At 67.6% G+C, this 57,503-nt stretch carries 51 protein-coding genes and 2 pseudogenes (1 of these 53 only partly in view); 20 read left to right on the plus strand and 33 right to left on the minus strand.

The annotated features are described in order from the left end of the window. Window positions 1–264 precede the first annotated feature (264 nt). The 9 genes and pseudogenes from ACH4SI_RS16200 to ACH4SI_RS16240 form a co-directional block, all read left to right on the plus strand. The gene (locus tag ACH4SI_RS16200) at window positions 265–1,515 is read left to right on the plus strand and encodes a hypothetical protein (protein WP_398296352.1); all 1,251 of its coding nucleotides are present in this window, start codon (window positions 265–267) and stop codon (window positions 1,513–1,515) included. A 222-nt stretch (window positions 1,516–1,737) separates the two neighbouring features. Then, window positions 1,738–2,112: a DUF317 domain-containing protein gene (locus tag ACH4SI_RS16205; RefSeq protein ID WP_398296353.1), complete on the plus strand. Its 375-nt coding sequence runs from the start codon at window positions 1,738–1,740 to the stop codon at window positions 2,110–2,112. Window positions 2,113–2,194: 82 nt separating this feature from the next. Beyond that, a complete protein-coding gene (locus tag ACH4SI_RS16210; protein ID WP_398296354.1) occupies window positions 2,195–2,485 on the plus strand; it encodes a hypothetical protein in 291 nt (96 codons plus the stop codon). A gap of 15 nt (window positions 2,486–2,500) precedes the next feature. Next, complete coding sequence (locus tag ACH4SI_RS16215) at window positions 2,501–3,322, plus strand: DUF317 domain-containing protein (RefSeq protein ID WP_398296355.1); 822 nt, start codon at window positions 2,501–2,503, stop codon at window positions 3,320–3,322. A 44-nt stretch (window positions 3,323–3,366) separates the two neighbouring features. Continuing rightward, window positions 3,367–3,516, plus strand: a complete 150-nt coding sequence (locus ACH4SI_RS16220; RefSeq protein ID WP_398296356.1) for a hypothetical protein — start codon at window positions 3,367–3,369, stop codon at window positions 3,514–3,516. Window positions 3,517–3,591: 75 nt separating this feature from the next. Next, window positions 3,592–3,891 carry a transposase gene (locus tag ACH4SI_RS16225; RefSeq protein WP_398296563.1) on the plus strand — a complete coding sequence of 100 codons (300 nt, stop codon included), beginning with the start codon at window positions 3,592–3,594 and terminating at the stop codon, window positions 3,889–3,891. Between the two features lie 372 nt (window positions 3,892–4,263). Beyond that, window positions 4,264–4,584: a CU044_2847 family protein gene (locus ACH4SI_RS16230; RefSeq protein ID WP_398296357.1), complete on the plus strand. Its 321-nt coding sequence runs from the start codon at window positions 4,264–4,266 to the stop codon at window positions 4,582–4,584. A gap of 5 nt (window positions 4,585–4,589) precedes the next feature. Continuing rightward, a pseudogene (locus ACH4SI_RS16235) lies at window positions 4,590–6,374 on the plus strand (serine protease); the annotation flags it as partial. A 126-nt stretch (window positions 6,375–6,500) separates the two neighbouring features. After that, window positions 6,501–8,147 (plus strand): annotated as a pseudogene (locus ACH4SI_RS16240) (hybrid sensor histidine kinase/response regulator); the annotation flags it as partial. Between the two features lie 536 nt (window positions 8,148–8,683). Here the strand turns inward: ACH4SI_RS16240 and ACH4SI_RS16245 are convergent. The 10 genes from ACH4SI_RS16245 to ACH4SI_RS16290 all read right to left on the minus strand — a co-directional run bounded on the left by ACH4SI_RS16245 (window position 8,684) and on the right by ACH4SI_RS16290 (window position 17,095). Next, the gene (locus ACH4SI_RS16245; protein WP_398296358.1) at window positions 8,684–9,379 is read right to left on the minus strand and encodes a hypothetical protein; all 696 of its coding nucleotides are present in this window, start codon (window positions 9,377–9,379) and stop codon (window positions 8,684–8,686) included. Between the two features lie 79 nt (window positions 9,380–9,458). After that, entirely contained in the window at window positions 9,459–9,902 is a 444-nt protein-coding gene (locus ACH4SI_RS16250) for a hypothetical protein (protein ID WP_398296359.1), read from the minus strand. 430 nt (window positions 9,903–10,332) lie between these two features. Continuing rightward, window positions 10,333–12,072, minus strand: a complete 1,740-nt coding sequence (locus ACH4SI_RS16255) for a relaxase/mobilization nuclease domain-containing protein (RefSeq protein WP_398296360.1) — start codon at window positions 12,070–12,072, stop codon at window positions 10,333–10,335. Further along, window positions 12,069–12,686, minus strand: coding sequence for a plasmid mobilization protein (locus tag ACH4SI_RS16260; protein ID WP_398296361.1), 618 nt, complete (start codon window positions 12,684–12,686; stop codon window positions 12,069–12,071). Before ACH4SI_RS16260 ends, ACH4SI_RS16255 begins: the two co-directional genes overlap by 4 nt. Beyond that, on the minus strand, window positions 12,683–12,880 hold the full coding sequence (locus tag ACH4SI_RS16265; RefSeq protein WP_398296362.1) for a hypothetical protein: 198 nt from the start codon (window positions 12,878–12,880) through the stop codon (window positions 12,683–12,685). Before ACH4SI_RS16265 ends, ACH4SI_RS16260 begins: the two co-directional genes overlap by 4 nt. Window positions 12,881–12,970: 90 nt before the next feature. Further along, on the minus strand, window positions 12,971–13,162 hold the full coding sequence (locus ACH4SI_RS16270) for a hypothetical protein (protein WP_398296363.1): 192 nt from the start codon (window positions 13,160–13,162) through the stop codon (window positions 12,971–12,973). Further along, window positions 13,159–14,688: a hypothetical protein gene (locus ACH4SI_RS16275; protein ID WP_398296364.1), complete on the minus strand. Its 1,530-nt coding sequence runs from the start codon at window positions 14,686–14,688 to the stop codon at window positions 13,159–13,161. Before ACH4SI_RS16275 ends, ACH4SI_RS16270 begins: the two co-directional genes overlap by 4 nt. After that, a complete protein-coding gene (locus tag ACH4SI_RS16280) occupies window positions 14,685–15,326 on the minus strand; it encodes a WhiB family transcriptional regulator (protein ID WP_398296564.1) in 642 nt (213 codons plus the stop codon). The genes ACH4SI_RS16275 and ACH4SI_RS16280 overlap by 4 nt, the downstream gene beginning before the upstream one ends. 159 nt (window positions 15,327–15,485) lie before the next feature. Next, on the minus strand, window positions 15,486–16,202 hold the full coding sequence (locus ACH4SI_RS16285; protein ID WP_398296365.1) for a hypothetical protein: 717 nt from the start codon (window positions 16,200–16,202) through the stop codon (window positions 15,486–15,488). Window positions 16,203–16,204: 2 nt separating this feature from the next. Further along, window positions 16,205–17,095 carry a helix-turn-helix domain-containing protein gene (locus tag ACH4SI_RS16290; RefSeq protein ID WP_398296366.1) on the minus strand — a complete coding sequence of 297 codons (891 nt, stop codon included), beginning with the start codon at window positions 17,093–17,095 and terminating at the stop codon, window positions 16,205–16,207. A gap of 1,052 nt (window positions 17,096–18,147) precedes the next feature. Between ACH4SI_RS16290 and ACH4SI_RS16295 the strand changes: the two genes are divergently transcribed. Beyond that, window positions 18,148–19,038 (plus strand): helix-turn-helix domain-containing protein, encoded by an 891-nt coding sequence (locus tag ACH4SI_RS16295; protein WP_398296367.1) that lies wholly within the window; start codon window positions 18,148–18,150, stop codon window positions 19,036–19,038. A 109-nt stretch (window positions 19,039–19,147) separates the two neighbouring features. Here the strand turns inward: ACH4SI_RS16295 and ACH4SI_RS16300 are convergent, their stop codons facing one another. The 4 genes from ACH4SI_RS16300 to ACH4SI_RS16315 all read right to left on the minus strand — a co-directional run bounded on the left by ACH4SI_RS16300 (window position 19,148) and on the right by ACH4SI_RS16315 (window position 23,671). Continuing rightward, entirely contained in the window at window positions 19,148–19,993 is an 846-nt protein-coding gene (locus ACH4SI_RS16300; protein WP_398296368.1) for a hypothetical protein, read from the minus strand. 642 nt (window positions 19,994–20,635) lie between these two features. Continuing rightward, window positions 20,636–21,832: an amidohydrolase family protein gene (locus tag ACH4SI_RS16305; RefSeq protein ID WP_398296369.1), complete on the minus strand. Its 1,197-nt coding sequence runs from the start codon at window positions 21,830–21,832 to the stop codon at window positions 20,636–20,638. Between the two features lie 19 nt (window positions 21,833–21,851). Next, window positions 21,852–22,985, minus strand: a complete 1,134-nt coding sequence (locus ACH4SI_RS16310; protein ID WP_398296370.1) for an MAB_1171c family putative transporter — start codon at window positions 22,983–22,985, stop codon at window positions 21,852–21,854. Next, on the minus strand, window positions 22,985–23,671 hold the full coding sequence (locus ACH4SI_RS16315; RefSeq protein ID WP_398296371.1) for a hypothetical protein: 687 nt from the start codon (window positions 23,669–23,671) through the stop codon (window positions 22,985–22,987). The genes ACH4SI_RS16310 and ACH4SI_RS16315 overlap by 1 nt, the downstream gene beginning before the upstream one ends. A gap of 102 nt (window positions 23,672–23,773) precedes the next feature. On the opposite strand from ACH4SI_RS16315, the gene ACH4SI_RS16320 reads away from it, so the two are divergent. Both ACH4SI_RS16320 and ACH4SI_RS16325 read left to right on the plus strand, forming a co-directional pair. Then, complete coding sequence (locus ACH4SI_RS16320) at window positions 23,774–24,583, plus strand: helix-turn-helix transcriptional regulator (RefSeq protein ID WP_398296372.1); 810 nt, start codon at window positions 23,774–23,776, stop codon at window positions 24,581–24,583. Between the two features lie 317 nt (window positions 24,584–24,900). Next, window positions 24,901–25,464: a hypothetical protein gene (locus ACH4SI_RS16325; protein WP_398296373.1), complete on the plus strand. Its 564-nt coding sequence runs from the start codon at window positions 24,901–24,903 to the stop codon at window positions 25,462–25,464. A gap of 57 nt (window positions 25,465–25,521) precedes the next feature. Here ACH4SI_RS16325 and ACH4SI_RS16330 read toward each other — a convergent pair whose 3' ends face one another. The 7 genes from ACH4SI_RS16330 to ACH4SI_RS16360 all read right to left on the minus strand — a co-directional run bounded on the left by ACH4SI_RS16330 (window position 25,522) and on the right by ACH4SI_RS16360 (window position 34,814). Further along, the gene (locus ACH4SI_RS16330; RefSeq protein ID WP_398296374.1) at window positions 25,522–27,666 is read right to left on the minus strand and encodes a hypothetical protein; all 2,145 of its coding nucleotides are present in this window, start codon (window positions 27,664–27,666) and stop codon (window positions 25,522–25,524) included. A 329-nt stretch (window positions 27,667–27,995) separates the two neighbouring features. Next, window positions 27,996–28,556, minus strand: a complete 561-nt coding sequence (locus tag ACH4SI_RS16335; protein WP_398296375.1) for a hypothetical protein — start codon at window positions 28,554–28,556, stop codon at window positions 27,996–27,998. 107 nt (window positions 28,557–28,663) lie between these two features. Next, entirely contained in the window at window positions 28,664–29,626 is a 963-nt protein-coding gene (locus ACH4SI_RS16340; protein ID WP_398296376.1) for an endonuclease/exonuclease/phosphatase family protein, read from the minus strand. Between the two features lie 120 nt (window positions 29,627–29,746). Continuing rightward, on the minus strand, window positions 29,747–30,853 hold the full coding sequence (locus ACH4SI_RS16345) for an NUDIX hydrolase (RefSeq protein ID WP_398296377.1): 1,107 nt from the start codon (window positions 30,851–30,853) through the stop codon (window positions 29,747–29,749). Between the two features lie 180 nt (window positions 30,854–31,033). Further along, on the minus strand, window positions 31,034–32,590 hold the full coding sequence (locus ACH4SI_RS16350; RefSeq protein WP_398296378.1) for an NUDIX domain-containing protein: 1,557 nt from the start codon (window positions 32,588–32,590) through the stop codon (window positions 31,034–31,036). A gap of 38 nt (window positions 32,591–32,628) precedes the next feature. Beyond that, complete coding sequence (locus tag ACH4SI_RS16355) at window positions 32,629–33,261, minus strand: M15 family metallopeptidase (protein WP_398296379.1); 633 nt, start codon at window positions 33,259–33,261, stop codon at window positions 32,629–32,631. Window positions 33,262–33,278: 17 nt separating this feature from the next. After that, a complete protein-coding gene (locus ACH4SI_RS16360) occupies window positions 33,279–34,814 on the minus strand; it encodes a GNAT family N-acetyltransferase (RefSeq protein ID WP_398296380.1) in 1,536 nt (511 codons plus the stop codon). A gap of 9 nt (window positions 34,815–34,823) precedes the next feature. Here ACH4SI_RS16360 and ACH4SI_RS16365 point away from each other — a divergent pair, with 9 nt between their 5' ends. The 5 genes from ACH4SI_RS16365 to ACH4SI_RS16385 all read left to right on the plus strand — a co-directional run bounded on the left by ACH4SI_RS16365 (window position 34,824) and on the right by ACH4SI_RS16385 (window position 41,808). Beyond that, window positions 34,824–36,437 carry a site-specific integrase gene (locus tag ACH4SI_RS16365; RefSeq protein WP_398296382.1) on the plus strand — a complete coding sequence of 538 codons (1,614 nt, stop codon included), beginning with the start codon at window positions 34,824–34,826 and terminating at the stop codon, window positions 36,435–36,437. Window positions 36,438–36,499: 62 nt separating this feature from the next. Then, on the plus strand, window positions 36,500–38,308 hold the full coding sequence (locus tag ACH4SI_RS16370; RefSeq protein ID WP_398296383.1) for a hypothetical protein: 1,809 nt from the start codon (window positions 36,500–36,502) through the stop codon (window positions 38,306–38,308). After that, window positions 38,305–40,437, plus strand: coding sequence for an integrase (locus ACH4SI_RS16375; protein ID WP_398296385.1), 2,133 nt, complete (start codon window positions 38,305–38,307; stop codon window positions 40,435–40,437). The genes ACH4SI_RS16370 and ACH4SI_RS16375 overlap by 4 nt, the downstream gene beginning before the upstream one ends. Further along, window positions 40,437–40,850, plus strand: a complete 414-nt coding sequence (locus ACH4SI_RS16380) for a hypothetical protein (protein ID WP_398296386.1) — start codon at window positions 40,437–40,439, stop codon at window positions 40,848–40,850. The genes ACH4SI_RS16375 and ACH4SI_RS16380 overlap by 1 nt, the downstream gene beginning before the upstream one ends. A gap of 553 nt (window positions 40,851–41,403) precedes the next feature. Then, entirely contained in the window at window positions 41,404–41,808 is a 405-nt protein-coding gene (locus ACH4SI_RS16385) for a hypothetical protein (RefSeq protein ID WP_398296387.1), read from the plus strand. Window positions 41,809–41,924: 116 nt separating this feature from the next. On the opposite strand, the gene ACH4SI_RS16390 is transcribed toward ACH4SI_RS16385, so the two are convergent. Continuing rightward, window positions 41,925–42,743, minus strand: a complete 819-nt coding sequence (locus ACH4SI_RS16390) for a hypothetical protein (protein WP_398296388.1) — start codon at window positions 42,741–42,743, stop codon at window positions 41,925–41,927. Between the two features lie 331 nt (window positions 42,744–43,074). On the opposite strand from ACH4SI_RS16390, the gene ACH4SI_RS16395 reads away from it, so the two are divergent. Next, window positions 43,075–43,965 carry a UbiA family prenyltransferase gene (locus tag ACH4SI_RS16395; RefSeq protein ID WP_398296565.1) on the plus strand — a complete coding sequence of 297 codons (891 nt, stop codon included), beginning with the start codon at window positions 43,075–43,077 and terminating at the stop codon, window positions 43,963–43,965. A 28-nt stretch (window positions 43,966–43,993) separates the two neighbouring features. On the opposite strand, the gene ACH4SI_RS16400 is transcribed toward ACH4SI_RS16395, so the two are convergent. Beyond that, entirely contained in the window at window positions 43,994–44,959 is a 966-nt protein-coding gene (locus ACH4SI_RS16400; protein WP_398296389.1) for a hypothetical protein, read from the minus strand. A gap of 84 nt (window positions 44,960–45,043) precedes the next feature. Here ACH4SI_RS16400 and ACH4SI_RS16405 point away from each other — a divergent pair, with 84 nt between their 5' ends. Continuing rightward, on the plus strand, window positions 45,044–45,199 hold the full coding sequence (locus ACH4SI_RS16405) for a hypothetical protein (protein WP_398296390.1): 156 nt from the start codon (window positions 45,044–45,046) through the stop codon (window positions 45,197–45,199). Between the two features lie 151 nt (window positions 45,200–45,350). Continuing rightward, the gene (locus ACH4SI_RS16410) at window positions 45,351–45,488 is read left to right on the plus strand and encodes a hypothetical protein (RefSeq protein WP_398296391.1); all 138 of its coding nucleotides are present in this window, start codon (window positions 45,351–45,353) and stop codon (window positions 45,486–45,488) included. Window positions 45,489–45,632: 144 nt separating this feature from the next. Here ACH4SI_RS16410 and ACH4SI_RS16415 read toward each other — a convergent pair whose 3' ends face one another. From ACH4SI_RS16415 to ACH4SI_RS16460, 10 genes are all read right to left on the minus strand, one after another. Further along, window positions 45,633–45,806, minus strand: a complete 174-nt coding sequence (locus ACH4SI_RS16415; RefSeq protein WP_398296393.1) for a hypothetical protein — start codon at window positions 45,804–45,806, stop codon at window positions 45,633–45,635. A gap of 96 nt (window positions 45,807–45,902) precedes the next feature. Next, window positions 45,903–46,661, minus strand: coding sequence for a hypothetical protein (locus tag ACH4SI_RS16420; protein WP_398296394.1), 759 nt, complete (start codon window positions 46,659–46,661; stop codon window positions 45,903–45,905). A 108-nt stretch (window positions 46,662–46,769) separates the two neighbouring features. Further along, window positions 46,770–46,979, minus strand: coding sequence for a hypothetical protein (locus tag ACH4SI_RS16425; RefSeq protein ID WP_398296395.1), 210 nt, complete (start codon window positions 46,977–46,979; stop codon window positions 46,770–46,772). Next, entirely contained in the window at window positions 46,976–48,262 is a 1,287-nt protein-coding gene (locus tag ACH4SI_RS16430) for a protein-L-isoaspartate O-methyltransferase (protein ID WP_398296396.1), read from the minus strand. Before ACH4SI_RS16430 ends, ACH4SI_RS16425 begins: the two co-directional genes overlap by 4 nt. Continuing rightward, window positions 48,259–49,737: an NUDIX domain-containing protein gene (locus tag ACH4SI_RS16435; RefSeq protein WP_398296397.1), complete on the minus strand. Its 1,479-nt coding sequence runs from the start codon at window positions 49,735–49,737 to the stop codon at window positions 48,259–48,261. The genes ACH4SI_RS16430 and ACH4SI_RS16435 overlap by 4 nt, the downstream gene beginning before the upstream one ends. Before the next feature lie 158 nt (window positions 49,738–49,895). Beyond that, window positions 49,896–51,278, minus strand: coding sequence for an MFS transporter (locus tag ACH4SI_RS16440; RefSeq protein WP_398296398.1), 1,383 nt, complete (start codon window positions 51,276–51,278; stop codon window positions 49,896–49,898). Beyond that, a complete protein-coding gene (locus ACH4SI_RS16445; RefSeq protein WP_398296566.1) occupies window positions 51,275–53,275 on the minus strand; it encodes an ATP-binding cassette domain-containing protein in 2,001 nt (666 codons plus the stop codon). Before ACH4SI_RS16445 ends, ACH4SI_RS16440 begins: the two co-directional genes overlap by 4 nt. 407 nt (window positions 53,276–53,682) lie before the next feature. Continuing rightward, window positions 53,683–54,591, minus strand: coding sequence for an endonuclease/exonuclease/phosphatase family protein (locus ACH4SI_RS16450; RefSeq protein ID WP_398296399.1), 909 nt, complete (start codon window positions 54,589–54,591; stop codon window positions 53,683–53,685). A 128-nt stretch (window positions 54,592–54,719) separates the two neighbouring features. After that, window positions 54,720–55,214 (minus strand): hypothetical protein, encoded by a 495-nt coding sequence (locus ACH4SI_RS16455; RefSeq protein ID WP_398296400.1) that lies wholly within the window; start codon window positions 55,212–55,214, stop codon window positions 54,720–54,722. A gap of 65 nt (window positions 55,215–55,279) precedes the next feature. Beyond that, on the minus strand, window positions 55,280–57,503 hold the 3' portion of the coding sequence (locus ACH4SI_RS16460) for a lantibiotic dehydratase (RefSeq protein ID WP_398296401.1). Its footprint extends 854 nt past the window's final position; 2,224 of the gene's 3,078 nt are visible here — the last part of the coding sequence; its start codon lies off the right edge, out of view; it ends in the stop codon at window positions 55,280–55,282.

A 57,503-nucleotide genomic window follows, 5' to 3' on the forward strand; every position in this document is an offset into this window, starting at 1 on the left:
GGCAGGCGGCTGTCTCAGATCGGTGTCATTTCCTTAGGCTGTCCAGCAGGCTGCAACGCGGCCCGGGGCGTCACGAACCTGCATCGGCAACCATCCGTTCCACCCACTCACACACCTTCGTTGCACACGAACGTCCCGAGCGTCGTCGCCGACAAGCGCCTGCGGGACTACGGACGGGTTGATCAGCCCATAATTGGAGTCAGTGCCGAGCGACCCGGCGCATCGCACCCGCCCCGGGTGCACTCACCGCGATCGGAGAGCATCGTGAAGAACAGCGCGTTGTGGCGAGTGGTTGACAACGAGAGTGGTACCCAGTCCATCGTCAGCTCGCCCTCCGAGGCGGTCGCGTTCGTCAACAGCCGGTTCGACACCGATGACGACGACGAGCCGTTCAGCATCACTGAGGTCGGTCCTCTCCTTCCGAAGCCGCTCGGGGTCATCACTGCATGGGCCGCCGAGAAGGACGGCGAGCGAACCGACGGGCGTACTGCCCCGATCACCATCAGGCCGGTTGTGACGGACAACGCCAGCGAGTGCGATGACGTCGTGCTCTGGGGCGACGTGTACGTCTCCTGGGACCACGACATGTACACCGTCGAGGAGCCGGACAGCTCCGAGTACAGCGAGGCTTACAGCGCAGCCGAGTTGAGCGCGATCCTCGACGAGTACGCCGACGACTACGAGTACGCGCCTGAAGGGCCTGAAGGGCCCGACAGCCACAGGGGGCCGAAACCGGAAGAGTTGATCACCTACGGCGCCCAGGAGTGCGCCAAGCGGTTCGGGCACCTCGACGACGACGCCCTGCTGTGGCTCGCTGCCACCCGCATCACGCTCGCCGTGTGGCGCAACACACCCGTCGAGAACTGGCATGCCGGGAAGAGTCCGCTGCACGACGGCACAATGATGCGGATCAACACGGCAACCACCCGACTCGTGCGCTCGATGCTGTCGTTCGACCATGTCGACTGGATCGGTCTCGGTCTCGCGATCGTCAACCCGTCCCGGGTTCTACCGACCGGGCAGTCTGTGCTCGAGCTCGGGCTGGCCTGCCACAACCCTGACGACCCGGCACACGAGGTTGATCCGCGCGTAGAACTCGCGGGGATGGCACAGGTCGCGATCTCATGGGGGCGAAGGTACTGCCGTAGCGAGAAGGAGTTCGGCCTGCGAACCCTGATCGAATCCTTCTGCGCGACCGACAACGGCTGGTTCGGAGCACCGAGTTGGGGGCACATCGTCGATCGGTTCCTTACGGCTGTCGACGACCGGGAGAATGCGCACTGGCGCATACACCGGGACAAGCCTTGGTTCGACGAGTGGTTCACCAACCGGCCGGCCGAGATTGCGGACACCACGGAATTTCGTCGGCTGCTCCTTGCCGGGCCCGACTTGCTGTCCGAGGAGGCCGCCGAATGGTGCGTGGATGGCGCCATCGGCTACGTCTGTCAGGACGACCACGCAAACGGCTGCCCGCGGTGCGGTATCCCGCTGGCAACGGAGTCCTCAAACGAGTGACGGCAGTGGCCAGCGATTCTCAATCCCGTGTCAGTTCGGCCAGTCACATGACATCGCGACTGAGAAAATGACACGGGATCTGAGAACCTACAGCCGCGAACGGTGCGTAGCAGTTCGCCGGGGGCAGACAGGAAAGATCGCGGAAAGACTGGCCAACGCGGGCGGGAGCATGTCAACGTAGACGACCTTGCAAGAAACCCCAGGTCAGAGAGGTGATTGCCCGTGACCGTAGCGCCAATGAGCCCCGGATTTTCCACCACGATCGAGGCCCTGCGGCTTCGGGAATGGCAACTCGGCCCCGGCCAACCCACACTCGTGACGGATCAGTTCTCCGCGGACGAGTTCCACCTGATCGTGGACGACCGCGCGGACGTGCATGTCAGCTCGAAGGATGGGAGCTTCTACCTCGGTTGGTTTCCGAATGGCCGTCCCGGTACGGACGGTGAGGGATGGAAGATCGCCGTCACCGGCACGGCCAATGTACGCGGCTACCACCTGTCGTTCGACACCGAGACGCCGGCCGACATCGTCGCTGCCGCTGTAGCGCGCGTGCTGGAGACCTCGCGTCGCGTACGACAGCCAGGCGCCCACGAGTAGTCCTCGCTGGCGGGCGGCCGGCTGGCTGCCAGTCCCCCGCCCTATCGTCGCTCACCATTCCCCTCACCGTAGGAGGCTGTTCGTGACGTCCCCGGAGATGACCGTCGGCGATCTCATCGACTTGCTGTCCGCCTGCGACCGAGATGCTCCGGTCCGCCAGGCCATGAACCCGTTCTTTCCGATGGCACACCGCATAGAACAGGTCGTGCAGTCGGTGGACGAGACCGGCCGGACCGTTGTCTACCTCGCCGAAGGGCGGGACGAGGACACACAACTCGGCCATCTGCCGCCCGAGGTCGCCGTTGCCCTGACCTGGCAGGGCCCGGTCCAGGCACCCCCGCGCCGCCCCCGCCGCCGTGCCGGCGGCAACTAGACCCGAACCGAGCCCTTGGAGGCGCCCCTGTACCCCGACTTCCCGCTCGCCCCGTCCACTCCGCGCGGCGGCCAGCCCGCGTTCTGGGTCGGTCCCCGACACCTGGCCGGTGATGATGGGCGCCTCTACGACGCCGTCGCCGACACGCTCGCCGGACTGGGCTGGACGAGCCTGACGATCGTCCGCGGACGTCATGAGCCGGACGAGGAGCCGGAGGACCGCCAGGTCCTGCGCAGCACCGTCCTGCACATCAGCCCCGACACCCTCCGATGGGCGCAGTGGAGCCTGGCGGACGAGCCGTTCCATCTGGGGGAGCTGCCGATCGCCTGGCAGATCTCCGCCCGCGCCGAGACGAGTAGCCCGCTTGCTCAGTGGTCGGCTTACTTCACCACCGATGTCCCCGGCGAGGCCGTGTCCGACTTCCTCGTCGCGCTCGACGCCCGCGACCAGCCCGCCATGCCGCTTGTCGGCCCCGAGCTGGTCCTCGACGCCGTTGCCGAACACGGGTGGCTCTGCGATGTCGACCAGTCCCAGGCGGCAGCGACGGATCCGACGTTCACCTCGCACATCAGCCTCGGCGAGGTGCCGCCGCTCATCCAGGACGCCGACCCCCGCGTCCTGACCACCGAGGCGGGCGAGGTGGGACCGGCCGGATGGCAGGCGTGGGCCGAGCCCGCGCTCGGCGCGCCGTGTCTGTGGGCGGTCTCCTTCGCCGCCAGCGTCCCGCACGACCTCGTGGCCGCCTTCGCCGCCTCCCTCACCTCGACCGCACCGGTCCTGCGTCGGGTGCTGCCCGAGGCCACCCGGGAGCGCCTCCTGTGCGCCCCGGCCGGCTAGGGCTCAGATACGTCCGTCTTCTCCTACCACTCAGAGGTGGTTGCTTGCTCTTCGCGGGATGCGACTGGTTGGACCGGTGGCTTGACGTCGCAGTGGTCGACCGGTCGGGAGCCGTCCTCGGCGAGACCCGGATCGTTTACGCCGAGAGCCCGGACCTCGTCCCCCGCTACCGGGAGTTCCTCGCGCCGCTGTGACGCAGGTTACGAGGCACGGTCACCGGCATCGAGGACGTGAATATCCTGTTCGCCCGCTCGCGGGCGGCGTCGGGGATGGAGGTCGTTCATGTGGACCCCACCCGCGCCGCCCGTCACCGCGTAGCTCGGGGGATTCCCAAGAGGGATCGTGCCGATAGGAGGCTGATCGCCTCGATGACTCTGGCGGGCGAGTACCGCCCCCTCGTCGCGAACTCCTCAACGGCGGAGGCACTGCGCGTCGTGGCGCACGCCCACCGGGCGGCCGTGGCCCACCGCGCCGAGGCCCTGCACCGCCTGCGGGCAGCGTTGATGCGGATCTGGCCAGCGGCCGTATCGGCGTGGCCGACCAGTGTCGGAGGGTTGCGCAGCCCCTAGGTGCGAGCCGTCCTCACCAACGCCCCCAACCCTCGTGCCGCCGCCCAGCTTGATCGCACGAGCCTGGCGGCGCTGTTGACCGGGGCGGGCAGGAAATGCACGGTCCAGGACGAGGCCGAGCGCCTGCGCATGATCTTCTCCCGCCCGGTGATACTCCTCGACTCCCATGTCGAAGACGCTGAGGCCCTGCGCATCGGGCACCTCCTGGCGGTCCTCGACCATGCGGTCCGGCGGGCCCCGCACAGCGTGAGAGTGGCTCTATACCTTCGGAATCTCTCTGGATTTTCCTGCGACGCCAGTACTGGATGTCACAGGATGGGGACATTGTTGCTGGCCCCATGCCTGGGGGCTTGCCGAGCGCAAGGGGGCACTGTGGCGGAACTCGTCATGATGACGGTGGACGGTGATGACGAAGGCGCTGCCGTCTTCGAGGTTGACGGCGGCCTGGTGGGCTCTGACCTGGAACTTGCAGCAGAGGACGGCGTGGTAGCCCGAGCCCAAACCTCGCTCCGCCAAGCGCTGGACCGCGTGAGGCCGGCTCTGTCGCAGGTCTCAGAAACAGTCCGAGAGCTTAAGCCGGATGAGATGGAGATTGAGTTCGGGCTGAAGATCGGTGGCGAAAGCGGCGTGATCATCGCAAAGGGGACGGCAGAGGTGAATTTCGCCGTCCGGGTGGTCTGGAAGCGCGCTTGACCCATATGCGTGCTCGACGAGAAGGGTTCATCGTAAAGATCCGGTCAGCGGTCTCGGGCGCTCCCATCGGCCTCGGGTTCGTCGTCGGAGACCGGCACATCGTCACATGCGCCCATGTCGTCAATGCAGCGCTCGGACGCGACAAGCACCACCTTGACCGCCCCAATGACGACGCACGAGTTCAGGTTGAGTTCGTGTTGCTCGGCGACACCGACGGTGCACCGCTTCGTATCTGTCGGGTGGAGGCGTGGGATCCGCCCTCCGGGCCAAGCGGCTCTGGGCGCGATGTAGCTGGCTTGGTCGTTGTGGGCGGGGACACTCTGCCCGTTGGAGCCGGGCCAGCGCGGTTAGTCGATGCGCGTATTGGCCTGACCCCCGATTCGCAAGTATCACTGTTCGGCTATCCAAGTTCCCCCGACCGAAAGGACAAGGGGGCCTGGGCAAGTTGCTCCATACGGGGAGCAGTCGGTGGTGGTCTAATGCAGCTCGATGCCCGCGCCGAGGCCGCCTTGCGAGCTCAGCCCGGATACAGCGGCACGCCAGTTGTGGCGACAGATCGCTGGGGCGATGCAGCCGTGGGAATGCTCGCAATCGCCAGCAAAGGGGGCGCAGCGCAAGATGCATATGCGGTGCCCCTGTCGGAGGTAGCGGCCGCATGGCCCGAGGTCCTGGGTCGGTTGGTACTTCCTCCCTGTCCGTACCGAGGGCTGCAGGCGTTCACAGCCGCAGACGCTCAGGCGGGCATCTTCGTGGGGCGCGAGCGTGAGGTCAAGCGGCTCGGGGAGATGGTGAGGGCTCAGCCACTCGTTGTCGTCACCGGTCCTTCCGGTGTCGGCAAGTCGTCCCTTGTTGCGGCTGGACTGCAGCCTGCGCTCTCGACCGACGGATGGACCGTGGCGTCCTTCCGGCCGGGAGTGACCCCCTATGAATCAGTTGCTCGGGCCCTGCTTGATCTTGAGCATCCCGGAGCGAACCACTCCCTTGAACAGTTGGACCATCGAGCCCGGGCACTGCGCGAGGACGGATTTTGGCCGGTAGCTTCGAAGGTTGCCCTGTTGACCGGTAAACGCCTAGCACTCATTGGGGATCAGTTCGAGGAGGTGCTTAGCGGGAGTCCGGACACGGAGAAGGCGCTGGAGTTCCTGCAGCATCTGCTACCGCCCCCAGACACTGTGCAAGACGCAAAGGTACGGCTGGTGTGCACACTGCGCGCCGACTTTCTTCCCGAATTGCTGGAACTACCCAATATCGGTTCCCGGCTACAGGATCGGCAGTTGAACGTCTCCCCGCTGGACGAGGCAGCACTGACACGGGTGATCGTGGAACCGGCACAGCTTGCTGGCGTGGCCTTCAGCCCGGGGCTGGCGGAGACGATCGCGGGTGAAGCCAGTAGGGCGGCAGGTAGTCTGCCGCTCCTGGAGTTCACTTTGACCGAACTGTGGCCCTTGCAGCGTAAACGCCAGATCAGTTTTGACAGCTATCACGGCCTCGGAGGCGTTGCTGGGGCCCTGAACCAGCATGCAGAAAAAGCCTATTACTGGCTACACGAACAGCTCCGACTGGATGAGCAACGTATCCGTCGCGCCCTGCTTTCTATGATCCGTGCCCGTGGTGGGGCGGCCAGCGCCGTCCGCGTCACCGCCGACCGCTCCTATCTCGGCACTGACTGGTACATCGCCCAGCTACTTGCCGAACCGGACCGCCGTCTTGTCATCCTGGGACCTGAGGGACCCGAGACGGCCGAGATCGCACACGAGGCTCTGATTCGGGAATGGGGCAGACTCTCTGTCTGGGTCGAGGAAGACGCCGACTTCCAGCAGTGGCTCACTGTCATGGAAGAACGCGCCCGAGACGAAGACCTGCTCTCCGCTACCCGAGTGGCAGAGGCGCAGCGCTGGCTTGGTGAACGCCGCCCTGACATTCCGCAGAAAGTCGCCAATCTCATCCAGCTCAGCAGCGCAGCAATCCTGGAACAACAGCAAACCCAAGAGTTGTTAAGTCAATCTCAGGAGATTGCCGCACAACTGCGCAATCAGACGGCAGAGTTGGAGGAACGACAGAGGTCCCTCCAGGAGTCCAATGCTCAATTGGAGCAAAGGGCTGAGATGCTGACGCAGAGAAACCGCGACGTCGAGGTTAGGAATACGGAGATCGAGGAAGCCCGGCAGGTCCTGGAGGACCGCGCCGAGCAACTGGCGCTCTCCATGCGCTATAAAACCGAGTTCCTGGCGAACATGTCGCACGAACTGCGCACACCACTCAACTCGCTGCTGATCCTGGCCAAGCTACTCGCCGACAACGACGAAAAGAACCTGTCGCAGAGGCAGGTCGAGTTCGCCGAGACCATCCACGGTGCTGGATCCGATCTGCTCCAGCTGATCAATGACATCCTCGACCTGTCGACGGTTGAGGCGGGCAAGATGAAGGTCTCCACCAATCCTGCCACGCTCGTACAACTCGCCGACTACCTAAGGGCCCTCTTCGGTCCATTGGCAGCGGAAAAGGACCTCAACTTCTCGGTAAGTGTGTCTCCCGAACTACCCCCCACGCTACTCACCGACGAACACCGACTGCTGCAAGTGCTGCGCAATCTGATATCCAACTCGATTAAATTCACCGACTCCGGAGAGATCGGAGTGACCATTCACCGTGCTGGTATTGAGATGCCGCTAGCTATCCGGCAGCAGCTTCTTGAAGCCGGGCCGCTGTCAGGTCCAGACGCCGACGTCATCGCGTTCGCCGTAATGGACACGGGGATCGGTATCGCGGCCAGCAAGATGAAGCTCATCTTCGATGCGTTCAAACAAGTGGACAGCCTCACGAGCCGCAAGTACGGAGGTACGGGCCTCGGACTCAGTATCTCGCGAGAGATCGCGAGGCTGCTCGGCGGTGAGATCCATGCGCGGAGCGAACCAGGTCACGGCTCGACGTTCACGCTGTACTTGCCGCTGCATCCGAGCGAGCTATCGCAGGACGACGAAAAAGTAGCAAGGGCGCAGAACGAATTCGCTGCGCTCAGCAGTCGCCGTCACAGCGCTGCAGCCCTACCTCATCAGCAGACGGAACTGCCTGACCTGCCTGACGCCCAAGGGCAGTCAGGGGGCTTGAGTCAGCATCGGAAATTTTCGGAGTCAGAACGGGACATCCGCTTTGACGGTGAGAAGGTGTTGATCGTTGACCACGATATACGCAGCGTCTTCGCACTCGCCAGCCTCTTGGAACGCCACGGCCTGGACGTGAGCTATGCCGAGAACGGCGACGTGGCCCTCGATACTCTGGAGCAGCACGACGACATCAAGGTTCTCGTAATCGACGTGATGCTGCCAGCGGCGGACGGGCCGACGACAATCGCGAAGATTCGCCGGACGCCAGGGCGCAGTGCAATGCCCATCATCGCGCTGGCTTCGGGGGGTCCGCTCGGGGGCCAGGAGCTGGCTGTCGAGGCAGGCGCATCCGACTGCGTGGCCAAGCCGGTCAACCCTGACGTCCTGCTGCCCCTCCTGCGTCTTTGGATTGAAGAACCCGCAGACGCCCCTGATGCCGCCCCAAGAGAAGGCGCCTGATGTGATCAAAGGACAGTGCCTAACACATCACCGAGCTCGGACACCTTGGGCGGCCTCGTGTGCGCGGCGGAGTTGGGCCTGCGAAGACGCTCCGCGCCCGGAATCGGACGGTGCGCGTTCCTAAGGCTCACTGAGACGAGACACTGACCTTCGCTTTCATGATTATCCGCAAGGCCCCCCGATGACAGGTCGGCGCACTCGTTCGATCCGAAGGCGGAGGCGTTCACCGTCCGCCGGTGAACGCCCCCGCCCTCGGCCAGTGCGAGAGACGCGGGTGGACCGCGGTATGCCCGAAGGCAGCCCCGGGCCCTGAGCCCCGACGTGGGAATGGCGCCCACGGACCCCGCCCGCCTCGCCGAGCACCAACGAACCGGCCCCTATGAGGGGGGCCGGGCTTCGCGCATGCTCGCGTCGCCAGCCAACCGGAACGCACGAGCATGTGACACGGGGCACATCAGGCCGGTCGCGCATACGCAGGCCCCGCTACACCGAAGCCCCGGCCGCACGGTGGCGACCGGGGCACACGGATCCCGGTGTCAGCTCGTCGCTGTGGCCTTGGCGAGGGCCTTGCCGAGGTGGCGGTCGACGAGGGCCGGGGAGCCGGAGACGATCAGCAGCAGACTGCCGTCGCGGATCGCGGTCTGCTTGACCACGGTGCTCCGCCCTCCGGTGGAGAACGTCAGGAGCTGGCTCCACTGCTCGTCGCCGAGTTCGCGGGGCGCGGGCAGCTTCTGCGAGGCCATGTCGATCGTGGTGCCGCCCGCGACGACCTGATAGGTCGGGCACCCGGTCATGGCGTCGAAGATCCGGCCGATCCCGTCGGACAACTTGTTCGCGCTGTCGCTGTAGAGCTCCTCGGAGATCTCCGAGCTACTGCCGCCGTAGGTGAAGGTGGCCTTCGCCTTGCGGGGGAAGGTGAGCGTGCCGCCGGTGGCCGCGTCGCCGCCCAGCTTGCTCAGGGCCGGGCAGCCGACGACGGTGACGTCGTCGTGCTGGGCGGGGCGCTCCGGCTTGCGCAGGTAGCCGGAGCCGAGGTCGTTCTCGTCGAGCAGGCGGGTCTCCAGCGCGGCCGGTGAGAGCACGGCGGCCTTCCGGGCCGCGTCGGCCGGCTTCCCGGAACGGGCGGAGGAGGTGGCGTGGTGCTTGGCCCCGGAGGTGTTGGTGGAGCAGGCGGGCACGGCGAGGAGGGCGGCGGTGATGCCGAGTGCGGTGGTGGCGATGCGAGCGCGCATGACGGAACTGACCCCTTGGTGCTGGGCGACGGCTGGTCAGTGCGGGCCCGCGGGCCCGGTGGGGTCGTAGGAGTGGGGGTCAGTGTCCGAGGTGGCGCAGGCAGTCCTCGAACGTGGCGTGCGTCGCGTCCGCCGGTCCGGAATTCCGGTTGAACCAGGCGGTGTCGAGGCGGGTCTCCTGCTGCTGGTGGCCGGCCCGGCACCGCAGCCAGATCTGGTCGCGGGTGGAGAGGATGAGCCAGTCCCTATACGACCCGCACGCGGCGCAGGCGGCCATCTCACCGTCGAGGACGAGCGGCTGCTTCCACGGCATCATTTTGCCGTCCAACTGGTCGTGGCTCGGCACGCGCAGCTCCGGCGGAAGGAAATCGTCCACCATGCCGGTCGGTTCGATGTGCTGCGGTTCCACCGCCGGCGCCCCGAAACCCGGCGGGACCTGGTTCTGCAGCCGCGCCGAAAGCTCAGCGAACTGGCGCTGCGCCTCGCTCGGTCCCTTGACCCGGCGGCGTATCCGGTGAAACACCCTGGCGTCCTCCTTAACCTCGTCCTGCTCGCTTCATGAGCGTGCCCCAAGCCCCAGGTGGTTTCAATTCACAAAGTCCACAGTCACCTTTGACCAGGTCAGCAGGGCTTCCCTGCTTCTTGGATGTGGGGATGGCGAGTTGGCCACGGCACCTGTCCCGAGCGGAGGAGTGACGTCCCCACGGTGTGCCCGAACACACGTCGTATCCTGCGACGTCCCCCAGCTTCGCGACGTACTGGCGCGGTTCGCCGAATCTGCGCCTCTCTCTTCCTTCCTGCGTGTGCACCGATGCCCGCGACCCGCAACGCGGACCTGCCCGCCGGCGAGGTCCGGTGTGGCGTACCACCATGCTGCGGGTCGCGGGCGGGGCGGTAGCGGGGCCCCTTCTCTCGGTGGTGCGCTGAGCCCGTGCATCGACACTCGGCGGGGCTCACAGGGCCTTACGCGATGTTTCCTTCGGGCTGCGCCGCCTGCCGGGTGTGGAGGGCTTGGTCGCCGTCCTGCGCGTTGCGGGGCGGCTTCCTGCGGTGGTGTTCTCGGGCAGGTTTGAGGCGTCGGCGGGTAGGTCGGCCGTCCGCCGCATCCGCCACACGAGCACGTCGCTGACCGAGTCCGCGGTGTCGAGTTCGCGACGCTCTACGGCGTCGGCGAGGAGGGCGGCCGGGTCGTGGCCGGCGGCTTCGGCATCCGCGATAGTTGCGGCCAGGGCGTACCAGCCGGGCTCGGCGAGGATCTGCTCCGCTAGCCCCGGCAGTGCCTCGCGCAGCAGCGCTGTCTGCCGCTGAAGCACCGGTCGGCTCAGGCGTCGGCCGCGCTGGTAGAGCACGCCGAGGGGCTGGGCGGCGGCAGCCTGGTAGGCGGAGCGCAGGTGCTTGGCGGCCCGGTCGGCGGCCTCGGCCTGCTGGGCATGGCCTTTTCTGGCGTGCCAGTGCGCCGCGGCGATGATGAGGAAGAACAGCATGTCGATCGCCATCGCGGTGGTAGCACCGTCCTCATCGCGACCGAGGGCGGGCCCCCCGTGGACGAGGTCGCGTGCGGCCTGCCGCAGCGCACGGTCGTGTCTGCGGACGGCGCGGACGTGGGAGCGCGAGGCCCGCTCGAAGGCCGTTGCCGCGTCGCGTAGTTCGCGGCGGGTGTGGGCGGCAGAGGTCTTCGCGAGGGCGTCCAGGACCTCGCTGGCCGCGGCGATGTGGGCGGCGGCGACCGCGTCCTCGCCGTGCTCGACGACGAGCACGGCCTGCCACGCGGCCGATGCCGTCCCGCGGCGGGCGGAGGCCGCAGTGCTCGGCCCCGTACGGACCGCATCCTCCTGCCGGGAAGCCGGATTGTTCCGGGCATCGGCGGACCAGCGCTCCCGGACGCGGGGCAGCGAGAGGTCAGGGGCCAGGCGCGCGCCGGGATAGAACACCGGCTCGCCGTCCTTGTTCAAGTCGTCGGGCAGGGCGACCTTGTATCCGAGGAGGTCCCCAGAGGGCGCGGCGCGCTTGCGGATCAGGAGGCCGGCGGCGGCGAGCCGGTCGAAGAACTCTCCGTCGCTTGTCGCGCCGGTCACCGCGCGGCGGACTGTCTCGCGTAGTTCCTCTCGGGCGGTGCGCTCGCGGCCCTGGCGTTCGGCCTTGTGGCGTTCGGCGCTGGTGGGCCGCTGTGCGGCTGTACCGTCGCCGGGTGCTATCTGGTGAAGCCCGAATTCCTTCTCGATGAGGCGGGCTTCAGCCTGTGCCCGTTTACCGGATCGGTGGTGGTCGGGTCGTCGTCCGTCTTCGCGCACGAGGGTGGCAACAACGTGGATGTGGTCGTCAGCGTGACGCACAGCGGCCCAGCGGCAGCCCGCGCCATCGTGCGGGTCGATCCCTGTAGCGGCGACGATGCGACGGGCAATGTCCGCCCACTGCTCGTCGGTCAGGACGGGGTCTTCGGGTGCGACACGCACCGAGCAGTGCCACACATGCTTGTCGGGGCGCTGGTCCGCGGCAAGGAGTCGTAGGGGCTGGTCGAGCAGTTGCTGAAGGTCCTTCTTCGTGGCTGCCGTATCGCGTCCTGGGTCGGGAGACATGCCGTCGAAGGAAGCGACGAGATGTGGGTCGAGGTGTTCCTCGTGGGTTCCCTTGCCGTAGAGGTAGTACAGCAGGCCCAGGGTGTTGGTGCCCTGCTTGTGGATCTGTGGAATCAAGGTGCCTCGTCTGCCTGCCGGTTGGCTACCTTGTCGGCAGCCATCCTCACCGCGTCGGCCGCACGGTGAATGTCGGCGATCACTTGAGTCAGGTGGGGCACGTCGCCGCCGGAGTTGAGGATCTTGGCTGCTTGGTTGAGGTTGCTGCCGGCCCAGCCGAGCTGCCGCCGCGTCGCGAACAGTTCGGTCAGCACGTCGCGCTCGGTGGCGATGGCGACGGCGGTACGAGACTGGTCCCGGGCCATAGCTAGCCCGGCGTAGGCGAGGAAGCCTGCCACGCTCATGCCGACGGTGTCTGCTCCGGCCTGGATGAGGGCGTGTTCGGACGGGTTGAGGCGGACGCTGTGCGCGCGCCGTTGCTTCTTGTCGCGCGGACGCGCTCGCCCCTTGGGCCGCCCCTTGTGGGCGGCCTTTGGCTGCGATCCGCCCTCGGTCGCAGCTGTCCCGTCCGGCGCCCCCCGGTGCCGGTCGGGCCCCGCCACCCCAGGGGCGGGTACAGGTTCGGACGCTCCCCCCTGGGGGGAGTGTCCGAACCTCCATCTTGCTCGCCCCGAGACCGAGTTGGAGTCACGTTCACCTGGGGTGGGGGAGGGGCTTGGGACCGGGTTCGTCACTGCCCACAGCCCTGAGCATCGCGGACGACATCCAGGATGCCAAGGACGAAGTCGACGGCCCCCTCCGTCAGGTGATGGATCTGCTCTCCGGAGCCGTCTACAGCAAAGAGGAGCAGTCCGTACGGGAGGAATGTGAGCGGCAGAGCCCAGATCAGGCGGCTGACGAAGCGGTCGGGTACGGCGGCATGCCGCATGGTGAATTCCTTCGGGGCAGGGCGGGTGGCCCGGCGCTGGCCGGGCCACCGACCAGAGAGGTGGGGGCGGTGAGCTGCGGCTTCGTAGATTCAGCCGCACTCGAGGCAGCGCTCGACGTGGCCGCTGAGCGCCCTGGCCATCCGGCCCTTCGTCGTCGTGGCGTGCTTCGCACTGGCCTTCGCCGACGGCCTGCCGGCATGCCGGCGGGAGTGGGCGCTCAGGTAACCGATCTCCCGTTCGTACTCCTCACGGAGGGACGCGAATCGGTGGCAGGTCTTCATCGAGTGGTGCTCCTTGCTTTCGTGGTGTCCTCGCTCCGCAGCTCCTGGAGGACGAGGCTCAGCCGGTCGTTCCGGCCGCCCTTCAGGCCCTCGCGGCGGAGGATCTCCCGCAGCTGGACCCGGGTGACGGACTCGTTGCCGTCCCGTTCGAGCAGGGCGGGGACATGGGGACGGACCTGCTGGACGAGCTGCTCCACCGACTGCTCCGGCTCGCGAGGCGGGCGCTGCGTCTGCGGGGTGCGGGGCCGGCCGCGCTTCCCCTTGTTCTTCGTCCGGGGCTTTGTGGTCGTCTTCCGGCGGAGGGGGACCTTGTGTCCCCGGTCCCCGCTGGTCGCGCTCCCCGTGTCGGTGTCGGTCGGTCCCCGGTCCCCGGTGGTCTCGGTCCCCGACTGGGCAGCGGTCGGTCCCCGATGCGAATCAAGGCCCTGAGCAGGGACTTCTCGCGTAGTGCGGTCGGTCCCCGTGTCCGCAGAGTCTCCCTCTGCGCCTTCCGGATTGGCGGGACCGGTCCCCGATCCCGCCGATGCGTTCGAGTCCGTCCTCTCGGGGACCGGTCCCCTCGGGGCGCTCGGTCCCCGGTCCCCGTCCGACTCGTCGGGACCGTGGGGACCGGCTACGGGGACCGGCGCTTTCGAGGTCGGCTGCGAGGGGACCGTGGCTGCCGTTGTGGTGCTGTGCGCCGGGGACCAGGGAGAAGGCAGTGGGACCGTGGCGAGCGCGAGTGCGTGCCGGCGGGCGGCGAGCTGGTCGAGCATCTGCGCGCGCTGGATGGGGTCGGTGCCGACCGAGGCCCTGCCGACCGCTTTCGACAAGCGCCGGGTCAGCCGACGGCCGCACCGGCTCTGCTGCTGCTCGGGCGTGCGCTCGGCGAGGCGGGCGGCGAGGGCGACCGCGCGTGCGGTGGCCCGGTCCCGGGTGATCTGCGCGGCGTCGCGGTCCCGCGCGGCGATGCCGAGGCGGGACAGGAGCCGCTCGCGAGCCTCCCGGCCCAGGACGGCGATCAGCCCGTGGGAGGCGGCGCCCGGGGTGCGCAGGCGCAGCTCGATACCCATGGCGAGATGCCACAACATCGCCGCCATGACGGGTCCGACGAAGGCCCGGACTGTGCCGCCGACCGGACCGCTCTCAGCATAGGCAGGGATCACCTGCACTCCGGTGATAACCCAGACCAGCGTGCCCGGCAGACCTGGGGCGCCCTGAGTGGCGAGGTTCTGGCGTGCCATCAGCGCGGTCGCGAAGAGCGCCAGCTCGGCCGCGGCGAACATGCTTGCCCGCTCGGCGGTCCCGGCCATGTCGAGGTAGTCGGCCGCGAACCGCCACGAGGTGTCGGCGCTGTAGACGGTGCAGCCGAGGGCGGCAGCGGCCGCGACCTTGACCGCCGGACCACCGAGACGTTTCTGCGGGCGCGTGCCCCGGCGCCGGATCGTCCAGGCGGCCAGCACCAGCACGAGGCCAGCGGGTACGCCGGCGCCGAGGAGGAGAGGGACGTTCGGAGCGGCGCTGAGGGCCAGGACGGGGTGGGTCATGCGGCCTTTCCGAGAGGGGCGTTCGCCGGAGTCGACGCCGCCGGGCGGGCTGCTGGCTGCTGGGTGCCGGGTGCCGTGGGCGCGGGGCTGCTCGTTGCCGGGGTGGTCTTCTTCCGCTTCTTCTTGGGCCGGGGCACGCCGTAGGTGCGGTCGCGGTCGAACACCTTGTGTGCGGCCTGCCGGAGCAGGTCACGGGCGTGTTTGTGGCTGATCTGCAGGGCTGCGGCGAGCCGGTCGGGCCGCCAGCCGCGTACGTAGGCGTGGCCGATGACGACCTGCCGCTCGGCCTCGGTCAGATGCACGTCGCGTCCCCGGAAGAAGGCCGTCACGCGCCGGTAGTCGAGGCGCTGGGGCAGCCCGTCGTGCCAGGGACGCCGCTCGGCCTCGGTGAGGCCGCCCCAGATGCCCTCCTTGAGGACGTTCTCCAGAGCGAAGTCGAGGCAGTCGCGACGTACTGGGCACCAGCCGCACAACTCCTTCGCCTCGGCGATGGCTTCGTGGTCCCGGGGGAGCGGGAAGAACACGGCGTCGGCGTCCTCGACGTCCATGCCGTGGCACGCTCCGCGGGCGTGCCAGCTGGTGTCGCCGATGCCGCGCAGGCCGGTGGCCGGCGCGTCGTGGGTGGTGATGTGGTGCAAGGGTGGTCTCCGATGTGCTGCCGCGTCGGCCGGTGGGCGGCGCTGGGCGAGCGCGGTGTCGGGGGTCGGCTGCGGCGCGAGGGCGTGCGCCGGGCCGGGGCGGGACGGTGAGGTTGGGTGGCGGTGCACCGGACGGGATGCACCGGCCTTTCGAGCCGGTCAGGCCATGGCGGACTGCTGGACCTGCTCGCTCTGCTGGGCCTGCTGGGCGGCGGCGAGGTCGAGGCGGCCGGGATGCGAGGTGTCGCGCGGGGCGGTTCCGCGCGCTCCGCCGTCGGGGCCGATCCGACGGCGACGACACGGCTCGCCGGGCTGCGCCAGGCACCACTCGCACCTCACGCTCAGGGCGTCGGGCAGCCCCTGCGCGACGGCTGCCTCGCGCGCTGCGCGGGCGGGCCGGTAGGGCGCGAGGGCGGCTCGGGCGGCGGGCGGTATGCAGGAGCCGATCTCCCGCAGCCGGGCCTCCAGCTTCGGGTCGATCCCGTCGCGACCGCTGGTGATCGCCCGGGCCTGGGCGGGCTGCGCGGTGCCGGCGGCGACGGCGCGGCGGGTGCCGACCAGCTCGGCGGTCCAGGCGGCCTGGTCGTCCGGGTCGACGGACGGCGTGGGGTCGGAGTGCCGGGCCAGGCGGTCGCGCCGGTAGCTCTCCCAGGGACGGGCGATGTCCGCGGGCAGGATCTGGTACGGCGAGGTGCGGATGTGCTGGCGGGCGGCGACGCGGGCGTCCCAGCCGTGCGGGGTGGCCATCGGCACGTCCCCAAGCAGCTCGTGCCACTGAGCGAGCTGGTCGCGGGCCTCGCCCTGGTCGGTGCGGATGGTGCGGGGGTCGAGTCGTCCGATGTAGGCCAGCAGGGCGGCAATTTCGCGGCGGTCCACTCTCAGCCCTCCGTTCCGGTCGACTCGTCGAGGGCGGCGATAAGAGCGGCCTGGTGCGCCTCGGCCCGCGTCATGCCGTGCGCCGGGCGGTGTCCGCCATCGGGTACGGCGTAGAGGTTCCGGCGAGCCGGGGGGTGCTCTCGGGCGACCCAGGAGCGCCAGTCGGCAGCCCAGGCCGCCGCCGGCCTCGGCTTGAAGTCGGCCCGGTGGGCACGCCACTTCGCGTCGGCGGCGGCGAGGCCCTGCTCACCGAGGCGATCGAGGTGTCCCTGCTGGCGGGTCCAGGTTTGGGTGGCGGGGTCGACCTGCCACTCGGCAGCCGAGAGGACGGCAACACCGCCACTGCTGGTACTCCGGTTCAAATCCGGTTCACTACGGTTCTGTGTGCCGGTTTCCGGTACATCGCTGTGCCGGTTTCCGGTACGTCGAGGTGCCGGTTTCCGTCGGGATCTGCCGGATTCCGGTACTACCGGTTTCCGGACCCTCGTGGGGGATTCCGGCACCTCACGCGGGCGAATTCCGCACCGCCGCAGGGCCGAGATCCGCAGCGCCGGGGTGGCCTCGGACTCCTCCTCCGATGTCTGGTCGGCCTCCTCTTCCTCCTCGGTGGTCTCTGCCACGGCCTTGGCGGCGAGGGGGAGGCGGTAGACGGTGCTTCGCTGCGGGCCGGTGAGGTCGTCCAGCTGCTCCAGCTCACCGGCGTGGACCAGGCGGTCGATGGCTTCGCGCACCGTGGAGACAGAGGCGCGCGTGCGCTTGGCCAGACTGGACAGCGAGGCCCAGGAGACGCACTGCTCGTCCACCACCCGGTCGGCGATCGATAGCAGGACCAGGCGCGCGGTGCCCCGGCTGGAGCTGTGGTCCCACACCCACTCGCGTGCCTCGCTGCTCATCGGCCGCTCCTGATGAGCGGGCGGGGTCGGCGGCTCGCCGGGGCCGGGATGGTGTGTTCCGGCTCGGGGCGCTGAGACCCCGAGGCGGAGGTGGCTGCCGCGCAGGCCAGGCGGAAGGGCCTTTTGCGCAGGGCAGGAGGCATGCAAAACTCCCCTTTGCAGTGTTGCCACGCTGACGCGCCCCTTGGAAGGACTCAGCGTGGTGATGGTGGGCAATCCCCGCCCTTGCCGGGGCGGGTTGCCGTTGAGCGTCCGGCGTCCGGGAGTAGCCGCTCCCGGACGCCGCCGCTGTACGCGGATCTACACGGTCTCGTCGGCGCCTGCTGCGCTCCTCACGTTCGTAGCGCCGGGCGGGGTGCCCGGGGGACGACGAACATACGCAGCCATCCGTGTCAAGATCCAGAGTTGGTTCTTAATCTCTGTACTAGTTGCAGAGAGTGACGAAGAGGGACGATCTCCGGCCCCTACCGGGCAGGAGCGCTATGCCGCCACTGGCTCCTGAGAGTTGCCGCCCCCAGAAGCCGTCGCTGCCTGCCGGGGCCATTCGGCATGCGCACAACGTCCCCCTTGCGGTCGTCATCGAGCGGCTCCCGGTTGCGCCGCAAGGTGAAACGACTCTTCATCTGCGCGTTGATGCCATGCGGCCCGTAATGGCGACCGCTCCGAGGCCGAAGCGACTCGACCAGGCGGCACCACCGTCAGGGGTAGGCCGCACAGATACCGAGGGGGCGAAGTGCGGGTGCGAAGGCCCGCGCATGGGTGAGGACATGCGAAAATCTCCTGTTGCATCCGCTCCGGTAGGGCCCGTGCGAAGGATCGGAGCGGTTTCTTGGTGGCCTCATGCCCTTGCCGGGGCAACGAGGCCGCGCTGTACGGCGCCCGAGGGTTCGCGCCCTCTGGGCGCCGGTCTTCTTGCTGGGTGCGATTCAGCCGAGCGGGGTGCGGGTTGCCATCTCGGGTTCGCTAAACTGAAGCTATCCCGGTTTGAGGAACGCGTCAACTAACTAATATTTCCTTTGTTTCGACAACCTTGGCTCTGAGGGAAGGTCTCGATGGCTGCTCGCCGATTCGACAGGCACCGCCTGCGTAGGGTTCGGCGAGCGCGAGATCTTACGCAGAGTGACGTAGCGAAAGTGGTTGGTGTCTCCGATCCAGCGGTAGCAAGTTGGGAAACCGGCCACTCATCACCCGACAGCGAGAAGCTCCCTGCTCTTGCCAGGGTGCTCGGTCAGGATCTCGATGAGATGTTCCCGCGGGCTGGCCTGCCGGATCTAGCCGACCTGCGCTGTGATGCGGGCTACTCCCAGTACCAGACGAAGGAGCTGACCGGGACGAAGAGCGCTGGCCCCGTGGCGAACGCCGAACGGGGGAAGCGCCGCCTGAGCGAGAAGTTTGTTCGTCTCCTGGCCGATGGGTACGGGGTGACCGTGGACGCGCTGCTGGATGCCCAGGAGCGATCTTTCGGGCACGACGTCCGTGCCCCTGAGACTGATGCGGACGGCTCTGGCCAGGGCGTTCCGCGCTCGCTGGCCGAGAAGATCACCTATCTGCTCGATCACTCATTCCCAGGACAGACGCCACCCTCGGATGCTGAGATCGCAGAATCGGTCAACACGTACGCAGGGGGACGGGTACTCACCGAGCGCGACGTGGAGGATCTGCGTGTCGGTAACCAGCCGGAAGCCTCACCCCTCGTCCAGGAGGGGCTGGCCCATGTCTTCCATGTGGACTCTACGTACTTCAAGCCCCACGAGGCGGTGGCTCGGCAGGTCTACGAGGGCCTGCGGCTTCTCCGGTCTGTTCGTAGAGGGGCTGTCGGCCGGAGTGCGGCGCGTGGGCTGGGGTCGGAAGGGCTTCCGGCGGACGTTCTGGCCTACGTCAACAAGGTTGTTGAGGAGCTCGAGGAGAAGGGGTTGCCTCCGCAGGACGGCGGCGAAAAATAGCCCGGACGCCGATGCTTCCAACGTGAGGCGAAGCAGGCGTGAAGCGGCCCCGGGACTGGTGGGCTCGCATGTTGAGGTGTCGCGTATTCCGGACTGATGCGGGCCGCCGTCACTCTGCGTCAACCGCGGTTGGGTACTCACCAGTCCCGACGCGGTAGTAGAAGGGCGAGGGCCCGTCGATCCCCGCCCGCTCCAGAAACAGCCCCTCGTAGTGCTGCAGCAGCTCCATGCCGAAGTCGACCTCCGGGGCCGCCCCGTCCTCCTCAAAACTGCCCAGGAGAAGCTGCGACCAGTGCTGCTCGACAGCTGGCCACACCACCAGGTGCGAGGGCGCGAAGAAAACCCACACGGCGTCGACCTCGTCTGGCAGCATCGGGGCAGTCAATGTGTGCGCGATCACCGGGTCGAGACATTCCACGTAGGGCCGGTCGAAAAAGTGGGACACGATGAACACCACCCGCGCCCTGTCGGGCGATGACTTGTCCCGTAACTGCTTCGCGGCCTTGGCGATCATTGGCTGGGCCGCCTCGACGACATCGTTCGCTGACACGACCGTCGACCAATGAGTGTTTGGCTCCTCACCTCGCTTCAGTGCCCGCGATGCCGCTGCGTTGTGCTCGCGGAAGCCACCGGGTATCGACTTCACCTCGAAGTCGGCGAACTCGACACCGTTGCGGCCGAGCAGCGACGTTAGTACGTCGCTGTCCAAGTCCGCCACGCGGTAGCCAAGATCCACGCCGCCGTGGATGTCTACGGCGACCGGCGCAATGCCGAGATAGGCGGTCGTCAGCATCGCCGCGAGATGCTCGCCCGCGGCCAGTCTCAACTTCTTCAGGTCGTCCGCCGGTACGTGCGCTGGCAGTGCTTCCGTCGCCCAGTCCATCTTTTCGTAGGTGATGAGGTGGACATGGGTGCCGATGACTCCGTCGACGCTCTTGGCGCTGTCGTCGCTCATGGGTGCGAGTGTGGCAGCACCGTGACGCGGTCGCGACGGGTTTCGGCACTGATGGGCGCGCCTATCTAGCTGTCGCCAGTTTCCCGTGAAGTCCACCCTGCTGGTGATCCGAGTGTGATCTCCGGGGGGCGTACCGGCTCCAGGTGCCTCCGGCCTCTGTGACCAGCCGGGTGACTGTCTTGTCGTGGTAACCGAGTGCCTGCGCGATGACGGGAGCCGGGGCCTGGAGGACGAGTTGGCGGATCTCCATCGCTGGCCGACAGGCTGCTCCGCGCATCCGGGGTTGCTCCCGTCCCCGTGCGGTGCACGCTGAGGGGACGGCGGTCCCCGCGTACGCGGGGTCCCAGCCGGTCCGCCGAGGACCACCACGGTGGCCAGGTGCTCGCCACACACGGATAGTTGGGTACGAACTCAAGCTGTCGCAGTGTCGATGACGGAACACACTCGCCCACCCGTAAAGCCGATTAAGCAACAGAGCCGGCAGCCGGAAGTGCAGCAGCACGTCGGAGCTGCAAGAGCGACTGAGGCCGGGACGTCGGGTCTGGTTGGTCGCCGAAGACGATCGAGGCTGGAGGTGAACGCCGGTGGCCAGACGATGCCTTCCGGCACCGTCACAGGTTGCCGTGGTCTTGTTCTGCGCGCCTAGCCGGCGCTGTTCTCGGGCTGGTATTGGTTTCCGCCCGCGAAGACCGTCTTGACCGCTTGCAGCGCGCTCAGGTCCTCTAGGGGGTCACCGTCGACGACGAGCAGATCGGCCCGGTAGCCAGCAGCCAAGCGGCCGATCTCCTTCCCCAGGCCCAAGGCATGCGCGGCCTGGTTGGTGGCCATGTCGATGATGTAGCTGGCCGGAATCTCCAGGCGCTCGTAGAACCCGAGGCTCGTGGCGAGTCCGCCGAACTGCGCGCGCTGGACCCCGGCGTCCGTGCCGGCGATCAGCCGCGCTCCGGCCTCGGCCATCCGCTTCACGTTGCCGGAGATGGTCTCGAAGCGCTCGGCGCTGAAGACCTGCGGCAGCATCTTCCACTTCGGAGTGATCGTCGGGCACACGTAGATGCCCTTGCTGACGATTTGAGCGAGGACGTCTTCGCGGAGTTCGAAATTGCGGTCGGGAGTCATCCAGGTGCAGTGCTCGATCGTGTCGACCCCGGCGTCTGCCGCAGCCGCGATGCCGTCCACACCGTGGGCATGAGCGGCGACGGGCAGCCCTGCCTGATGGGCCGTATCGACGACGACGGCAAGCTCGTCCGGAGTGAACTGGGGCTCCCAACTGGCGGGCCCGTCCTTGGTGAGGCCGCCCCCGGTCGCCATGACCTTGATGACCTGAGCACCTGCTGTCACATTGCGCTCGACCAGGCGGCGGATCTCGGACGCTCCGGATACCTCCCCGCCGAGGAACCAGCAGTGGCCGCCGACCGGGGTGAGGGGGACTGCCGCGGAGACGATGCGCGACCCGGCGGCCGATCCGCTACCAATCGCGTCCGCCAGCCGCAGCGCGAGCCCGTTGCGATCTCCCAGATCGCGCACTGTGGTGACACCGCTGCGCAGGAGCGTCTCTGCCCGCCCCTGCATCTCGTCCAAGAGCTTTTCGTCATCGTGCTCCAGGACTGCCTTCGGATCCGGGGAGGCATCGAACAGGAGGTGGACATGGGCATCAACCAGGCCAGGGAGGAGGGTGGCATCGGGGTACGCGATCCGCTCCTCATCGGGGCGTGCTTGCGCTTCGACCTGCGGGCGCGGCCCCGCGGCCACGATGGTCTCTCCGTCGACGAGTACGGCGCCGTCCGGCACGTAGGTACCCGATGAGGGATCGGTGAGGACTCGTCCAGCAGTGATCAGCATGTCGCTCCTTCGTGATCAATCAGGCTGTCTCGCGCAGCGCGTTCGACAGCGCCACAAGTTCTAGGACGTCATCGTCACGGTGCTCATGATGAGGGGCGGCTACCGGCATCGCTCGGGTCTGCACGGCGACGCCCCGGCTGGCAGCGTAAGCGGCGTCGCGCAGACGAGCGGCCAGCACGTCCGGCGGAGTGCTGTCCAAGGTGGCGCTGCCGGGAGCGTGGGCGAGCAGATAAGGGCTGAGACGAACCAGGCAGTCCCGGCACTCCGCCCACCGCCGGGTGTACCGGCGGTGCACGCCACGCGCCGACCAGCGATCACGCCACGACGCGGAGGAGGGCTCCATCACGTACTCGGGAAACGCTTCCGACAGCAGCTCCCAGAGCGGTTGCAGCTGGCGATGTATGCGCCGGTGCCGACGCCACACTCGGAAGACGTCGAGGCGGGATCGGGCGCAGCGATAGGTGACACCGATGATGAACGCGGCGATCGAGACCATGAGGACCAGCGAGATGCTGGACGTCACGACATCGGCCACTGAGCCACCGGAAGCCCGGATGACGATGAAGATCGCGCGAGTTGCGCAGGCGAAGGCCATCCCTGTTAGTCCCGCTGCGACGAGCCACAGGCCGGTGGCATGAGGGCGCCGGGAAACGCGCGCGTACCGACGGGTCCACCAGCTGGCCGTCGCCAGCGTGTACAGCATGTACAACCCGGCGCCTAGGTAGAACACGGCGACAGGTGGGTTCGTCATATCTGCCGCCTTGAAGCCGACGGCGATGGCCTCGCCCGGAGCCGTCGTGGCCGCGACCGTGATGACGCCCGTGACGATGACCATGGCGGCCGCTTCGCGCCGTGCCCGCCGACGGCTGACAGGCTTGTCGGCGACGGAGTGCAGATAGAAGCACATCAGGAAGTACGACGTCGCCAGGAGCAGCACGTTCTGCATCAGCTTGGCCACGTTGTGAGAGGCGATGTGGTCGAACCCGGGGCTGCCGTCGGGCATGGCAAACAGGTAGGAGCAGGCGATACAGACCAGACACAGGGTCAACGAGCGCAATGAAGCATCGCGAGGGGCCTGGTAGAGCTGGTACAGCTTCCACGCCACAGCCGCTGCCAAGACGGTGAGAAATAGGGCGATGGCCATGGTCTCCATCACAGCCACCCCATACGGTCCCCGAGGGCAGAGTGGATGCGGCGAACAGCAGGGTCCGGGGAAGGGGGATCGGTTACGTGGTCGAGGACGGATGCCCACGACAGAATGATCGTCGCGACCAGTTCAGCTTCCCGCTCCTGTTCGGTGCCGTAGGAGCAGCGTTGCAGCGCCCGGCGGATCGCGCCCGGCTTGAGGCCGGGCAGGAGCGTCTCCCACTGAAGGTCGGCGCTGGTGCCGGGATGATCGGCCAAGATGTGACCGACCTCGTGCAGGATGATGTGGTCCTGATGACGAGGGGTCGTCCGATCTTGGAAGATGATCAGATCAGCGTGGGGTGTGTCGAGCCACAGGCCGATCGGCCCCGATGTCGGCAGGGGGTAAGGCCGCAGTTCGATATGCCGACCCCGGTGGACTGAGAGTGCCTTGCACAGTTGATGCACACTCAGCGGAGGCTCGACCTCCAACTCACGCAGCATTCGGCGGATGCGCCGTGCTAGCTCACGCTCGCTTTCGCGTCTGATGCTCCGCGGTTTCTCGGGTGCGACGCGCGAGTAGTCGGAATCTTTGGTGCGCCACCACATGACTGATTCGGCCCTTTGCTCACCTTCGGTTGCCTCAGCCATCTTGCACAGCGACCACCGCCACTCCGGGTGGCGATAGCCGCCGTGGCGCTTGGTCGGGCCCATCCCGAGATGGCGAGTGTTGCGCTCCGTATAGCACGCGTATGACTTGATAATGGGGCAAAGCGTGGCAAATAGTCGCCCGCAGTTGAGATGGAGGGCAGAAGCGTGGGTGATGAACCCCATAACGCGGCGCGACCAGATTCAGAGGGGCTGTCATATCTTCTGAGGCATTGGCGGGAACGCCTGGATCCCACACGTATCCGTGGGATCGACTCTTCGCGCAGACGACTCAAACCCGGCCTGACGCAACAAGAGGTCGCACAGCTCACCAATGTCAGTCTGGCTTGGTATCGGGAGCTGGAACGCGGCAAGCACCGTCGCTTCGATGAGCAGTTCCTTCGTCGACTGGCGCAGGTACTTCGCTTGGACGAGGCTGAACGAGCCGTGCTCTTCCGGCTGGCGGCTGGCTATGCGCCGCTGCCGGGGAACTCGTCCTCCGGCGCCGCTATGGACCAAAGTATGCATGTCGTCCTTGATCAGATGGCGCCCCACCCGGCGTACGTGTCGAACCTGTGGTGGGACATCGTCGCCCACAACCAACCGGTCGGGGACTGGTTCCCTCAGGTCTTGGAGCAGCCGAACCTCATGCGGTTCGTATTCCTCCATCCTGAAGCGCGACGGCAGCTCCTCAATTGGCGGCGGGACTGGGCCGCCCCCTCGCTGGCTCAAATCCGCTACGCCAGCGCTATTCATCCCGACTGCGAAGAACTGGTCCAGCTTCGCGACGACATCCTCATGGGAAACGCCGAGGCTCGGGAGATGTGGAGAGCGAACCAGACCCGGGCACACTCAGACGGGGACAGGCGCTTCCTTCGCCTCCCGTATCACGGAGGCCAGGAGGTCTGCGTGCGCATCACGGCCTTCGCTCCGCTGATCAACCAAGACCTACGATTCGTGATCCTGCTGCGTCTGTGAGTCCGTGCCGTCTCCAACGGATTTGCCTCTACGCAGCCGTGCGCTCGAACGAGATCACTCGACGGGCTGATGATCGGGCGCTCCCGGAACTGAAGGGCCAAGGAGGGCCTACCTGGACCCCTGCACGACTACCTGGCGGCATCTTCAGCGCGCTGAGGGTACTCCTGGAGGACAGGGCTACGCTGGTCGGTCGAAGGGCCGGACCAGCCCGTGGCCGAGCTTTGTCCACGGGGTGACTGTGAGAGGGATTGACCATCGTGACACCCCGTGAGCCCCCGACGGCGCAGACGTCGCCCCGGACCGTGTGGGAGTGCTGCATGGTCTGGGCGGACCTGTTGATCGGCCTCCATGTGGAGGCCCTGGAGCAGTCTCGCCAAGATCGACTCTTCAAGCTCTCCGAGGAGGAGACTGCTCTGTACGTCGGCGCGGATCGGCCCTTGGTGTCGTTCCTGATCGCGGCGGCCCTGCGTGAGCGGATCCTGCATCTGGACCTGTCGTTCACCGACGCGGTGTTCGTACCGCTTGCTGCTCCGCAGGAGGAGGGCGTGACCGGCACCCTGCGGCGGTCGGCATACAACGCGCTCGATCTCAGCCCCGATCTCGTTGACCAAGGCGGCTCCTCGCGCGCCACGTTGATGCGAAATGCCCTCTCGTCCCATCCCGATGGCCGAGTGCTGTGGGACCGGGTGCGAACGACCGCCCTGACCGTCGTGGACGCCGTCGCCGCAAGCACTCCCGCACGGCAAAGCGGACCCCGCCATCCTGACGCCCGGGCTGACGGCCCGTATTGGGAGCGCGGCAGCACGATCGGGGACGTGCTTCTCAGGGAACACCGGCAGCGCCAGCTCGACAGGCTCGCCGAGGTCTTGGGCGAAGACTGATCACCTACGTGCCGCAATCTTCCTCTTGTCCGTATCTGCCTGCTCGTGTGTGCGTCGTCAGGTGTTCCGGAAGTGGATGCGGTAGCACGACCGCTCACCGAGCAGGGCTTCAAAGCCGCGTGTCAGGGCGGACTCCGTGCACAGATGCCGCCATGTTCGGGTGACCGCGTCGTCGGTGTCGTCGAGGTCGTGGCCGAGCGCCTGGAGGCGTGCGCCCCACTGCCGCGGGATCTCTGCGGCGTTCCGGTCCGCGCCGCCCGGGGGCATCAGGCTGCGGACGTCGTCGATCGTGATCTGGTCGACGCCGGTGTCTGCCTCGCGGGCCAGGAGGTACTGGGCAAGGGCCACAGCTGCACAGCCGTCGGTGATGCGGCCGTCGCCGACGCGGTTGCGGGCGAAGTGGCGGTCGGCCATCTCCAGGGTGCGCAGCCAGGCATCCTGCCACACCTGCGGTCCGCCCTCGGCCCGCCAGGCCCTCAGGCGGTCCACGACTGGCTCCCGGGTAGGGGCCCACCGTTCGTTCTCTGTCTTCAGGTCGGTCACAAGGCCGCGCACGGCATCGGCCAGCTCCCGGCCGTCCGCGGTGTCACGCACCGCCGGGGCGGACAGGGCCTCGAGGACCTGAAGCAGGAGCAGGGTGAGGGTATGGCCTCCGTGACGCTCGGGCATTCGGGGCTTCAGGACCGCGGCCAGGGCCTCAATAAGATCATCGCCGCTCAGGTCGATGGCTTCGGCGAGGGCGATGTCCTCGTCAAGCGGGCCGCGGTACCAGCTGCTGGCGCGGGCCTGGTGCTCGCGCTCCCGGTACCTCGTCAGTGGCGGCATCAGGCGGCGGGCCGCGTAGGCGGGGTCCGCCTCGCACCAGATGAGCCGCTTGAGCAGGCGGCGGCCCAAGTCATCGGGAGGGGCGTCGAGAGGAGACATGATGGTGACGCCGCAGCGGCAGTGCAGGGTGAGGGGGTCGCCCCAGCGGCCTTCGGCGAGGAAGGGGCCACGGCTGCCGCAGGCCGGGCAGGCCAAGGTCTCCAGGCCGGTCTCATGCTGGTAGTTCGGCTCGCTGATGGAGGATTCCTCGGAGATTGTCTCGTTCCAGCGGGCGATGTCAGCGTCCCACCGTTGCAGAAGAATCCGGTCGGTGTTGATCTGCCAGGTGTGGTCGGCGCCGTAGCCAGCGGGTGCGTCTTCGACGGGCTCGTCCTCGCGGTAGCCGATGCGCGGCAGGGCGACGCGCCGTCCTCCCGCGGAGGGGGACGCGGCCACCTGCGCACCCGCGCTGTTGTCCAGGGCCGGTCCCCGGTGCGCGAGGGTGCAAGCGTGATCTTGCTCGCGCAGGCCGTGCGGACAGTCCTTCAGGTGCATGGTGATCGTGCGCTGGGCGAAGGTGCACAGCTCGGCGAGGAAGTCGCGGTTGCTCCGGGCGAAGCGCTTGACCGGGACCGTCACGTCGTCGGTGTCGGGCGGGGCCACGAACGCGCTCAGGATGGCCCCGACCTGCTCCGGTTCCTGCAGCACCGGCAGCACGCGAGTGAAGACCAGGGTGCGCACCTCCTGAACGCTCACCCGGTCCTGGCGGGCCTGGTGGTGGAGCACCGCGCCCAGCACCAGAGCCAATGCGTTCACGCCGTTGCCCGGCAGGCCCGCCGCCCTGTGCCCGAAGACGTACTGCTCCCACGCCTCGGTGAACTCCCGGCGGGCCATCGGCGCGGTCGAGAGCCACCACTCGACGAGCAGAGCACTGATCGCACAGCACATCTGCGCCAGCGTTTCCTCATCGTCAAATCCGATCGAGTTGGCGAGCGTCAACTGGCCGACGAGCAACTCGATGGCGTAGCCGGCCGCGGCCCGCCGATCGGCGGCCGTCATCTGTTCGCACACCTCGGTCACCGGCTCGGCGGCGGTGACAGCCCGCACCAGCCGCTTGAACTCCGGCGCGGCTGGACCGGATACGTCGTCATCGTCGGTCATGAAGCCGGGAAGTTCTCCATGGTTCAGCCGCAGACCGGTGAGCCGGGACACTTCCACCAGACGCACCGCGCAGGCAGGGTCGGCTGCGACCTCCTCCAGCAGGCGGTCCACACATGGCGTACAGCCGTTGATGGCCGCCCCCATCAGGGCACCGAGTAGCGGCTCGTTGACCGTCTGCCCTTCGGCGTTGACCGGGCCTCCCGGCAGTTCCACCGGCCGGTGCTCGTGCGCCCCCATCCCAGCCCCCTTCTCTCATACGGCTCGACGTCACCCTAGTGCCCATGCTGCGTCCCGTCGGGTTGCGTCCGCGACAGCGGCGACAGCCCCCTCCTGGCCGACCGGCGCATCCCGCCCTCGCCACTCGCGTCACCAATACCGGCAGGCCGCTTCCTACGCCCGGTGTCCCGGCGGTCCCCCACCCGGCCAAGGGCAGATCGAGCAGCCGCGGAACCTCTGCCTCCCGGGAAGGGCAGTAAGCGGCCGTGCACAGGACAGCACAGGCCCCCGAGGGGCCCAGGCCGCGCGCATGGGCCCGGGCATCCTTCCCTCTCGCGGGCCGGACGAGATCAGGAGACCCGCAAGTGCAGGGCGTGCATGCACTCGAAGGAGTATGTGTTGCGCTGCGGGTGCTGTTGCTCCCATACCAGCCACACCGTGTTGACCTGGGCTTGCGTGCGGGCCGGGCGGATGCTTGTGCCAATCTCCGAAGCGAACTGGTCCGAGCGGGCTGCCAGCTCCGGGCTGTCGGTGTCATGCAGCCCGTACCCGCAGGATATGTGACACCAGAAGTGATCCTCGGCCGGAGGAAGCACCATCCCTGCCGCCTCCAATCCCGCGCGCACGCGCCGGTTGAGCTCCGCCGGGCCCGCCTGCGGCCAGATGTCCACGACGCCGGCGGAACCGGCCGCCCGAGCCGGACCGATCTCGATGTCAAACGGTGCCATCCCCTCCAACTCCTGCTGGACCAGGCGGGCGGCAAGGGCCAACTGCGTGTCGTCCACCCGAGCTCCCTCGGTGTTGAACTGGCGGACGGACTGAATCGTCATGTGGAGGTCGTCGTCGTCGATCGGCGCGATGACGTCCGGAAAGCGGTCCACGACTTCCCGCAGCTGGCCGAAGTACGCCATGACCTGAGGCTGGTCCTGGGGGAGCCACAGCACATGCGCTTTGACCCAGTCCTCATCTGGTCCTCCCTCGCTGCCCCACAGCCGGTGGGGGCCCATGAAGCGCCGCATCACTGCTCGTTGCTGATCTTGCTGGGGTCGAAGTCCGCGTAGACGGGGAGGTGGTCGGATGCTTCCTCGGCGGCGGCACTGCGATGAGCCTGGTAGTCGGTCAGCGCGGGGGCGACGGATCGGCTGGCCAGGATCAGGTCGATGCGCCTTGGCCCCCATGGGTCGGGGTCACCGCGGCCGTCCTCCCAGTGCCCGACCGTCGGCTCCCACGGAGCACCGAGATGTGTGGCGGCATCGACCATGTATCCCTTGCGCAGCAGCGCCTCGGTTGGCCGACGGTCCGCCAGCTGCGTCGTGCCGATCGTTCCGGTCTGCACCTGGGATTCGAGATCGTCATGGTGCATGGCGGTGTAGGGCTCGTCGTCGTAGTACTGGCGACCGCTCTGTCCGTCGTCGACCTTGGCGGCGGAGATCGAGTTGAAGTCCCCCACGCAGAATCCGGGCTTGACGCCACCTGTCGTACGGAAGGTGCCCTTCAGTCGGAGCGCCTCGTTGTACCGGAAGTCGGGACGGAAGGGGTCTCCGTGGTAGCTGGCCACGAGGATCGGCTCCCTGGCGCCGACGTCGAAGCGGGCCGTGGTGCAGCCGTGCCAGTAGTCCGGCGCGCCGAAGGGGCGGTAGGAGCCCTCGACCAGTTCCACGGTGTCGGGGTTCCACATCAGAGCCGTCCACCACGGCCGGTGCCAGTTCGCGGCCATGGCGGTGCCGTGCGGGTGGCCGTCGCTCGCCCTCATGCTGGCGGTCAGGCCGCACTGTGCGGCCAGGTCCTGGATGAGCGAGGCGGCTTCGGCCTCCCATGAATCGCGGCTGGTGGTGTTCTCGTCGATGACGACTTCCTGCAGGGCGAGGATGTCCGGCGCGATTTCCTGGATGGCGGTGGCCCGGGCGTCCCAGGAGCTGGTGCCTCGGGTGGCGGGGGTGAGCTTGTAGGCGTTGAGGTTAGCGAGACGGATCGTCCGCATGATCCCCTCCTTGTCGTGGGTTGCTGTTCGTGGGCAGGGTGCCGAACGCGCCCCGCCGGGGTGGTTGGTCTGGTGGCGGCGGCGGGCGAGCAGCGCCCCGGACCATGTGAGTTCTCACGGTCACGTTGGCGGGAGTTCGGTGATCGGCGCCGGAGCAGGGTGGGGGATTCCCCAGCGGTCTTCGGCTAGCCGGGCTGCCAGTTCGGCCTGCTGGTAGCCCGGCTCGCCCCAGCCGAGGAGCGCGGCAGCCTGGTCGGGGGTGGCCAGAAGCCGCGCGAAGGTGCGACCGGTGGCCGGATCTACTGCGGCCGGGCCGACGGAGGTGACGGGAGCGGTCAGCCGGAGGCGGGCGCACGGCCCGATCCCGCCGTACACCTCACCGGTCGCGTCAAAGACCCAGCCCAGACGTACTGGCTCACCGATCGTGGCCTGGGCCTCCTCCACGGCCTCACGGCACAGCGTGTCCTCAGGCGAGGTGTCGGCAGCCTCAATCGTTCCGCCCGGCAGCGCGGGGAGCCTGTTCTTCGGGTCGACCACCAGGACGACCCGGCCGTCCGGCACAAACAGCCATCCCCACGCCTGCTTCACCTCCAGGCCAGCGGGCACCGGCTCCGCGTGCCAGGGCAACCCCCCGCCGGCCCGCGACCGCACACGGACGTCGTACCGGTCCAGCGGCGGTTCCTCACCCACGTGCCGGCCACCCTCCAGGTGCGCGGTCGTGCCGGACAGCCGTGCCCGCAGCGCGGCGAGGAGGATCCGCGCGTCGACGGGGATCATCCGCTGCTCCACCTGGGTGGAGTCGACGAACTCGAAGCCCGTCAGCTCCTCCGCGGGGGTGCGCACCGCGGCGATCTCCTCATGGGTAAGAGTGCCGCCGTCGAGGATGTAGCGGATCTCGCCAGGTACTCGCATGCCCGGGGCGATGTCGGGGTGATCCGGGGGCAGCCAGTGCACGGCCAGGAGCCGTCCCGGTTCGCGCGTCAGGCCGAGCTCCTCGCTGACCTCGCGTCGGCAGGCATCCGCCGGGCTCTCCCCGGGCTCAGCGGCACCGCCGGGCAGCAGCCACTGCTCACGGTAGGTGGGCTTGACCAGCAGAACGCGGCCGAGCGGGTCGGTGACCAGGGCAGCGGCGCTCATCCAGACCGCGTGCCGGGATCGGGCGTACTCAGCCGCCGACATCTGCGGCTGTTTGGGGAAAGCGGGGGCGGTCTCGTGCTCCGCGTCCATCAAGGACTCCTTATCCACGTGCGAATCTGAGGCATGGCGAGTTCCGGCTGGGCCTGAGCACTCCTTCAGGCCGACCGCGGCCTCTCGTCTGGCGACCGGGGGTGAAGGAACGACGGCGGCCAGGCAACGGGGGCTTTCGCCGCCGCTTGTTGAGCGGGTGAGGGGTCATGACGAGGCTGGCTACCCAGCGCGCGGATCGGGGGCAAGGGCGATGGTCATCCAAGGCACGGATTCCTCGCGGAAGGAGTGCCCGACAGGGGCGATGCCGCTGCGGTCGTCGAGGCTGAAGCCGGTCACCATGATCATGTCCGAGTCGTCGGCGATGGAGACGAGGTGGCTTCCGCAGCGGGGGCAGAAGCCGCGGCGCAGCGTGGGCCAGGTCGCGTACCAGGTGGGCTCGCCGCCTGGTCCGGTCCAGGTCAGCGTGGTCTTCGGGAAACCGACCCACAGCACAGCGGGTCCGCCGGAGAGTCGTTTCTCGTGACGGCACGAGCACAGATGCGGATCGTCCGGGAAGCCGACCACTTCGTAGGCGATGTGACCGCACTCGCAGCGCCCTGTCCGCACCTCGGATCTCGCATCCGCCGAGTCGAGGGCCAGTGCCGCCTCTGCTTCCGAACAGCCCGTCGCGGGGGCGGAGCCGACCATCTGGTTGCGCAGCCGGACGGCCTCGGCCGACTCGCCGTCGACCCCTGAAGGGGGCATGGCGCGCGGGTAGGAGTGGACGGGCGGCAGGCCAGGCAGCACACCCGGCCAAACCGCCTCCAGGGCCTGCGCAGAGGGGGCGAAGACCGGGCCTAGACTGGCCAGGGTGTGCAGGTCGTGCCACTCCCACCGTGTGAAGCGGTGCGGCTCGGGCAGGGCCAAGTCGGCGGTCCAGGCGGTGACGCGGACCACGGCAGAGATGCGGCGGACGTCGGCGCGGTCGTCGTGGAGGATCGTCAGCAGGTGCGTGTCGTCGAGGCTGGCTTTCAGACCGGTCTCCTCGGCCAGCTCTCGTACGGCTGCGGCCTGGGCCGATTCGCCGGTCTCGATCCGACCGCCGGGCAACTCCCACATACCCCGCGTCGAACGCCCGAGCAGCACGCGCCCGGCGGTGTGCGTGATGACGACGCAGGCGCCGAGCACCGCTTGCGGTGTCGGACGTCCCTTCTCCACCGCGGTGAACCCTTGCTGCGGAGCGCGCAGCACCAGGAATGCCAGGCCGTCGGCGTCGTACTGCTCTGCCTGCTCCCAGCCCTCGGCCACCAGGTTGATCTCGTCCTCGTCTAAGGCGAAGTCCTGCCGCTCCTGCGAGGTGCTGGCCACTACGGGGGTGATGATCACCAGGATGCCGCCGGGCCGCAGCCGGGCACTGAGGCTGCGCACCGCGCGGGTGCGGTCGCGGATGAGGGCGACGCTGAGCCGCATGGTGATCAGGTCGTAGCCGTCCTCGGCCAGGACGGACAGGTCGTCGTGCTCGATGTCCAGGCACAGCCAGCGCACCCCGTCCGCGCCAGCGTGTTCTGAGCGGGCCCGAGCGAGGGCGCCTTCAGCGAAGTCGGCACCGTCGACGGTGTATCCGAGCGCGGCCAGGAACGTGGCCAGCTCACCGGTTCCGCAGCAGGCGTCGAGCGCACGGCCGCCCTCGGCCGCCGGAACATGCTCGACGAGCAGAGCCTTCTCCTGGTCGCCGAGCGGCCGGAAACCGCGGCCGTCGGTGTAGTGCTCGGACCAGTCGGCCCGGGTGTATCCCACAGATCGCTCCTCGTACGTCAAGGCGGAACATGGCGTGGTTACGGCAGTTCGACGGGCCCGTACAGGGCGGCACGCTGGCTGCTTTGCAGGGCCCAGTACCGGTCGCCGAAACTCCAGTGCCAGTACTCGGTCGGGTAGTTGACCAGCCCGGCCGCGGACAGCGCGCTGGCGAGGGTGGTGCGATTCGTCCGGGCTCGGCTGCTGAGACCGGGGGCATTGGTGTAGCAGGCGCTGTCGGATTCCTCCGGCGAGGCGTTGACCCGAGTCCCCATGTCCAGCTCGCGGCCATGGTGGTCGACGAGCGTGACGTCGACGGCCGCACCGGCGGAGTGCGGCGCGATCTCCGGGGGCGAGACGAAGCGGCTGGCGGCCTCCCGGATCTGGGCGGTCTGCCAGTCAGGGTGGGCGCGGGCCAGCTCCTCGGAGTACTCCTCAAAATAGCGCCTTTGCAGGGACGGCGGCCGGAATCCCTCCACGAACAGCAGGCGCATCCCTGCGGGCAGCAGCGACTGAGCATGGAGCAGCCGGTTGAGGACTCCTCGCCGAACGTGTACGAAGGCTCCAGTGTCATCCATCCTGCGGAGGTCGACGTGAATGCCGTGCGCGCGGACATCGGCGAGTTCCTCGCCGCATTCGTGGAGGGGGATCGCGGCCACTCTCCGGTCGGACATCAACACGATGCTGCTGCTCATTCGTTCCCCCAGTCCCAGGTGTCGAAGTACGCGGCCACGCCGGTACGGCGGGCCTGTGCCACGGCGCTCAGCCGCGCGAAGTCCCGAGGTGGCATCAACGCCTCCCACTCCTCCAAGGGCAGGACGCGGAGATGGTCGTGTTCGGCTGGATCCAGAGCGATGCCGCGGATCTGCGCCGCGGTGAGTCGGCCACCGTCGAAGACGCAGCCGATCGTGCTGTAGGGCCATTCGGTTCCGGGCAGGCCGAAGACCGTCGCCAGGAGTCGCGGTGGCCCGGCCAGGGTGATGCCGGTTTCCTCCTCGCACTCGCGGATGGCCGTCTGCCATGGTCGCTCGCCGGGATCCATCGTGCCGCCGGCCATCTGCCACGGATGCGTTGAGGAGTAGACGGCGTGGAGCTGGAGCGGACGGTCGTCCTCGTCGGTGAAGTAGACGCACGCGAAGCCGGTCGCCTTCATCACCGTTTCGGCGTACTGCTCGGGCGGCAGCCGGGTGGGGCCGCTGTGCCGCTCCTCAGGGACGGCCGGTACTTCAAGGCGCGTCATCCGCATCAGCGCCGGACTGCTCGCGAACCCAAACTCGCGGTAGAGCGGCGCTGCTTCGTCGCTGGCGTGGAACTCGAATAGCGTGACATGCTCGGCTTGGAGCTGGTGCAGCAGCGCGGACACCACGGCCCTGGCGCAGCCGCGGCGCCGGAGCTTTGGGTGTGTGGCCACGACGTGCACGCGGGCGGCCAAGCCCTTGGGATAGGCCGGTGCAGGGAGCACGGGGTGGATCAGGCCGAGGGCGCAGGCGGCGAGCGAGCCGTCCGGCGCGTCGATGACGAAGGCGCGTGCGTCCCCCGCCGGGGTCAGCCGCGGTGCCAGCTCGGCGGTGGACCGTTGGATCCACTCCTCGTTCAGGGGCTCGGACAGGACGTAGGCGGAGCGCAGCCGGGCGATGCCTTCGGCATCGGCAGGCGTGGCCATGCGGACCGCCGGTCGCCCTGGCGCGTCCGGAGGGCCGGCCGTGGCGGCCGGTGCCGGGCCGCGGTGCAGTCCCATCGCCTGTTCCGCGAACTCCACAACAGCGGCTTCGGGGCGGCTGACGGGCGGCTGGCCGGTCACGTTCGGCACGATGCGAAGACGGTCGGCGTCAGGGTGGTAGGCGATGGCGTCGCCGGACATCTGAAAGTGGACCGCCAGCCGTGCGCCTGCCGCGTAGGCGTCCAGTCCGGCACGGCAGTACGCCACCATGTCGGTGGGCAGAGCGTCGAGACACACCCAGTCCATCGCGTCGCACACCTCGGGCTCCGCGATCTGCGGTTCGCCTTCCCACCGCCGGACTTCGAAGAAGAACCCAGTCCGGGAGTGCCCGCCGGGGCTGCGGTGATGCACGGTGACAGCGGCCCGTACGTCCACCGGATCGATGACGACGCAAGTCTCCTCCCGTGCCTCGCGCACCAGGGCGGTGACGACATCCTCGTGCGAGCCGTCCAGATGTCCGGACGTTTTCCAGGCACTCGCATGTTGTAGAAATAACCTGCGCAGCATGGAGGAATTATGGGGGCGACCGATCGCTGGACCGTCGACTTCTACGACATGGTTGAAGCTGTTCCGTCTGACCTACTTGAGGAGTTCCTATGGTTCGGTGACCTGCACGAGCGGACAGCTCGTAACGGGGCCCGCCACGGCACGCCGATTCTGAACTCCCCTACAGGCCATGCAGATCCGCGGATCAACCTCTTCTTCCGTACCGGCTCGATGGCGGGCGCGTCGGTGAAGACGATGCGGCGGTACGCCTACTCCCTCGCGGTGTGGCTGACCTTCCTTCACGTCTTCGGCCGTAAATGGGACGAAGCGACGCCTGGTGACGTTGAGGCGTACAAGGACTGGCGGATCACCGACGCCCGCAATGACGAGCGAGTCAAGGGCACGAGCTTCGACACCGACCGTGCGGCCCTCAACTGCTTCTACACCTGGGCAGGCCCCCGGTACCGGACGATCAACCCGGTGCCCTCCGTGCCCCGCCAAGCCCATGCGCCCGCGAAGCCATCCGGCCCGGTTGACCAGGACGGAAAGCCGCTGGCCAGAAACGGGCGTGACCCCTTGAGGCCGGCGGGCAGCCGCCGGCGCCAGGTGAAGTGGCTCCTGCTCAGCGGGTACGAGCAGTGGCGCAACATCGGGCTGCGCGGCTACGGGTTCGACGGCCTGCGACGCCCGGGATGGCGCGGGTACAACGAGGACCGAGACGTCGCCTTCACCGATGGCCTGTACGGCACCGGGCTGCGGCTCCAGGAGTGGGCCAGCATTCTCGACGTCGAGCTGCCGTTCGGCGCAAAGGGGCGGTACCTGAAGGCATGGCTGGCCGCCGCGTGCATCAAGGGCTCGCCGGACGAGGGCCGCTACTACCGGATTCCGCGCCGCGTGTTGATGGACTCGATGGCCTCGTACATGGACGAGGTGGAGGGATCGCGAACCGAAGTGATCCGCCGGGCCCAGCGGGCCGGGCGCTACGACCGCTTGCCCGGGCTGCGGATCGTGACGGGCTACAGTGCGCGCACGCGGGAGCTGCACATCGAGTCGGCATCCGGAGGCTCGGTACCGCAATCCTTGGACGTGCTCGGTCCCGACGAGCGCCTACGGCTGTTCCGCAGAACGCCCAATGGGCTGGAGCCGCTCGCGGTGTGGCTCTCGCACGACGGCCTGCCGAAGAAGGTCGGAGGCTGGGAGGACACCTTCCGGGACGCCAACGAACGCATCGCCGATCTGTGGGCCGACCTCTCGGCAGAAGAACTGACGCCCGAGCAGCGCGAGCGCCGCCGGTCACAATGCCCTGTGTGGGCCCGCGCTCATATGCTCCGCCACTCGTTCGCCCTGCGCTGGTACCTGGTGCTGTCCATGGTGTGGCAGCCCCACCTGGACGGATACACCGACGAGCAACTCAAGGACCTTCGTGACCAGTTCGGCGACGTCTGGTACGCCCTGTCGATTTTGATGGGCCACAGCCACCCGGACACGACGCGTGATCACTATCTGGCGCCGTTCACCGGGCTTCACGTCGACTACCTGATGGCGCTGCTCGACGAAGACGAGCAGACGGCACTGGAGGCCCTCGTCCGGACCGCCGTCGCCGCCACCGGGGTGGTCCTGACGGCAGCGGAGGCTACCCGATGAGCCGGGGCGGACGGCGAGCGAGTCTGCCGTCGGCCTCGTGGCAGCCGCCGCAGCGAGGCATCGTGCCGGAGGGATCCGGCACGCTGGTGCGGTTCTTGGAGGAGTCCGGCGAGCGGTTCAAGACCTACGACTTCTCCACCTGCGACGTGACGCCCGAGCTGCAGCAGTGGCTGGCCAGGTGTTTCAGCCGCCGCGTCGGCACGGCTCGTACCTCGGTCAAGCGGCTCAGTGCGGCAGGTCAGCACTTCGACGCTCTGCAGGGACTTGCGCGAGCTCTCAACCGGTACCAGCCCCAGCCGGCTTGTCCGCAGGAGCTGACCGGTGCGCACATCCGTGCGTTCGTGGAGTACTACGACGACCGTCCGAAGCGCCAGCATTCCGCCCTCAAGAGTCTGCGGGCCGCGCTGCGGGGCGATCCGGAACTCCCTGAGGAGGCTCGCCAGGCCCTCTTCGACGTTCGTGTGAAGAAGCCCGAGGAGGTGAGCCCCGGCGCCTACGAGGACGAGGACTGGCAGGCGATCATGACGGCGGCGCGTCGGGACGTCCGCCTGGCCCGGGAGAGGATCGAGGCCGGACGCCGCCTTCTGGCGCGGTGGCGCGATGGCGATCCGGACCTCAGCCGACACGAGGCGGAGGAGGGCGCGCTCCTGGACCTGTTCGACCGGACCGCCGACCTGCCACGTATGCCACGCTCGGGTGACTACACGAAAGCAGTACTGCGGGGCGGCGGCTTTCGCCGCCTGGCCGCGAGGCTGTGTCTGACCAGGGCGGACGCGACCGCGTTCTGTCTCTTGCTGACCGCGCTGACCCAGGAGAACTTCGGCACCGTCGCCACCTGGCCCGCCGCCCATTTTCACCCAGAGGGCGCCCGGGACGACGAGCGCGTCCTCCTGGTCGAGGAATCCAAGCCCCGGCGCGGCCCCGAACAGGAACACATGGTCGCCGCGCTGGAGCATCTGCCCGACGACGTCGCTGACCTTCTCGGCGTGGGCGCCGACGAGCCCCGCCTCATGCGATCGCCGCTGCGCCTGTACCTGCTCCTGCTGTCGCTCGCGGAGCTGCCGCGCCGTCACAGCGGGGCGTCTGCGGCCTTCGTCTCGCTCTATCTCAGCGGGAGTCAAGAGGGCCAACAGGCGGATCGCTGGGGCGTGGGAGTCGGGGCCCACGATGTCCTCAGATGGGCCCGCGCACACGGTTTCCCTGCGGCCCGGCACGCCACCCCCGGTCGGCCGGGGGTGGACGTGGTCAGGGTCCGGCAGACGTCCCTGGAACGCCGTCAGCATCCCGTGGCGCACTCGCGCCGCACCCTCAACGACGTCTACCTCAAGGGCAGCAGCACGGTGCGGGTCGACAGCCGGCGGGTCGTCGGTGCGGCCCTGTGCCAGGAAGTCGCCAAGGCCCGTGTGATCCAGTCCGTTCCCGTCTTCACCGCCGAGTTCGTCGCCTGGGCCCGAGAGAACCTGGGCGAGGCCGCCGCCCAGACGGGTCTGGAATCCAGGACGCTGAAGGACCTTCTCGACGCCCAGCGGGATACCGCCGCTGTCGCCTGTGTGGATCACCTTGCCAGTCCTGTCGCAGAGCCCGGCCAACCGTGCCCGGCCTCGTTCTTGCAGTGCCTCACCTGTGAGAACGCCCGGGCGCTGCCGCATCACCTTCCGGTTCAACTGGCCGTCCGTGACGGCATCCGTCAGCGCCGCCCTCACCTCGAGCCACGTGTGTGGCAGGCCCGTTTCCGTGCTCCGCTTCAGCAGTTGGAGGAGATCATCAAGCACTTCACCGACGCCGAACACGAGCAGGCCCGAGCCGATCTCGGCACAGGCCAGCAGCGGCTCGTGGATGATCTCCTTGACGGCCGTTGGGACCTGCGATGACCACCGCCGCCGCCTTTCGCGCGGCACCGGACGGCATTTGGCCAGCCGCCGACACCGTGATCCTCCGCAACCGGTCCCTGCGCGCCGGAACCGACGTGAAGACTTTGTCCCGCTTCGGCGACCCCGTCTGGCACATCAAGCCGGCGCACCCCGATGCACACCTGAACGTCTCGCCCCTGGCCTGGGAGCACTACCCGTCCGACTTCCAGCTTCCCTTCAAGACGTTCTTCCTCGCAGCGCTCGACCACCCCTATCCGAGCAATCCGATCACCGTTCAGCGCGGTAACGAGCGCCCGAGCGTCTCGACGCTCGACTACTGGTTCATGGACCTGCAGGTCTTCGCGGAGTGGCTCGTCGGGACGGGCATCTCGTGCCTGTGCGACGTCACCGAACACCACCTTGACGCCTACCGCGCCTACGTCCTGGCCCTGGCGCGCAAGCCAGGGCGGAAGGTGGACATTCTGGCCGCGGTGCGCACCCTGTGGCTGTACGGCACGCACCTGCCGGCCGAGGGACGGCTGGCCACCGGTTATCCCTGGCCCCGCGCATCCGACGATCTCAAGGTCCCTTCCGGAGGCCGGGCCAACAAGACGCCGCAGATCGCACCGGCGACCATGACCGCGCTCCTCGCCTGGGCGCTGCACGTCATTGAGGTGGTCGGCCCGGACGTCCGCGACGCCTGGGTCGCACACCACCAGATGCTCGCCGGGACACACGCCTCGCAGGCCGAATTCCACGGTCTGTCGAAGAGTGAACGCATCGCGCGGTACATAACGCGCTGCCGACGAGAGGGAACCCCGCTGCCGGGGCACCGTACGGAGAACGGGCAGCGGGACATCAACTTCTCGGCCCTCCAGCGAATGCTTCATGTCTTCACGTTCACCGCCCGACAGAAGCGCACCCTGCGGGAGGCGGGGCTGACCATCGCCGAAGACACCTATGTCGGGCAGATCACGGGCACGATCGACGGCCGGCCATGGCAGGACTCGCCCATCGCCGTGTCCGAGCTGCGCAATCTCATCCGCATGGTGGCCACTGCCTGTTTCGTGGCGATCTGCTACCTCAGCGGGGCGCGGCCCGGGGAGGTGCTCAACTTGCGGCCCGGCTGCCGGGACACCGACGAGGAGACCGGAGAACTGCTGATCGTCGGCCGCCGAGGCAAAGGCTACGACCGCGCCTCGCTCCCGGAGCTCCCGGAGACCGAGGAGGAGGCCGATCAGCGGCTATGGGTCGTCGTCGCCCCGGTGCACGAGGCCATCGCCTTGCTGGAGAGCCTCGGCGACTACCCCTTCTTGTTCCCCGCCAGCTTCACCAACGCCCACACTGCGAGGCCCAATGACTTCAACGCCCGGCAGGTTGAGTCGATCACCAGGGATCTGGAGGACTACGTGGAGTGGATCAATGACACCTTCGGCAGTCCTGATGCCGAGGTGCCGATCCCTCCGGATCCGACCAAGCACCTGCACGCCTCACGGTTCCGAAGGACATTGGCGTACTTCATCGTCCGCCGCCCCCGCGGACTGGTGGCCGCCGCGCTGCAGTACGCCCATGTCCACACCAAAGTCACCTTGAGTTACGCGGGCCGGGATGATTCGTCCTGGATGGACGACATCCAGTTGGAGACCTTGGAGATGGTGCTGGAACAGAACGACGAGGACGCGCGCCTGCTGGACACCGGCGAACACGTCTCTGGTCCTGCCGCCGACGATTATCGCCACCGCGTACGCAGGCGGGCCAGGTTCGCCGGACGGGTCGTCACCGCTGGCCGGAGCGTTGAGCGACTGCTCGATGAGGCGAATCCGGACATCCACCACGGCGAGGCCATGACCTGTGTGTGGCGGCTCGAGACCGCCGCCTGCCGCAAGGCGCGTCTGGAAGCCAGCCTGCCGGCCGAGGACGGTCCCAACGAGGGGGAGTGTCGGTCGAGTTGCATCAACCTCGCCTACACGGACAGGGACATCGTCGAGCAGTGGCGCCTCCGGCGACAGCGGGAAGCTGCAGCAGCCGACCGGCTGAGCCCGCGTCCCCTGCGGGACCGGGCGGCTGCGCTGGCCGAGAGTAGCCGGGCTGTCATCGAGGCCCACCATGCGAGCCCGCCCGATCCCAACCCCGTGACGAAGGAGCCGTGATGGGACGCCGACCGCGTGATGAGGAAGCCGACCGGGCCGCGATCCGGGCCGCGGCCGACCGGCTTTTGGCCGGGACGCCTCTGCACTCGCAGTCCGGAAAGCTGACCGCATCGGAGTTGATCGCCGAGAGTGATCTTCGGCGCGATGTCGTGTACCGGCACAACGACCTCATCCAGAACTTCCAAGCCCGCGCGAAGGCCCAGGACTCCACGCCGTTCGCGATGCAGGAACTCGCTGATGAAAACCGGCGACTCAAGACCGAGATCGACGAACTGAGGGGCGATCTCCGCCAGGAACAGGGGAGGGGTAAGATCATGCGGATGATCACCGCGGAGCTCTCCCTCGAATTGGAGCAAGCCAAGGCCGAACTCGAGAGCCGCTCTGGCGTCACTCGGCTGCCGGACCCACGCTGATCCGAGATCACGCTCGGCGATTACGGCCAGAGGCCATCTGGTGCCCGTCCGGTCCTGTCTATACGTTCGCTGACCATGAACTGGACGACTGTGCTTGCTGCGTTCGGTGCGAGTACGGGTGCGGTGGGGTGGCCTGGCAGTTTTGGAGCCACTGGCTCACGGGCGGACGGGTGCAGGTCCTCGCCTTACGGGAGCGCCGGGACGAGCGCTGGGCGATATCGACGTTGGTGATCAACCTGGGGCGCCAGGACGTGACCGTGGCCGGGTACACCGTCTGGCTGGACCGCGACGGGATGCGCTGGAAACGCCTGAGATGGAAGATCCAGATGCTGCGCCGGTTCGGCCTCGCCCATGTGCGCCGCACGCTGGTGACGCTTCCGCCGTCGCTGAGTTTCGCCGGTGAAGCATGGCTGCGCGACGATCGCGGAAGCGTCCAGTTCCCCACGGCTCTGCGGGCCGGCGCCGCTCTGCGGATGCCGCACATCATGCTGGACTGGTCGTCGAACAAGCCCTGTCGACCGCGGGTCGCCGTCCACCTGGGCTCAGGGAGATCGTGCAGGTCGAGGTTCTGTCCGCGGAAGCCTTCGAGCCGATGGACATCGATGCCGGCTACCGGATCGATGCGGACTTCGAGGTCGACGTACGGTCCGACGAGCATGTGCACGATGCGAACGGTGCCGACGGAGGGCCGATCCGTGTGTCCACCAGCGTGAGGAACCGCGGCGCCGACCAGGTCCATGTGTCCACCCACATCGAGCCGTCCAGCCCGGCGTGGCGTGCGTCGCCGGTGCTCGCGTCGCTGACGTCGCAGATCAGACTGCTGCGCGGCGGCGGTGCCGTCCTGGCGATCGCCGGATTCGTCGATCGCGAGCCCCATCGCTGTGCGGGGACCTCGGACTCAGTCAGGGGGCCGTCGAGCAGGACGAAGTCCAGCCGACCTTCACAGGACTTTCAGTAGACCGGACGGGCGCTCGGCGAGCAGGCCGATCACTGCGGTGGTGCACGCGTGGGCAGCGGCCACGGAGATGCCTGATCCGCCCTGGCATGACGGCTCCCGCAAGAGAAGGTGGCGGCTTACCTCACGGCGCGTGTCCCCGTGATACCGCTCATCGGCGTATTGCGCAGGAGGGCGGAGACCAGCATCAGGTCAGCTGCGTCTCTAAAATGCGCCGAGGTCAGTTGGTTGCGAAACGAACTGTGAACGGCCAGATATTCTCGTAAGGTGGTGGAAGTCAGAGCCTGCCAGACTCGTCCATTGAGCCGCCTTTTTGACAAGATTACGGGGACGGCCCTTCTGTACTCGTCCGGATATTCCTGGAGTAGGGAGCAGAAGAGGTTTTCGCATCCTCGCAATAAATCCAACCTGATGTCCTTTAGGTCATCGGCAAGCTTAGCTGCCATTCCTAGAGAGGCAAACTCATTGAGGACTGTAGTGGATGGCATGTATCCGTGGGGAATTCCGATGAGGCGAGCAAGGAATACCATGTAGCCAGAGCATTCACCTGAGAAGCTGGAGAGTAGGGCCTGGAAACTCTTTTTGGAACTTTCTGGCGGCTGCCAGACATGGCTCTGATAATATTCCGAAGCATCTTGAGTGAGCAGGCTTAGACTCAAATCGGCAATCTCGGTGCTGTACCTCTTACGCAAGAGTTTAACCAAGGCAGACAGGGCTACCTGCACTCGAGCATTTGCCACGATTACCGAAAAGGTCGGGGGTTCGCTCTCCTGCAAGTGTCTTTCGTACTCGTCGTCTAGGGCGGAAGCAAAAAGCACGTAGCGTACAGCAATTTGCCCATCCGTCTCCTCTACTTCAAAGCCAGCAAGGCGGCCATATCCCCGGAGGATTATCTCAAGTACGGCATCTGTGGCAGCAGATTGGTGGCGCGTGCTCACGGTGGAAGGCGCAGCGAAAGACGGTTCCGCCTCGAGTTCTTTCCGGTAAGGTTGAAAGATCAGATGGCGAACATAATATGAGAGTAGGCGGACAGCGAGGAGCGCGTGGCGACCCACGCAAGGCGGAGTGCGCTTAGGAGATTCACTCACTCGTAGCCAGCTCCACACTTTGCCTCCCGCGGCAAGCGACGCACCCAAGGATCGGTTCGATCAATTATGCCGGGCGAGCATCTATAGTGAAGGCGCCGCGCTTACAGCCGAGGGGCCGGTCAGGAATCAGGTCGCTCAAGAGTCAGTGCAAAAGGTGTGAAAAACGATAAGGGTCTCCGTGATGCTCGTCGAGGATAGGGCTCAATTCGTCAGGCGCGTCAGAAGATCGCTACGACAGAGGGCCATTGATTTCGCTTCGCTGACCCGTTGGACCACATGTGTGGCTGCTGGTGTCGCTACTGTGTTGGGGGCGCATTTGGCCTCCCCTCAAGTGGAGTCTCCTCGAACTACCATTTTCGCTGCTGGTTGTATGGCATTTACCTGCGCTGTGGCCAATGTGGTGAACGATGCCGTGGACGTAGACGTGGACTCAGTGAACAAGAAGGACCGTCCAATTCCCTCTGGCAGGGTTTCTCCGAGTGTCGCTTTGTGGTCTGCCGTGGTTCTGTCCACCCTGGCATTGACCCTGGCTTACCCTCTCGGATGGATCAACTTCGTCTTCGCCGTATCGTTGCTAAGCTCGGGAGTCGCTTACTCATACCTAGTCAAAGGTCGGCTTGTAGCGCTCAGTAATGTGGTCGTAGCTTTGGTGGCAAGTAGCTCCGTACTCTTCGGAGCCTCTGCGGTAGGGGTCGTCGGTCTCGAAGTCAGTTTCGCCTACCTCAGTGTTTTTTTGTTCATGCTCTCTTATGACTTACTCAAAACGATTATCGACTTGGATGGAGACGCTCAGGCTGGCTTGCGAACTCTTCCAATCTCAATAGGGCGAGAGAAATCATTTGTGGCCTTCCGTGTCGCGGCAGGAGCATTTATTTTCGATGCCATCGCTGGAATTTCGGTGAGTAGTAGTCCTACAACGTACGAGTATAGAATTTTCTTCGCTGCAATCGCCCCGATAGTCGTCGCCGTCATCCTGACATTTAGGCGCGGATCCCGCAGTGCGCATGCCGCTGCAAGAATCTTGTGGATCTCCTGGCTGCCGGGCCTGTGGGCACTCGGTTCGCTGAGGTGAGGAGTTCGCAGCGAAAAGGCCGTAGTGTTTAGTGCGGTAGACGATTTCTCACAGACCGGTGACGGCTCAGGATGAGCAATAGGTGAGCATCAACCGCCAATCTGAGTTTCGCGGAGTGAATAAGGTTGTAGTGCTCGGTGGCATAAGTGAAGTAGGCTTCATAGGTCTTGGGGCAATTTCCTGAAAGCCAAGAGCAATCTGCCTCTTGTCGCCGTCCCAATCTCCCCTGAAGCACGCTCAATTCCTCAGTGTTCTCTTGGGCGATCGCGAGGAACAGGTTCGGGTTATTGGCTCCGAAGTCCTCTCGTAGGTCGGCGATATCGTCGCAATATTTTCCGGCAATACCCATTCTGTAGAATTGATCAGCGCACTGACGACTGAAAGGGTGGCCGCAAAATATCCGTATGATCTGGTATATCATTAGCAAGACCGTCCCTGAGTCATAATGTATGATATCGCGAACGGTTGCGAAGTCGCCGACGTGTTTTGCTCGCTTGATCAGGTGGCAGTAGTGGTCAAAATCTTCTCGGAATGTGGATTCGACGTATTCTAGAACCTGGTTGTTGTGGCTTGTTGCCGCAAGAGACGTAGCGAACGCTCGCCAAACTTCGGAAACGGACGGCATCTCTAGGATGTCATGAAACCTTGGCATCTCAGTCCGCGATTGGTCAGAATCCAGTGCATCGTCAAAGCTGTGTATCAGTGCGTTGAATAGGACGACTGATAGGCCACACTCGGTGGACACTTTTCGTGACGTAATGTCTGTATATCCAGAGAAAAGCACGCTTGATGTTATGTCGTGGCGGAGGCTGTTTCTGTATTCGGTCAGCGTTACTTGATCGCGGATGTGTCGTGCTATATCGGTTTTCCGGAACGGCCTAAATGCCCACTGGTGCAATGCGTGCGGAAGTGCTCGGGCGACCGTGGCGATGCGTAGCCGCCGAGAGAACGCTAGGTCCATACGATCGATTTTGGTGTCGGTCGTTTGCTTCATAGGGAACACGATGCAGTCTCTAGCGAGACTGCGCGATCTGACCTGCTCATAGGTGCCGGTGAACGAGGGTTTCCGATGGACCGAATGAGTGACCCCGGCGACATCCTCACCCGCGTCCAGTCGAGCCGGGCCAAGGACTACGTCAGTGAGTTCAACGCCGCCCTGGCCCTGTGGCGACGCGAGCCGGCCGTGCGCGAGTTCATCCACCGCACCCGCAAGGAGCTGGGCGTCGCCGCCTGAGCATCTGCCGCCCTGGCCGTCTCTTCCCTTCTGTTCCGTATGACATGCGAGGTGAAGGGCTCAATTGGCGTTGCCGAGGACCGCGGGGGCGAATTAGCGTGACGGTAGCGGCGACGTCCTTGTTGAGTTGCTGCCGCAGGGTTTCCTTGTCGTGGAACAGGGCGGCGATCGCGGTTTGGGCGGCCTTGACCTGCCCTCTACCTGGTGGACGGCACTGCACACCGCACTCGCCACCATCACCGAGATACCCACCGACCGCTACACCATCAAACAGCAGTATTTCGACTGAGCCATGCCTAAGTTCCTCGGAACTCCGATCGATACCCGGGCCTCGGGCTGGACCACAGCCCACGGTGACCTTCGCTGGGCCAACGTCTGCGCGCCCCGGCTCACGAATTCGACTGGGAGGGAGCTGGGGCCTGGCCCCCACCGGCTACGACGCTGCCATGGTCTCCTCACGCCCAGCATCGCAGCCTGGGTCCGCACCGAGTTCGCTGACGTACTCGACACCCCGGCCGGCCACTTCGCCGAACTCGTCGCGATCACCGAACTCCTGCACGGCGTCGAGCGCGGAGGCAATCTTCCACTCGCCGAACCACTCCGCCAACGGGCAGCACACCTCCTGGAGTGCGCGATTCAGTAAGCGCGTTGACGTGTGTTTTCCCTCGGTTCGTGGACGTAAAGAAGGCCGAGGGCAAGATCCTCACCAGCCCGGGATCGGGACGGCACGAAGCAGCCCAGTAGCGTCGTACGCGCCGCGGGGCAAGCGATGCCCGGCACCCCACCAGGTGTGAATCTCCCGCCAGCGGAGCGCGCCCGAGCTGGTCTCCCGCGCCATGGACTTCAGACAGTCGCTCGTGAAGACGGCAGCGGTCCACACGAAGTTCGCGTCCCGTAGATCGCGAAACTCCTCGTCCGCGCGCGCGAACAGAACAAGGACGTACAGATCGTTGAGGGGAACCGTCTCTCCGTCCACGTCCTTGTACGCCACCGCCTCCAAAGAACCCTCATCCGGGGCAAAGGGCGCGAAGCGCGCCTTGACGCGTATCCGGGCCAGCCCTGCGTATCGATCCGTGGGTGGCTTCTCTGATCCGAAACGCGGCGCTGTCCCCTCGGTCATGTCCCACGCCCATCGCTCGCCCTGGCGCTGGCGCGCGAATGCCGTCAGTGCCGGTACACGTTGGATGACTGATCGCCAGGGGACGGCCAAGTCGACACCGGACGAACGTGATTGCGCCTCCCGCCCACCTATCGCCGGCCCGAACTCCCCGGATTCGTCGAACGCTGTACGCACGGCTCGTGCCCTGCCGTAGGCCGCCTGTACAGACACGCTCGGCCAGAGGGCAGCAGCAGTCAGGGATTCAGCCAGACCCCCGATCGGATCGCTGCGGCTGGTCGCCAGTCCTGCGTCCAGAAGCCGGTCCCGTGCGGACCACAACCCGAGCAAGACGTCGCCCAGCATGAGGACATCCCCTGAGGTGTCCATGAAGGTCGACCTCTCTCAATGTAGGAGCCAGATACTCTCTGGAGTGCGAAACTCGACAACCCTCGAACACGACATCGGGCTTGCCTAGTGAACGGACGGCAGGTGCCACAGCCCGGCGGCGTACACCGGCCCGGCCCGCCGCGACAGCAGCACTTCGGGGCCGTCGGCGGTGTCCCTGCGCAGGATCAGGTGGACATCCAGCGGCTCGGTGTGCCGCGTGGCGCTGCTCACGGCCGCGAACAAGGTCTCCTGTTCCGGGGGGAGGCTCGGAAAGGGGACGTCGGAATAGGTCACGCGGCGGCTCCCTCATCGGACGGGCGGGGTAGGGGAAGGTGCCAGGACAGGCGGCCGCACACCGAGGCGGCCCGCTGCCCGCCGTCCGGATCGAAGGAGAGCCGGTAGCGGTCCGGAGAACCGGCCATCCGCCACAGGACGGCGAGGTCCTGGATCTCCTTCCAGATGTCACGCGGCCCGTGGGCGGTGACGCTCCAGCGCCGTTGGCCCGCGGGTTCCACACGCAGCCACGACCCGCAGCCGGGCGCGCCGATGACCAGGTGCTCGGCACTGAAGTCCCGGACCAGGCCGCCGCCCAGGAGATGGTCGGCCGCCAGCCACAGGCCGCGATCGATGTCCGCGGGCGGGGCCAGCATGCTCTGCTGCGTCCACGTTCCCGGCTCGGTGGCGATGCGCTGCCGGAAATCCTCGGAAAGGAAGATCCGCTCCATGCCGTGCCCGGCCCGGTGGGCGAACTCCACGGCCCTCAGCTCCGCCCGGAGCTGCCCGTCGGCGGTGCGCTCGACGACGGCGAGGGCAGGCCACGACGGGGACGCGGTCGTCACGTGGGCGAGCAGCTTGCCCCGGGGGGCAAGCTGCTCAACGAGGGCTACCGGCACACGCTCCACCGTGTAGGACACGAAGATCCGTTCAAACACCCGGACAGGGCACCCCTGATCACCCGATCCGCACACCACCTCCGGCCGGAAGCCGAGGTCGCCCAGCCGTACCGCGGCCGCCTCGGTGAGGTGCCGGTCCCGATCGAGAGTGACCACCGCCTGGTCGCCGCAGACCTGGCAAGCCACTGCGGCCGTCACTCCCGCGCCCGTGCCGACGTCTAGCACCCGCTGACCGGGGCGCAGATCCAGCTCCTCCAGCAGCGCAGCGGTCAGGCCCATCACCGTCGACATCGACGTGATCGACGCACCCGACCGCGTTCCGCGCGCCCGGCCGAGGAGCGGCTCCCCGTCGTGCTGGACGAGCACACTGTCCCCGCCGTACAGCAGCCCGAGCAGCTCGGGGCGGTCCTGCGGCGCCGCCCAGTCCAGCAGCTCCCACCGCGGCGGCTTCTCGCCCGGGACACTGCGCCGCACGTACGCCTGCGGCATCAGCACCTCACGGGCCAGCACCAGCAGAGCGTTGCGGACAAGACCAGGCCCCAGCGCACCCGTCGCCTCCAGCCGAGCGACCATCGCCGCCCGCGCGGCAGCCGGATCCACCGCCGCGCGCGGCGGCACGCTGCCATCGCCCGGTCGCCCTGTCGCCCGGTCAGTCGGCGCCGGGCCCGTGTCCAGGGTGCTCATCGCTGGCCCCAGCCCATTTCCGAGTACAGGCGCCCTGCGAGGATCCCGTCGATCGCCAGGCGGGTGTACGGCACGACCTCGGCCGGGAGATCCTGCGGTCTCCACCACCGCCACTCCACGCACCGGTCGGGCTCCAGGATCTCCGGGATGCCGGACCACGATCGGGCCCGGAAGACGAGCCCGATCCGCGGCCGCGCGACCGGCGAGTCGATGAGGTGGACCAGGTGCACCAGCTCGACGTCGTCGGGCTCGATGATCAGCCCGGCCTCTTCCTTCGCCTCCCGCACCAGGCAGCTGATCGCGGCTTCCCGCTCGCAATGCCCGGCCAGGAAATGCCACGTGTTCCCCGCGTATGCCGAGTCGGGGTGGCGCAGGCCAAGGAGGATGCGGCCGTGCTCGTCCTGGAGGTGGAGGTGGACACCAACGATGTGGAGCTCGGTCCCTTCCGGTGCCTCGTGGCGCAGCGGACGGACGCCGTCCAGCGGGCTGTCGGCCGCCGGGTGCTGGGCCGCGTGCCGGCGGATCAGGTCACCGAGGCCGGGGCTCAGCGGCAGCCGGTCCAGCGTGTCGGGGGTGAACCATCGCAGCAGCAAGCCTTCTTGCAGGGGCACGGTGTCGGGGTCGCCGCTCCAGTGGCCCGCGTAGACCTGGATGGGCACTGCGAGGCCGTCGACGCTGGTTGCCTCCTCCACGGCGTACGGCTCCAGGCCCACGGGCTCCAAGCCGGGGGCTTCCTCGGCAAGCTCCCGCCGCAAGGTCGCCTCCAAGCAGCGGTCGCCCATCTCGCGGCCTCCGCCAAGGAGGGCGAATACTCCCGGTTCCCAGATGTCATCACGCTGATCTCGCAGGTGGAGCAGGTAGCGGCCAGCCCCGTCGTGGATCAGGACGGACGCGTTGACGGGCTCCGGCCGCCCGTCGAGCCCGGATTCCACGAGCTTGGCGCGCAACGTGGGGGAGCGGACGTCGGCGAACGAGAGCCACTGGGCACCTTGGACCTCCTCATCCTGCAGCGTCAGCGGTGGGGGCTGCTCGGATGTCAGGTAGAACGCGAAGCGGAAGTCGAAATGCTGGTGGCGCGGCTCGCCCTTGGCCGGACTGGCGTCGTTGTCATGGACGTCGATATCGATCGGCGCGCCGAGGAACTGCGGGGTTAGGCAAAGGTGTCCGCTGCGGATTCCGGCTTCCTCCGACACCTCTCGCAGAGCAGCAGCCAGGAGGGTCCGGTCGCCCTCCTCGATGTGGCCACCGTGCGTGAGGAGCTTCCCCGATGCCTTGTGGCCGATGTGCAGCACGCGTCGATCACGGTCGATGACGACCGCGCTGCAGGTGACGTGGCCGGGCAGCGTTGACCGGCTGGACGGATCGCCGGGACCGTCGAGTACGGCCAGCAGCCCGGCCAGTACCTCCCGCTCACGCGGATGCCGGGCCAGATACGCCTCGGCGGCTGCACGGATATGGTCGCGGGTGAGCGGCACGTCATCACCTCGGGAGTTTGTGGGCGTGGGTCGGTCGAAGGGGCGCGTGGCCGTAAACGGGGCCGTCTCGGAGGGGCAAGTGGCATTGGAGCGGCTCATGCACGTGTCCTGGGCTGCTCGCCGTCCGACTCGGAGGTGACCTGGTAGGACAGCAGCATTCACGCGGCGCCTCCATCCAGAGAGGGGTCCGGGCAGGAGTCCCCGGTACGTGCCGGGCCGAGGCTCGGTGGGGACGGCTCTGTTGGCCCGGCAGGGCTCGGGGGCGGGTCGGGCATCTGCCGCAGTCCGCGTAGTGGGGAGCAGGCGAGCACCGCGACGGGCACCATGAGGAGGAAGGTGCCGCCGATTAGGGTGGGCCACATTCCGACCCATGTGCCGAGCGCTCCGGCGAGAAGCGCGGCCACCGGTCGGGCGCCGGAGGTCAGCCAGGTGCTCACGGCCTGCATCCGTGCCTGCATGCCCTCCACGGTGATGATCTGGCGAATCGAGCGCTGTGTGGTGCCCGCGGCCCCGGCACAGCCCAGTTGGAGGAACAGCGCGGCGCCGATCGTGATCTCCCAGCCGAGGCCGGGGGAGGCGAGCAGCAGCGGAATCTGGGTGAGCGGCGTCATCGCGAGCGCCGCGAGCATCATCGGGCCGGGCCCGAACCGGCGCGCGAGGGCCGGGGCGAACAGCGCGCCAGCGGCCGCGCCCAGGGCACCGAGCCCCAGGACCACGCCGAAGACCGTCGCGCTCATCTCCAGGACACGTAACAGGTACAGCGCCCAGAGGGTGTTGAGCACCGCCAAGGCGAACGACATCGTCGCGTTGACCCAGGTGAGTACGCTCAACCGGTGGTCGGCGTGCACGTACCGCAGGCCCTCGCCGATGTCCGCCCGCAGCCGACGGCCGTCGGTACGTACCCGGCCGGGCTCGCGGGCTCGGATACGGGCGGTGCACCAGGCGCTGATCAGGAAGGAGCCGACATCGCCGAGCAGGGCCCGGGCAGGGCCCAGCAGGGCGGTCAGGGCGGCGCCGAGGTTGCTGCCCCCGGTCGCGGCCACGGCGTACAACGCCCCGATGCGGCTGTTGCTGCGCTGGATCCGTGAACGGTCGACCAGACTCGGCAGCAGGCTGATCGCCGCGGCATCGTGCAGCACCCCCGCCGCGCCCTGTACCGCGACGACGGCCATGAGCTGGGACAGCGTCAACACGTCCATGGCGGACGCCGCCGGGACCGTCGCCAACGCCGCGGCACAAACCAGGTCGCCGATGATCATCTGGCGTCGTTTGGCATGACGATCGGCGAGCGCACCGGCGTGCAGGGCGAGTAGCGCGGGCGGCAGCTGGCCCAGGAACATCAGCCAGGCCACTTGCGCGGTACTGGCGTCCAGCTCCAGTACGGCCAGCACCGGGATCGCCATCGAGCTGATCGAGCTGCCGGCCACGCTAGCGGTCTGGCCAGCTAGATACCGGCGGAAGTCGCGATGCCGCCACAACGAGGCCCCGGCGGACTCAGGACCTGTGAAGCGCGGTGCCGCCGCAGGCACCTGGCGGGTCACAGGGCGTCCTCCTGCCGGTCCGTGCCGTCCCGCGGTGCGGGGAGCGTCTCGCCCGCTGGCAGGGCGAGGCCGTACTGGGCAGCCTGGGCTTGGAACATCGCCCGGTACAGGCCGTCTCCCCGGGCCATGAGGCGGTCGTGGATGCCCTCTTCGACGATGCGCCCCTGGTCGAGGACATAGATGTTGTCGGCATTCGCAGTGGCGGCGAGCCGATGGGTGACGAGCACGACGGCGTGGTGGCTCTCGGCCAGGTTCCATAGCCTCTCGAACGCTTCGATCTCAGCGTGCGGGTCGAGGGCTGAGGTGGGCTCGTCGACGAGGAAGAAGGGAGCGCCCCGGTAGCGGCTCCTTGCGTTGCCGAGCTTCTGCCACTGGCCACCGGAAAGTTGGACGCCGCGTTCGTAGCCCTTGAAGACGATCGACTTCCATCCGTGCGGCAGGCCCTCGATCAGCGGCTTCACGTCGGCTGCGTGCGCTGCCTCCTTCACCCGGTTCATGTCCCGGGGGCGGTCACCGACACCGATGGCCACGTTCGTGGCGGCCGTCATCTCCCAGCGCGGAAAATCCTGCGCGAGCAGCCCTACGGCAGCGAACACCTGCGCTCGGTCGGCTTCGCGGATCTCGACCCGTTCGCCGGACACTCCTTCCCACCACACCCTCCCACTGGTGGGCAGCAGCAGACCGGCGAGGATCTTGGTCAGCGTGGTCTTACCCGAGCCGTTCGCGCCGACCAGAGCGGTCACCTCACCCCGCCGCACCGATAAGCTCACCCCCTTTAACGAGGGCGAGTCGGCCCCGGGGTAGGTGAAGGACACGTTCTCGACGTGGATGGCCTGCACCGGGGACGGCAGGGGCGCGCCCGTGGGCGGGATGGCGTGCTCGGCAGCCAGTTCGGTGGCGTTCTTGGTGTCGGTGAGGAACAGCATCTCCTCATACAGGCGGTTGACCTGCTGAACCAGGGAGGTGAACCGTGCGGTGGAGGTACGGATGGCCACCACAGCGGTGCCGCCGACTGCCAGCGGCAGCCCACCGCTGCCGAGCAACCACCACAGCAACAGATAGCAGCCCAGGGACGCCAGACCGGAGAACCCTCCGGCGACCAAGTCGGTGTGCGCCTGCGCCCGCGCCAGACGCCGCTGCTCGGCTTCCATCTGCCGGGACATCTCCTCGTAGCCGCCCAACAACTTCACACCCGCCGCGTGCGCACGGATCTCACCCGCGGCATGGGGCCTGGTCAGGTACGCCAGCATCGACGAGACAGCGCGCCGGTGATCGACCCAATTCAGCCGCGAGGTGTACTCGCGGCGCGCCGAGCGCACCGCACCCCATCCTTTGGGCAGCGCGATTGCCAGCAGCATCGGCAGGAGCGCCCAATGGAGGGAAGCCAGGACGACGGCTGCGGCCACCATGCCGATCAGCACGTTTCCCACGCCCACCGACAGCCTGAGCATGTTCCGGGCGGAGTCAGTTCCGAATTTCCCTGCCTCTAGGACGCGTTGAATCTCCGGCCGCTCGGTCGCCTCCACCTCAACCCGGGTGATGGCCCGGTAGTACCGGGCGGAAATGGCCCGTTCCACCTGCGGCTCCAGCCGGCCGGACATCGCCGTCGACCACGCCGCCAGCAGTGCAGTTCCTACCGAGACCACCGCCAACACGACCAGCGACGGGAGCGCCTCACGTAACTTGTCCGAGGTCGGACCGTTGGCGAACAGCTCGGTCAGAATGCCGTTGACCGCCACCAGGCCCCAGGCAGACGTCACACCCTGCCCGATCTGCGCCGCCACAACACCGGCCAGTGCGCGCCGGTCCGCCTCCCAGCCGGTGCGCAGCACCATTGCGGCCATGCGCGGCAGGGCCGCGGCCATCTGCCCGAACCCCATACGTGTGAGGGCTCCCTCGTGGCGCACGAAAGAGTGGTCGTAGCGCAGCCGGCCCCCGTACAGCTCCTGCTCCGCACCGGAAATGCCGCTCGCCGACCGGCTCGGTTTCTTTCGCATCTTCACGCGCGCCGCCCCCGTCCGAACTTCCGGGCGAGTACCCCGGGCGCACCCTCTGGTCGCGCTCCCGGTGGCCGTGCGTCGACGTCAACGTGGCTCCACGGTGAGAGGGAAGCCGGACTGCCGCAGCCGGGGTGTTCGATTGCGGCGAGAGTGGACGCTGAATCAGGGCTGGGGGTCACCGTGTCCTCCATCTGGGCGCATGAGGGGTACTGGTGCTCTAAGAACGGTGGCGGAGAGGCCATCGTTACGGTTAGTTGATGAACAAATGTTCCGAAAGAGGTCGGCTCGACGTCGTCGTGGGCTGGCGAAGGCCCGCGTCGCTGTTCGAGTGGGTGGATCACCCGGTCGCATGAGGCTCCTTCGAGAGGGGCCGCGACCGACTGGCGGCCGCGGCGAAGGCCGGGTCAGGACGCCCGCGCCGGAGCGGCGGCCGTCTGGAGGATGTCGATCAACCCATCGGGATCCAGGGTGAAGCGCACGATGTGGTGGTCGGAGAGGTCCTCAACCTCGATCACCTCGACGCCGGTCAGCGCGGGCAGTAGCTCGGGGGTGGCGTACACGCGGTCGACCCGGCTGTCGGGGCCATGGGTGGGGGATGCGTTGACCGTGCGGGCGACGGCCGTCTCATGCCCCTGGTCGGCCCAGTGGCGGGCGATGTCCTCCAAGCCGGCGGTACGCAGGACGTCGTCCGGTTCGACGTCCATGCGGCGGGTACCGTCCGAGCCGCGGACGGAGCGGTGCAGCCGGTGTGGGCGGTTTTTGATCTTTTCGAGTACCGGCAGGGCCAGATCACCCGGTCCAGGAGCCGGGTAGGAGTTGTTGTCCCCGGCCATGAGCGCCGGGAGCGTGACCTGTTGCTCGTTCGCCGCCTGCCAGCCCTTGTCGGCCCAGGTGGTGAGCCATTCGGCCTCGATGGCCCGCTGGGTCGGGCTGCCGTAGTTGAGGTGGTAGGAGACCATGACCAGCGGCAGCGCATCGGGGCCGGCGGGCAGGTAGCGCATGGTCAGCGCGGTGGGCGGCAGGACCCATACCGGGCCCCGGCTCTTCTCCCAGTCCCGGACGATGACGAACTTGTCGGGGTTGAAGAAGATGGCGGTGCAGGAGTCTTTACCGAGCTTGCCCTGCATCTCCAGCGTCTGCTTCGCCTCCGAGAAGATCTGGTCACCGTGGTCAGCGGCGTCCCACATCTCCTGGCGGAAGACGATGTCCGGCTTGAGGGACTTCACCTTCTCGTCGCCCTTCCGGCGCCGGTCCGGGTCGTTCTTGCCGTTGTTCTCAAAGTTCCATGAGACGAATGTCAGAGGGCTCGTCATGCGCGGTGGGTCCCTTCGCTCGTGATGATCGCGTGCCTAGAGGGGAAAGTGGTCGGTCGCCGGACCGCTGCCTGCTCCTTGAGCCGGTTCTCGGGACGCGGTGCTCATGAGAGCTCCAGACGGTCCGGTCACAGGGTTGTCTCGTCGCAGACGAGGGCGAGGAAGCCGCCGCGGACGCGTATGTCGGTCAGGGCGTCTTCGTAGATGTCGTGGAAGGTCGAGAAGTCGGTGCGGGAAGTGGCGACGATGCCGTGCAGCTCCCCGTGGCGGATTGCGGCATAGAGACGAGCCAGCTGCGGGCGCGTGGCCGGGTCGGTCATGCCCGTGTCATCAAAGGTCGTCATGGCCACGTTCCAGGTCTCGCGGGTGACGAGGGCCTGGGTCCGGGCCAGACGGTCCGCGGGATCCTGGCCGGGTCGCACGAGGGCGTACTGAGCCACCCGCACCGGGCCCGGAGGGATGCCACGCATGACGTCGGCGTAGATCGCCAGACGCAGCGAACGGAGGCGTTCCGTGCTGGTCATCGGCCGTGCGGTTCCGAGTTCCGCCGTTCCATCGGGGCCCTTCAGGGCGACGGTCTGGAGGCCGTCGACGCGGGCGAGATCCTCGATGTGGCTGGGCATATGCGGCGAATCCATTTCGGGTTGCGGGCGCCGTCCGGCGCTCGGGGTCTCGGAGAGCGGGGCGGTCAGTTCTGCGTCGGCCGGGCGTCCTGTGTGGCGGCCAGCGCTACGGCTCGGGCGAGGCGCCACGGTGTGCTTCTGGGGCCCGGTTCCGTGTCGGCGAGGGAGAGGTGGTGGTGGAGCAGGGCATCCAGCACAGCGCCGGAGCCGCCCTGCGCGGTGTTGTTGAGCAGGGTGCGGTATTCGGCGAGAGCGGCATGCCTGTGCTCCCAGTGGGGTTCGAGGAGGGCTTGGCCGCCGGGCACTTTGCGCAGTGCGGGCCAGGCTGCGGCCGGGACGGCGAAGGCGCGCGCTCGGTGGAGCAGGTCGCGGGGCAGTGGCGGGGCTGCGGGTGTTTTCGGCTGGGCTGTGAGCCATTCCAGTCCGGCCGCTGCGCTGTGGTGGAAGGCGGCTGCGATGGCGATGAGGTTCGCGGCCGTCAGTACATGAGGGTGGATGCCGCGGACGTGGGCGATCTGGTGGGCAAGGGCCCGGCAGTCAGCAGCCAGCACATCTTCGGCGGCCCTTTGGAGTTCTCCCGTTCCCCAGCGGCCGAGGTGCGGTCGGTGGGGAACGATTTCGATATCGCCCAGGACTCCGGTGTCCAGCAGGTGGTCGGCCCAGCGGCCAAGGTGCCCCAGTGCGTCGGCGGCATCTGCGGTGTGTGGCAGCCGGATGGTCAGTGCCGTGTACTGCCCGGCTTCCTCGTCAGGCGGCAAAGTGATCCACCACTGGGGCTGGCCGAGGTCGTTGGCCAGGACGGGCAGGTGGTCGGACAACAGGGCGGGACGGGCCTGGGAGGAGCCGTACAGCCGCGCGGCAAGGTAGCGCGACGCGCCGGGCACGTGGCTGCCGCCGCGATGGAAGACAGGTGCGGCGCGAAGGTTGGGGGCAGGCCGCGCCGGGGCGGCGGAGGCAAGGAGGGTGACGATCTCGGTGGGCCGTCCGTGGCACCATCCGAATGCGCTGTCCGGCTCGGCCTCGATGAGTTCCAGGTAAGGCAGGTTGCCGGGGCGCAGGGTCTGCGCACGCAGCACGGCCAGATGCGCCGGCTGGTCGAGGCTGAGCCGGAGTCGGCTGTCGAAGTGCTCCAGATACACGGTGTCGGGCACCCGCCAGCGCTCGCGCCATGCGGTGAACGCCTCTTCCCACTGCGCGGTGGACGCCTCCGATCCGGGCAGGTCGGCGTGGGCAAGACGCCAGGAAGCCTGGGCGAGGATGCTTCGCCCGTACCGTACGCGCGGCCGTGCGGGCAGATGCCGCGCCGCTCCCCAGTCCCAGGGCTCCAGACCGCCGTAGGGGGTGACCATCCGGCTGCTTTGCCCGCGTTGCAGTTCGTCGAGGAACCGGGCGATGGTCGGAGTCTGGAATTCGATCTGGAGTGGATGCGAGCTCGCGGCTTCCAGGACCTGCCTGCGGGAGCGGGAGACCAGGTGGAGGCGGCCGTCGTGGCACAGCACGGCGAGGTCGGAGAGCGCGATGGTGTCAGCATCGGGCTCGCGGTGCTCAGCGATGGAGATCAGCGGAGCAAGGCGCGGGGTACGGGTGATGTGCGTGGCACTGTGCCGCAGGGCGGGGAAGGAAAGCTGCACCGCAAGGGCGCCTTCCACGGTGGTCGGCCGCCTGGCCAGTGTGTCCAACAGGCCGCTCGGCGTGTCGTCAGCCGCGAGCAGCGCGGCGAAACGGCCTCCGGTGAGGTGACCCCACCCGCGGCTGACGCGCCGCAGGGCCAGACGGAAGTGCCCCTCGTTCATCGCCGTTCCGGTCGGGGCGTGGACTTCGGCGCTCAGCTCCAGGTGCGCGGGCACATCCCTCGGGGCGGGCTGGGTGAGGGTGAGCTGCTCGATGAGCTGGTCGTCCAGCTCGACCTCCCTCCCGTCCATGATGGCCTGCTGCGCACGCGCCAGGAGGGCAGCGTCCCGGCGCGCGGTCGCAGGCCACGGTGCGCGCGGCGTTCCGAGGAAATCTTCAGGCAGCCCCAGCTCTTCGAGGAGGCCGAGCAGAGGGACGAGCACGTCGTCGCCGTATCGCTCACGGAACGCGCGGCGGTAGCGGATCCACGCCTGGGCGCCGAACGGCTCCGGGGTGATACGAGCCAGGAGACCGGCGGCCGCCTCGGCCTCCCACGCGACCGTGCGGGGCAGCGTCACCTCGGCGTCCAGGCGAATATCGATGACCAGCGGGGAATCGTGCCCGCCGTGCTGCCGCATGCGCGCGGTCAGTGCCGAGCGGTGCTCACCGCCGGCGGAC

It is taken from the genome of Streptomyces sp. NPDC021212 (genome assembly GCF_044332925.1).
Lineage (GTDB): Bacteria > Actinomycetota > Actinomycetes > Streptomycetales > Streptomycetaceae > Streptomyces.

Excerpts from the sequence above, each read along its gene's own strand:
- ACH4SI_RS16225 (WP_398296563.1), top strand. The coding sequence starts at position 3,592 with ATGGAGGTCGTTCATGTGGACCCCACCCGCGCCGCCCGTCACCGCGTA.
- ACH4SI_RS16245 (WP_398296358.1), bottom strand. The coding sequence starts at position 9,379 with ATGCGCGCTCGCATCGCCACCACCGCACTCGGCATCACCGCCGCCCTC.
- ACH4SI_RS16265 (WP_398296362.1), bottom strand. The coding sequence starts at position 12,880 with ATGCGGCATGCCGCCGTACCCGACCGCTTCGTCAGCCGCCTGATCTGG.
- ACH4SI_RS16270 (WP_398296363.1), bottom strand. The coding sequence starts at position 13,162 with ATGAAGACCTGCCACCGATTCGCGTCCCTCCGTGAGGAGTACGAACGG.
- ACH4SI_RS16275 (WP_398296364.1), bottom strand. The coding sequence starts at position 14,688 with ATGACCCACCCCGTCCTGGCCCTCAGCGCCGCTCCGAACGTCCCTCTC.
- ACH4SI_RS16290 (WP_398296366.1), bottom strand. The coding sequence starts at position 17,095 with ATGAGCAGCGAGGCACGCGAGTGGGTGTGGGACCACAGCTCCAGCCGG.
- ACH4SI_RS16295 (WP_398296367.1), top strand. The coding sequence starts at position 18,148 with ATGGCTGCTCGCCGATTCGACAGGCACCGCCTGCGTAGGGTTCGGCGA.
- ACH4SI_RS16300 (WP_398296368.1), bottom strand. The coding sequence starts at position 19,993 with ATGAGCGACGACAGCGCCAAGAGCGTCGACGGAGTCATCGGCACCCAT.
- ACH4SI_RS16305 (WP_398296369.1), bottom strand. The coding sequence starts at position 21,832 with ATGCTGATCACTGCTGGACGAGTCCTCACCGATCCCTCATCGGGTACC.
- ACH4SI_RS16310 (WP_398296370.1), bottom strand. The coding sequence starts at position 22,985 with ATGGAGACCATGGCCATCGCCCTATTTCTCACCGTCTTGGCAGCGGCT.
- ACH4SI_RS16315 (WP_398296371.1), bottom strand. The coding sequence starts at position 23,671 with ATGGGCCCGACCAAGCGCCACGGCGGCTATCGCCACCCGGAGTGGCGG.
- ACH4SI_RS16325 (WP_398296373.1), top strand. The coding sequence starts at position 24,901 with ATGGTCTGGGCGGACCTGTTGATCGGCCTCCATGTGGAGGCCCTGGAG.
- ACH4SI_RS16330 (WP_398296374.1), bottom strand. The coding sequence starts at position 27,666 with ATGGGGGCGCACGAGCACCGGCCGGTGGAACTGCCGGGAGGCCCGGTC.
- ACH4SI_RS16335 (WP_398296375.1), bottom strand. The coding sequence starts at position 28,556 with ATGGCGTACTTCGGCCAGCTGCGGGAAGTCGTGGACCGCTTTCCGGAC.
- ACH4SI_RS16340 (WP_398296376.1), bottom strand. The coding sequence starts at position 29,626 with ATGCGGACGATCCGTCTCGCTAACCTCAACGCCTACAAGCTCACCCCC.
- ACH4SI_RS16345 (WP_398296377.1), bottom strand. The coding sequence starts at position 30,853 with ATGGACGCGGAGCACGAGACCGCCCCCGCTTTCCCCAAACAGCCGCAG.
- ACH4SI_RS16355 (WP_398296379.1), bottom strand. The coding sequence starts at position 33,261 with ATGTCCGACCGGAGAGTGGCCGCGATCCCCCTCCACGAATGCGGCGAG.
- ACH4SI_RS16360 (WP_398296380.1), bottom strand. The coding sequence starts at position 34,814 with ATGCTGCGCAGGTTATTTCTACAACATGCGAGTGCCTGGAAAACGTCC.
- ACH4SI_RS16365 (WP_398296382.1), top strand. The coding sequence starts at position 34,824 with ATGGGGGCGACCGATCGCTGGACCGTCGACTTCTACGACATGGTTGAA.
- ACH4SI_RS16375 (WP_398296385.1), top strand. The coding sequence starts at position 38,305 with ATGACCACCGCCGCCGCCTTTCGCGCGGCACCGGACGGCATTTGGCCA.
- ACH4SI_RS16380 (WP_398296386.1), top strand. The coding sequence starts at position 40,437 with ATGGGACGCCGACCGCGTGATGAGGAAGCCGACCGGGCCGCGATCCGG.
- ACH4SI_RS16395 (WP_398296565.1), top strand. The coding sequence starts at position 43,075 with ATGCTCGTCGAGGATAGGGCTCAATTCGTCAGGCGCGTCAGAAGATCG.
- ACH4SI_RS16400 (WP_398296389.1), bottom strand. The coding sequence starts at position 44,959 with ATGAAGCAAACGACCGACACCAAAATCGATCGTATGGACCTAGCGTTC.
- ACH4SI_RS16405 (WP_398296390.1), top strand. The coding sequence starts at position 45,044 with ATGAGTGACCCCGGCGACATCCTCACCCGCGTCCAGTCGAGCCGGGCC.
- ACH4SI_RS16420 (WP_398296394.1), bottom strand. The coding sequence starts at position 46,661 with ATGCTGGGCGACGTCTTGCTCGGGTTGTGGTCCGCACGGGACCGGCTT.
- ACH4SI_RS16430 (WP_398296396.1), bottom strand. The coding sequence starts at position 48,262 with ATGAGCACCCTGGACACGGGCCCGGCGCCGACTGACCGGGCGACAGGG.
- ACH4SI_RS16445 (WP_398296566.1), bottom strand. The coding sequence starts at position 53,275 with ATGCGAAAGAAACCGAGCCGGTCGGCGAGCGGCATTTCCGGTGCGGAG.
- ACH4SI_RS16450 (WP_398296399.1), bottom strand. The coding sequence starts at position 54,591 with ATGACGAGCCCTCTGACATTCGTCTCATGGAACTTTGAGAACAACGGC.
- ACH4SI_RS16455 (WP_398296400.1), bottom strand. The coding sequence starts at position 55,214 with ATGCCCAGCCACATCGAGGATCTCGCCCGCGTCGACGGCCTCCAGACC.